The organism is Burkholderia sp. Bp9004, assembly GCF_003858025.1.
GTDB lineage: Bacteria > Pseudomonadota > Gammaproteobacteria > Burkholderiales > Burkholderiaceae > Burkholderia > Burkholderia diffusa.
Genome location: NZ_QTQD01000029.1, coordinates 57672 through 104992 on the forward strand (window position 1 = coordinate 57672; position 47321 = coordinate 104992).

The window sequence follows — 47321 nt, forward strand, 5'->3', positions numbered from 1 at the left end:
CAATGCCGTCACGGCGGCACGGGCAACCTGCCCGCGCACGCCGCGCGCACCCGCCGATCAGCCGCCGCTTGCGCCCGTTGGCGCGGATGCCGCGCCCGGCATGCTCGCCTCGCCGCCGGCCGCGCCGCTGCCCGGCATGCCCGACGGTGCGGTGGACGGCGCCGGCGCCATGCCGCCGGTGGCGCTCGTGTCCGAACTCGCGCCGGTGCCCGTGTCGCTCTTTTTCTGACAACCCGCACCCGCTGCCAGACCGGCGATCAGGATGCCGGCGAAGACGGCCCGCGATACGTGACGAATGGAATATCGCTGCATGACACCTCCGCTGATGTCGATGTGGATGGAACCCGCCGATACGCAATTCGCATGCCTCGCCGCCGATCCAGCCCCATTCATTTTTCAAATGACGCCTACCCGAATATTTAATTTCCCATCGCCGTGCCCGCCGCCCATACTCGCGAACAAATCCGAGACATAACGTCCACGGCGGCCGGGCCCGCGCTGCGTGCACACGCTGCCGGTTCGCGCCCCGCACATGGAAGGAGACACGGCGTGCAACTGGAAGCCACCCACCGCGCGGGCATCGTGCCCGGCGCGGACGACGCATTGCATCGAACCGATACGGCCACGCGCGATCTCGCGCTGAGCCCGCGACTACACAATGCCGACCTTGCGCCCACCAAGGCCGAGGGCCGCACCTGGGGCCGCTACAGCATCTTCGCGCTGTGGACCAACGACGTGCACAACATCGCGAACTACTCGTTCGCGATCGGACTGTTCGCGCTCGGCCTGTCGGGCTGGCAGATGCTCGCGTCGCTCGCGATCGGCGCCGTGCTCGTGTATTGCTTCATGAACCTCACCGGCTACATGGGCCAGAAGACCGGCGTGCCGTTCCCGGTGATCAGCCGGATGAGCTTCGGCATCTACGGCGCGCTCTTGCCCGCGATGATCCGCGCGGTGATCGCGATCGCATGGTTCGGAATCCAGACCTATCTCGCATCGGTCGTGCTGCGCGTGCTGCTCACCGCGATCTGGCCAGGCCTCGCCGCCTTCGACCAGGATGCGATCCTCGGGCTGTCCACGCTCGGCTGGATCACGTTCGTCGCGATCTGGCTGGTGCAGATCGGCATCCTCGCTTACGGGATGGAGATGGTCCGCAAGTACGAGGGGCTCGCCGGCCCGGTCATTCTCGTCACGACGCTGTCGCTCGCCGCATGGATGTTCAGCCGCACCGGCGGCCATCTTGCAATGTCGATCGGCAAGCCGATGACCGGCCTGAAGATGTGGATCGAGGTGTTCGCGGGCGGCGCGCTGTGGCTCGCGATCTACGGCACGCTGGTGCTCAACTTCTGCGATTTCGCGCGCTCGTCGCCGAGTGCGAAGACGGTGCGGGTCGGCAACTTCTGGGGCCTGCCGGTGAATATCCTGGTGTTCGCGGCGATCAGCTTCGTGCTCGCGGGCGCGCAGTTCAAGCTGAACGGCCAGATCATCCACAGCCCGACGGAAATCATCGCGACGGTGCCGAACAAGCTGTTCCTCGTGCTCGGCTGCCTCGCCTTCCTGATCGTGACGGTCGCGGTGAACATCATGGCGAACTTCGTCGCGCCGGCCTTCGTGCTGACGAGCCTCGCGCCCCACCGCCTGACGTTCCGCCGCGCAGGCCTGATCAGCGCGACGGTCGCGGTGCTGATCCTGCCGTGGAACCTGTACAACAGCCCGGTCGTGATCGTCTATTTCCTGTCCGGCCTCGGCGCGCTGCTCGGCCCGCTGTACGGCATCATCACGGTCGACTACTGGCTCGTGCGCAAGCAGCGCGTGAACGTGCCGGATCTCTATACCGAAGCGCCGACCGGCGCCTATTTCCATACGCGCGGCGTGAACCGCAAGGCGCTTGCGGCCCTCGTGCCGTCCGCGCTGATCTCGATCACGCTCGCCGTCGTGCCGGCCTTCAGCGCGATGACGCCGTTCTCCTGGCTGCTCGGCGCGGCCATCGCGGGCAGCGTGTACTGGCTGACGGCCGATCGCAAACGGCAATACGAGGAGCGCTCGGGCGAACACATCGCGGTCGCCTGCGCCCGACACTGAACGCAGCATACGGAGTGCACCGATGAGAATCCTGGTAGTCAACGTCAACACGACCGAATCGATCACCGACGCCATCGCCGCGCAGGCGCGCGCCGCCGCATCGCCCGGCACGGAGATCGTCGGGCTGACGCCGCGCTTCGGCGCGGAGTCGGTCGAGGGCAACTTCGAGAGCTACCTCGCGGCGATCGCCGTGATGGACCGCGTGTTGAGCTACGACGAGCCATACGACGCGGTGATCCAGGCCGGCTACGGCGAACACGGCCGTGAAGGGCTGCAGGAACTGCTGACGGTGCCCGTCGTCGACATCACCGAAGCGGCCGCGAGCGTCGCGATGCTGCTCGGCCACCGCTATTCGGTCGTCACGACGCTCGACCGCACGGTGCCGCTGATCGAGGATCGCCTGAAGCTCGCCGGACTCGATGCGCGTTGCGCATCGGTGCGCGCGAGCGGTCTCGCGGTGCTCGAACTCGAGGAGAACCCGGCCCGCGCGATCGAGTCGATCGTCGACCAGGCCGCGCGCGCGGTGAAGGACGATCACGCGGAAGTGATCTGCCTCGGCTGCGGCGGGATGGCCGGCCTCGACCGGCAGATCGAGGAATGCACGGGCGTGCCCGTCGTCGACGGCGTGTCGGCCGCGGTCGCCCTCGCCGAGTCGCTGGTGCGCCTGAAGCTGAAGACGTCGAAGGTGCGCACGTATGCGCCGCCGCGTCCGAAGCGGATCGTCGGCTGGCCGGGCACCTTCGCCAGATGACGGGCCGCGCAAACGCGTAGCGACATGCGGGACGCACCGGAGCCGAACGGCCCTGCCCTCGCCGGGTCCGACGCAACGGGCGCGCTCGACGTGCTGGACGCGCGGCTGATGCGCATCCTGCTCGTGCTGCTCACCGAGCGCACCGTGTCGCGCGCAGCCGTGCGGCTGAACATGTCGCAGCCGGCGACGAGCGCCGCGCTCAAGCGCCTGCGCACGCTGCTCGGCGATCCGCTGCTGGTGCGCAGCCGCTACGGGATGGTGCCGACCGAGTTCGGCGCGCGGCTGATCGAGCCGCTGCGCAACGCGCTGCGCGTGATCGACTTCATCCGCATCCAGCAGCCGACCTTCGACGCGCGCACGTCGGTGCGCACCTACCGGATCGGCTGCCCCGACTACCTGAACGTGCTGTTCGTGCCGAAGCTCGTCGCGCTGTTCCGCGAACGCGCACCGAACGCGCAGCTCGTGTTCCATCCGCTCGGCGACGGCTTCGACGACGAACGGGCACTCGCCGATGGCGAGCTCGACGTCGTGATCGACAACCGCCCCGCCCGCTCGTCGCGGTTCCGGCAGGACGACCTGTTCGACGATCGCGTCGTGTGCCTGATGCGCGCGACGCATCCGCTCGCGCGGCGCGGCGCGATGACGGCCGCCGAATTCGCGCAGGCGCCGCAGCTGTGCCCGACGCCGTCGTGGCTCGAAGCATCCGGCGCGATCGACCGGCAGCTCGAACGCGTCGGCCTGCAGCGGCGGATCGTCGTCACGCTGCCGCACTTCGAACTCGCCGCGCATGCGCTGGTGCGCTCCGACCTGATCCTGACCACCACGTACCGGCTCGCGCGCCACTACGCGAAGCTGCTGCCGCTCGGCGCGGTTGCACTGCCGGCCGAGCCGCCCGACATCGTGTACCGGATGACGTGGAACGAAGCGGGATCGTGCGTCGACGGCGTGCGCTGGCTGCGCGCACTGATCGCCGAAGCGACGCGCAGCTGGCTCGACGTGGAGGCCGCACAGCCGTCCGTTGCGGCGGTCGCCGCGAACGTGGACGCGGATGCGGACACGCGAACGAACGCGCCGATCGCCGATGCCCCGTCCGAACCGACGCGGCGCACACGCCGCCGGCAGGCGACGCATTGCGGTGCATCGCAGCAATCGCGCGTCGCGCGCGCGGCGCGCATCCATCGCCTCGCGACGAAGCCGCGCTGAATCGCACGCTCGATGGCTCGGCGCCGTCGCGTGCAACGGGGGGGCGCGTATCGCAGCATCCGTCACGCGTCGCGCATCGGTTGCGCAAGCAACTTGCATGCAATGGCAGCGGCAGCGAGCGCGAGCACGCCGCTCGCCGTCAGCGCGGCGGCGAATCCGCGCGCAAAGGCCACGGGCGCCGCATTCGCGAGCGTGCGCGCGGCCGACGGCGGCACGTGCGCAAGCGCCTGCGCGAGATCGCCGGCCAGCAGGCTCGAGATGAACGGCGCCGGGGCAGCCGCGGCCTTGGCCTCTCCCCGCCGCCATGCACCGCACTCACGCGAATAAACGAATAAGCATTTCGCGATTCGATGTTTGCCGACGCGAAACCGATTCCGTAACCTGCCCGGCAGCCGCGCGGCGTGCGCGCGGATCACCGAGGACCCGCCGTCGATGACTTCTTCCCCCGCCCCGGCCCGCCGCCGCGCCCTGCTGCGCGTGGCCGCCCTGGCCGCCGCACCGCTGCTCGGCAGCGCCGCACTGCCCGTGCGCGCGGCCGACCCCGACCTGTCGAACGTCACCCTGGTGCTCGGCGATCAGGCCGGCGGCCTGCGCGCGCTGGCCGACGCCTCACGCGTGCTCGATGGCGTGCCGTACCGGTTTCGCTGGGCGAATTTCCAGGGCGCGGCACCGTTGTTCGAAGCGCAGCGCGCGGGCGCGATCGATCTCGCGCCGGCCGGCGACCTGCCCGTCCTGACGGCCGCGCTCGGCGATCCGGCGTTGCGGATCGTCGCGACGCGCGTCGGCTCACCGGCGTCGCTCGGCATCGTCGTGCAGCCCGATTCGCCGGTGCGCACCGTCGCCGACCTGAAGGGGCGCACCGTCGTCGTGTCGTCGGCGCGCGGCAGCATCTCGCAATACCAGCTGTACGGCGCGCTGCGCGAACATGGCCTCGCACCGGGCGACGTCGACGTGCGCTTCGTGCTGCCGGTCGATGCGTTCGCCGCGTTCGAGGCAAAGCAGATCGGCATCTGGGCGACCTTCGATCCGTATTACGGGCACGTGGTGCGGCGCGGTGCGCGCATCGTGCGCGACGGCAGCGGGATCAATTCGGGGCTCGCGTTCCTCACGTCGCCGGTCGACACGCTCGACGATCGATCGAAGCGCGCGGCGCTCTCGGACGTGCTTGCGCGGCTGACGCGCGCCGGCCAGTGGGCCTTGTCGCACCCTGTCGATTACGCGGCCGTCTATGCGTCGCTCACGCGCCTGCCGCGCGATGCGGCCGCCGACATCATCCGCCGGGCGGCGCTCGCGCAGCGCGGCGTCACCGGCGCGGATATCGACGTGCTGCAGCGTGTCGCCGACCGCGCAGCCGCGGACGCGATCCTGCCAAAGCGCGTCGACGTCGCGTCGATCGCGGTACGCAACCTGTCGGCCGCATGACCGGCTTCACGCGCGCTCAACGCGGCTTCGACATGTCGAGATCCGGCACGTCGTCGCCGAACGTCGACGCGACCAGCGTGCGCATCGCGGCGACCAGCAGCGTCGGCCCCGACTGGTTGAACGTGCAGCGCTCGCCCGCCGCCGGCACGGCCCGATGCAGCACCGCGCGCCACGCGCCGTGCCCGCCGTCGCGCTCGAACGCGCCGAACGGCAAGCGCTCGACCAGCGGGCCGCCGTCCGCCCACGACGACGACGGCGCATACGGCACCGGCATGCCACCCGGTTTGTGAATGACCGTGCACCCCGCGGCGTCGACGCGCGGCGCGCCGAGGTCTTCCGCCATCGCCACCCAGAAATCGAGCGGCGCACCGGCCAGGTCCTGAACCTGCATCGCGCCCTCCAGCGGTCTCGAAAACGTCATCCTAGCGCCACCGCGCGCGATTCGCAGACAACCGCCGTCCGATGTCTTCCCCGGTGAACCAGTCCGGCGCGCAAATCAACCGATACGTGTTACGAATCGGCGATTCCTGCCTACAATGAACGCAACGCCTGTCGTCCGCTACGCAGTGGACGAGCAGGCCGGAACCGACTTCACGCCGAACCGGGCCGCGCGCGTTCGGCAAACGACAACCGGAATCATACGGTGCAGCTCCGGCCGGATCTCTCGGGGGACCGCAGCATGTCCACGCACGCCAGGAAGCCGCTGATATCGCTCGTCGTGCCGTTTCACGACGAAGAGGAAACGATCGACGCATTCTTTGCAGAAACGCTGCCCGTTCTCGAGTCGATCGCCGGGGTCCGCTTCGAGATCGTCTGCATCAACGACGGCAGCCGCGATCGCACGCTCGACCGGCTGGTCACGGTCGCCGGCCGCGACCCGCGCGTGCACGTCGTGGATCTCACGCGCCGCTTCGGCAAGGAAGCGGCGCTCACCGCGGGCCTCGACGAGGCCGCCGGCGCCGCGGTGATCCTGATCGACGCCGACCTGCAGGACCCTCCCGCGCTGATTCCCGCGATGATCGAACACTGGCGCGGCGGCGCCGAAGTCGTCGCCGCGAAACGCACCGACCGGATGTGCGATCCGTACCTGCAGCGCGCGGCGGCGACGCTCTACTATCGCGTGCACAATGCGCTGTCCGAAGTCGAAATGCCGGAAAACGTCGGCGATTTCCGCCTGATGGATCGCGAGGTCGTCGATGCGCTGCGCGCGCTGCCGGAGCGGCGGCGGTTCATGAAGGGGCTGTTCGCGTGGGTCGGCTTTCGCACCGCGATCGTCGAATACACGCGCGCGCCGCGCAGTGGCGGCCGCTCGAAGTTCTCCGGATGGCGCCGCTGGAACTTCGCGCTCGAGGGCATCACGAGCTTCAGCACCGTTCCGCTGCGCGTATGGACCTACGTCGGCCTCACGTTCGCGATGCTGTCACTCGTGTATGGCACCTTCATCGTGGTGCGAACGCTGCTGTTCGGCAATCCGGTGCATGGCTACCCGTCGCTGATTTCCGTCGTGCTGTTCGTCGGCGGCATCCAGCTGATCGGCATCGGCGTGATCGGCGAATACCTCGGCCGGATCTATCACGAGTCCAAGCAGCGCCCCGTCTATCTCGTGAGGCGGCGCTACCGTGCCGAGCGCGATGCCGCCGGGCAGCCGGCATCGAAGCTGCTGCAGTTCCCGATGAAGCGTGCGAACTCGGCACGTCGCCGGACGGCGCTGCCGGCGGCAACCGGCGCCGCCGCTCGCAAAGCGTCGTTCAAGTAGAACCGGGCGGCGGCAATTGGACATTCCCCGGCAATTATTGCGCTCGGCGGAGCGCCCGGTCGTCGCGTGGCTCACACCGCGACGCGTCGTCCTGTACAGCATGCTGATGCTGGCGTTGTCCGCGCTGTTCATCGCGATCTGGATATCCGTCGTGCGTCATGCACACGGCGGCGTCCTGTCACGCGCCGGCGCCGACTTCTCGGTGTTCTGGTCCGCGTCGTACGTCATGCTGCACGGCTCGCCCTCGCAGGCATACGATTTCTCGGTATTCTCGCGGCTGTCGGCCGAGCTGTTCCCCAACCTTCGTCGCGACGCCTTCGCCCCGTGGCTGTACCCGCCCACTTATCTGCTGCTCGTGACGCCGCTGGCGCTGCTGCGCTTCGCACTCGGTTATCCGCTGTTCGTCGCGTTCGGCGTCGCCGTGCTCGGCCTCGCCGCGTGGCGCGTATCCCGTCTCGGCATGATTCCCGGCGCATGGCGCGCCGGCATGGTTGCGCTGCCCGTCGCGCCGTGCGTGTTCGTCACCGCGGCGCTCGGGCAAAACACGTTCCTGACAGCATCGTGCGCGGCGCTGGCCGTCCACTGGGCCGAGCGGCGGCCGATGTTGGCGGGGCTTTGCATCGGACTGCTGTCCGTCAAGCCGCAGATGGCGCTGCTGTTCCCGTTCGTGCTGGTGGCGACACGCGCATGGCGCACGATCGCGTGGGCTGCGCTCGCCACCGGCACGTTCGTCGCGCTGAGCGTCCTGGTCTGCGGGATCGAGTCGTGGCGCCAGTTCGTCGCCAGCGCGGGCCTCGCACGCTCGATCGTTCTCGAACACGGCGTCGTGTTCTGGCTCGCGTCGCCGACGCCGTTCGCGGCGTTCCGGCTCTCGGGCGTGCCGCTCGGCGCCGCGTATGCGGCACATGCGTGCATCGCCGCGATTACGATCGCGGCCGCCTGCATCGCATGGACGCAGTCGCGCGACACCCGCGTGCGCGCGGCCGTGCTGACGGTCGCGACGCTCGTGGCCAACCCGTACCTGTGGCACTACGAACTCACATGGCTCGCCATCGCGATCGCCTGCATGCTGTCGATCGGCTGGCGCGACCGCTGGCTGCGCGGCGAACAGACCGCGATCGCGCTGATGTGGGCGCTGCCGATCGCCGAATACCTGAACCCGTGGCTGCAGCTGCCGCAGATCGGCCCGGCCGTGACGCTCTTCGCGCTGCTCGTGCTGCTGCGCCGCGCGCGCCACGACGCTCACAGCGCGAGCCGCGGCGGCACGTATACACCGTAGTACGGCCCGACGCCCGTCGCGACGCCGGTCATTTTCACGCCGGCGACGAAGTGCCCCTGGATGTACTTGTATGTGCCGCCGAGCGACACGTCGATGTGGAACGCCGCGAACGCGACGATCGGCACGTAGGTGCTGCTCGCCGTCTGCGTAACGACCGGCAGCACGACCGTCGTGCCGACCGGCACCGACGTGTAGAGCGTCGCCTTCACGCCGGTCGCGAGATAAATGCTGTCGCCAATATTGAGCGTCGTCGGATTGCCGGTCACCATCAGGCCGCCCATCGTCGTCGTGTCGCTCGCGGTCGACTGGAACGACGTCCACTGGCCGCCCATGCACAGCGAGCCATAAGTCTGGCCGTTCGTGATCGTAAACTCGTACGGCAGACCCGTCAGCGGATTGATCAGCGGCTGATTGGTCAGCGTGTTCCAGTACTGGTTGTACACGCACTGGTCGATCGCGACCGGAAAGAGCCCACCCGCCGCGACCCCGCCCGGCGCGGCGAGCACCGCGATCGCGGTCGCGCTGCCGGACGCGCCGGCAATGCCGAGCAGCCCGCCGAGCAGTAGCGGAATCGAGCCGCCGTTCACACCCGGCGCGCGCGATACCGTGACCTGCACCGCCGGCACGTCGTACGAGCCGGGCGTGATCGTGGTCGGCTGCATCGTTGCGGGACTGCGCGTCACGTTCCAGTACCCGGTCGTCACCGCGCCGGTCGCCAGCGGTGCGCCGGCCGCCGCGTTCTGCGCGATCACACCGTTCGCAGCCGGCGCGGCCTGCGACCAGTTCAGCGCGCCGCCGCTCGGCGACATCATCGCGTCGGCCGCCGCAAGTGCGGCCGCGTCGGCGGCGTTCTGCAGCTGGTTGCGTACCGTGGCCACCCACGCGATGTCGATCGCCAGCGCGCCGAACGAGAGCAGCGGAATCAGGAACATCAGGAAGAACAGCGCGACGGAACCGCGCTCACGCACTGCGCCGATCCCCGGCGCGTCGGCTGCGTCATTCATAGAGCATCACCGAGCTGGCCGAGATCGTCACCGGGCCGGTCAGCGCACTGAATGCCGAACCCAGCACCAGCCCCGAATATGTGTAGGTTACCGTCACCGTCAGCGCGGTGCCCGACGTCGTGCCGTTCGCCTGCGTCACGGTCACCGTCGGCGTCGTCGCAGTGCCGCCGGTGATCAAGCTGTTCTGCGTGTAGCTCGATGCGACGCTTGCGATCTGTGCCGTGGTCAGCATCGGCACGCGCAGCACGACGCCGGCACGCGCGGCTTCGCGGCTCGCGTTCGTGATGACGGCCTTGTCGCATAGCAGCAGGCTCGTGTCGATGATGCCGATCAGCACCATCAACAGGAACGGCAGCATCAGCACGAATTCGAGCGATACGACGCCGCGCGCGCGGCGCGCGCCCATCGCCCCGCGTGTCATTTTCCGGCCTCCGCGGCGTGCGGCACCGCGCGCGGCTCGAGCGCGGCGCCCGTCGACGGGCGTGCGGCGGCGGACGCAGGGCGCGACGCGAGTTGCGCGCGCACTGCCTGGTACACGCGCAGATTGTCAGCCACCGCCGACGCGGGCAGATCCGCGGACAGCAGCTTCTTCGCCGAATCGGTGTTGCCGAGCACGCCATACGCGAACGCGAGATTCTGGCGCGCCTGCCACGGCGCATCGGGCAGCCCGGCCACGTCGAGCAACACGTTCACACCCTCGCGCGGCCGGTTGCCCAGCACGAGCGAAAGCCCGAGGTCGACGCGCAGCCCCTGCGCGTCCGGATGCGCGCGCAGCGCATCCCGGTACACGGCCTGCGCGTCCTCGTGGCGGCCCTGAAGATCGAGCACCGTGCCGAGCCCTTCCGCCGCGAGCGGAAGGTTCGGCTGCGCGGCCAGCAGGTCACGGTAGCGCCGTGCGGCCTCGTCGAGCCGACGCTGCCGCAACGCGACCCGCGCAAGCCCGATCTGCGGCCCGAGTTCGGCGGGTGCCTGCTGCCGTGCCTGCTCGTAGAGAATTCGCGCGCGCTCCAGATCGCCGGCGCGGTAGTTGACGTCGCCGAGCCCCAGGCGCGCCGGGAGCGAATCGGGATGCCGGGCAAGCACCTTCTCGTACAGCGTCGACGCGAGATCGACGTTGCCGCCGGCAAGCGCGCTATCGGCAATGCGCAATTCGGCCTGCGGGTCGTCGCTCTTGTGCGACAGCGCCGGCCGCGTCTGGATGCCCGGCGCGCAGCCGCCGGCCAGCACCGGCAACACGGCTGCGAACGCGAACGCACGGATGACGGATCGTGTCATTTGAATACCTCGAGCAGGCGGATCGCCGCCGGGCCCGCCGCGATCAGGCCGACCGTCGGCAGAATGAACAGCATCATCGGCAGCGTGATCTTCGGCGCGAGCTTCGCGGCCTGTTCCTCGAGCGCGACGATCTGCTCGGTCCGCTCGCTGCGCGACAGCGTCCGCAACGCCTGCGTGATCGGCGTGCCGAATCGCTGCGACTGCGTGAGCGTCGTGGCAAGCGAGCGCGCCGACGCGAAGTCGACGCGCATCGCAAAGTGCGTGAGCGCTTCGGCTACGTTGCCGCTCAGCGTCAGCTCGTCCGCGCACACCTTCAGCTCGTCGGCGAGCGGCGGGCAAATGCGCTCGAGTTCGCGCGCGACACGTCGCACGCCCGATACGAGGCTGTTGCCGGCCATCGTGCAGATCACGAGCAGGTCGAGCGCATCCGGAAAGCACGCGGAGATGATGCGCCGGCGCCGTCGGATCATCGCGCCGAGCACGTATTCGGGCACGATCACGCCGATCACGAACGCGGCGACCATCGCCAGCGCCCGGATCACGAAGTATTCGCCGAAGCGTGGAATGTACGGGCTGAACACGATCGCGACGCCGGCGAACAGCACGCCGCAACTCAGCTTGATGCCGATCATCGACGACACCGCACGCCGCTCGCGAAAACCCGCGCGCGTCAGTTGCAGCCCGAGCTTCACGCGCTGCATCGGGTCGAGCACGGGCAGCCGCTCGCCGAGCTGCGCGAGCCGACGCGTCAGGTCCTGACGCACCTCGCCAGGCTGCAGCCGCCCCGACGCCAGCGACAGCGAACGTTGCCCGGCCGCCTGCTGCACACGCTCCGCGATCCGCCGGCGTGTGCCGCCGCCGGGCGGCACGAGCGCCGCCGCGACGCACGCGAGCAACAACAAAAGTTCAAGGCCGCGGGCGGCCAGCATCGACATCGTCATCGCGCGGTATCCAGTTTCGAGATCTTGCGAATCGTCAGCAATCCGATCGTCAGCAGCACCGCGGCGATCGTCAGCATCACGCGTCCGGCATGCGTGTCGAACAGGAGCATCACATACGCGCGATTCACGAGAAACAGCGCACCGATCATCACGAACGGCACCGCCGAAATGATCTTCGTCGTGATCCGCCCCTCGGCGGTCAACGCGCGCGTCTTCAGGCGGATGTCGCGGCGCGTACGGATGATGCTCGACAACTCGTCGAGCGTTTCGCCGAGACTGCCGCCCGTCTCGCGCTGCAGCAACAGGTAGACAGTGAAGAACGAGAAGTCCGCGATCATCAGCCGGTCCGCCGCGAGCGTCAGCACGTCCTTCAGATCCGCGCCGACGCGCAGGCTGTCGCCCATCGTGCGGAAGGTCGAGCGCACCGGCTCCGCCGCGCTGTCGCCGACCGTGCTGATCGCCTGCGTGACCGGAATGCCCGCGCGCACCGCCCGCACGATCAGATCGATCGCGTCCGGGAACGCTTCGAGAAAGCGTAGCCGGAACCGCTCGACCAGCGCGCGGTAGCTGGCGCGCATCGTCACCAGCGGCAGCCCGACGTAGATCAGCGGATGAACTACGCGCGGCAGCGCGACGAGCTCCACCACCACGATCGCGGCGATCGCTCCGGCGAGCGTGCCGGCGACGACGATCCGCATCCCGCGTTCGCCGCCGACCGCACGCACGCGCGTCACATAACGCTGCAGCCACGCGCGCGCGCGGCTTTGCCGGCGCGGCAGGTTGAACAGCGCGACGCCGGGCGCCGCGGCCGCACCGGCCTCCCGGCCGGCCAGCGATGGCGCAAGGTGCCGCATCCGCGCGCGTATGCGCTGCTCCGGCGTATGGCGCGCACGCTCCAGCAACGCGGACAGCGCGAGGCCCGCCGCGAGGATCACGACGAACGCGCCGATCGCGAACAGATCCGCGCCCCTCATTGCCGGAATACCTCGGAAAGCGCGTCCTCGACACCGTAGTACGCGGCGCGCGGCGCGAACGCCGGCCGCAGCGACGACGCTTCGAACACGCCCTTCACCACGTCCCGCGTCGTGTCGTCTCCCTGGCGGAACGCGAACAGATCCTGCGTGATCACCACCTCGCCCTCCATCCCGACGATCTCGGTGATCCGGGTCACGCGGCGCACGCCGTCGCGCATCCGCTCGACCTGCACGAACAGGTGCACGGCGCTCGCGATCTGGCGCCGGATCGACAGCAGTTGCAGGTTCGCGTTCGCCATCATGACCATGCTTTCGAGCCGGCTGATCGCGTCGCGCGGCGAGTTCGCATGGATCGTCGTCATCGAGCCGTCGTGCCCCGTATTCATCGCCTGCAGCACGTCGAACGCCTCCGCGCCGCGGATTTCGCCGAGGATGATGCGGTCGGGCCGCATCCGAAGTGCGTTGCGCACGAGGTCGCGCTGCGAGATCCCGCCGAGCCCTTCCGTATTCTCCGGCCGCGTCTCGAGACTGACGACGTGCGGCTGCAGCAGTTGCAGCTCGGCCGCGTCCTCGATCGTCACGATCCGTTCGTGCTCCTCGATATGTTGCGAAAGCGCGTTGAGCAGTGTCGTCTTGCCCGAACCAGTACCGCCCGATATCACGATGTTCAGCCGGCACGCGCACGCGACCTTCAGCACCTGCAGCATCCCGTGCGAGATATTGCCCTGGTGCGCCATGCGCGCGAGCGTGATGTCGCGCTTCGCGAACTTGCGGATCGAGATCGACGCGCCGCGCATCGCGATCGGCGGCAGGACCACGTTCACGCGGCTGCCGTCGGCGAGACGCGCGTCGACCATCGGGCTGCTTTCGTCGACGCGACGCCCGACCGCCGCCGCGATCCGCTGCGCGACACTCGTCACGTGCGCGTTGTCGCGAAACTTCAGCGGCGTGAGTTCGAGCCGGCCTGCGCGCTCGACGTACACCTGGTCGGGGCCGTTCACGAGAATGTCCGAGACGGTGTCGTCGGCGAGCAGCGGTTCGATCGGCCCGACACCGAACATGTCGTTCAGGATCGCGTCGACGATCAGCACCTGCTCGCCCGTCGTGATCTTCAGACGTTCGCGCTCGACGGTGTGCGCGGCCACCTGTTCGATGCCCGCACGCACTTCGTCGCGCGTCTTCATCAGCGCCGCCGACATGTTCATCGACGAAAACACCGCGTTGCGAATCGCATCGAACTTGCCGGAGCGAATGAGCGCCTCCTGGGTATCGGCCGCAGCGAGCGCGCGCGCGGATGCGGACGCCGGGCTCGCGGTCGGACCCGTGCCCGGGCCCGCGCTTGGGTCCGGTCCGGGCGCGCCGTCGCGCGGCGCGGCGGGCGCTCCTGCCGGCACAGGGTCCGGTGTCGACTGCTTGCGGGTACCGAACGTCACGATCCCTTTCTCCATTTGACGAAGCGCGCGTACCACGGCTCGGCGACGGCCATCGATTCGCCGGTGATGCCGTTCGCGAGCAGCCGGATCTCGTCCAGGAAGCCATGACGTTTCGCGCGCTCGATCGGTTCACCGAGGTTCTCGGCGACTGCGAGCGGCTGCGGCTCGTGCGGCAGCTCGCGCAGCCTCACGCCGCCGAATGCGTCCTCGAAGTCGGTCTGCGCGACGCGCCCCTTGACCGGTTCGAGCGGGTTGTTCAGCATCATCGACAGCAGCCGATCGCCGGGCAGCTCCTTCACGAAGCGCGCAAGCCGTGCGGCTTCATACGCGGCGTGCACCGAGCGGTCGGCGACGATATAGACGAGATCGGATACCCCCAGCGCGTCCTCGAACAGCTTGCCGGCGCGGATACCCACGTCGAACAGCACGTAGTGAAAGCGGTCCTTCAGCATGTCGACGAGCAACGCGAGCGCATCGTCGCGCAGCGGCGCGTCCTCGCCGTACGCCAGTTCGGCCGACAGCACGTGCAGGCGGTCGCCCTTCGTGACGAACATTCGGTCGAACAACGCGTCGTCGGGACGCTGCTCCATGTTCAGCAATTCGATCAGCCCGTTGTTGCTCGACAGCCCGAGCATCGAGTTCGCGCCGCCGCCATGCAGGTTGAGATCGACGTACGCGACGCGGCGGCGCTTCTCGCCCGCCAGGCAGCGCGCCAGACTCACCGCGATCGTGGTCGCGCCCACACCGCCGCGCGCGCCGACGAAGGCGACGATCTTGCCGGTGCGCGCCTGCACGACCGATTCCGTCGCGGTCAGCGCGCGCCGCATCAACTCGACGGTCAGCGGCTTCACGATGTAGTCCTGCACGCCGATGCCGAGCAGGTTGCGGAACAGCCCGACATCGTTCTGCGTGCCGATCGCGATGACCCTCACCGACGGATCGCACACGTCGGCGAGCCGCATCAGGTCCGATACCGGCAGCACGGAATCCGACACGTCGACGATCAGCTGGCGCGGTGAGCGCTCGTGCTGCTGCAACAGCCGGATCGCGTCGTCGCAGTTGCCCGGCTGCACATGGGCGCGCGTGATCGACAGATCCTGTGCGACGCGCCGGATCACGTCTTCGCTGCCGGCATCGGACACGACCGCGACGAGATCCGCCGCTCCGGCTGCGGCGGCGCGTTTGGCGTTCTGGCGGTCGAGGACGTTCATGGGCGGCATCGCGCTTCGCATCGGAAATGGGTCAATGGCCGGGCGAGCCGGTCGTCGTCAACGTCTTGTCGGGTGCGGGCTGCTTCACGCGATCCTCGACGTAGCGGCGCACGGCATCGGCCGCGACTTGCGCGTCCGCGCCGCCGTACGGCACGGGCGCGACGAGATCCTCCGGGCGCGCGAGCATCGTCGCGAGATTCGTGTAGGTCGCGCAGCCGAACGGCACGCCGGGCCGCCCGAACCCCGCATCGACGAGATGCGACGGTTGCATCAGCTTCGCGCAGTCGGGCGGCACCGCGCGCACGCCATCGAAGCCGATCGCGCGCGCATCGGGCAGGTTGATCGGCGGCGGCGCCGACAGGCAGCCCGCCAGCGCCGGCGGCAACAGGACGAAGACGATGGTTCGAATTCGCATGCGCGCTCCTCCGGTCAGTACACGAAGCCCGCAGCGCCGACGAGGCGCGGCGTGTCGCCCGACAGCAGGTCGATCCCGAGATTGCGCTGGATCGCGAACTCGAGATCGCTGCTCGGCCGCGCGACGGTGTCGAGCGCCTGCTCGAGCTGGCCGGGGCCCGTCGGCTGCACGATGTACGGCGTCACGATCACGACGACCTCGGTCTTGTTGTCCTGGAAGTTCTTCGAAGAAAACAGCCGGCCGATGATCGGCAGCCGGCCGAGCCCCGGGATCTGCGACACGGTATCCGCCGTCTGGCTCTGCAGCAGCCCGCCGATCGCGAAGCTCTGCCCGCTCGACAGCTCGACCGTCGTGTCGACGCGTCGCACGGAGAGTCCCGGCACCGTGACGCCGCCCGTCGTCACGCTGTTGCTCGTATCGATTTCGCTCACCTCCGGCCGCACCTTCAGGCTGATCCGGTTGTCGGCGAGCACGGTCGGCGTGAAATCGAGCGACACGCCGAACGGCTTGAACTCGACCGTGATCGCGCCGGTCGTGGTGCCGGCCTGCGCGACCGGAATCGGAATTTCGCCACCGGCAAGGAAGCTCGCGGTCTGCCCGGACATCGCGGTGAGATTCGGCTCCGCCAGCATCGTGATCAGCCCTTCCTGGTCGAGCGCATCGAGCACGACGTCGATCGACCAGCGCCCCGCGTGGAAACCGCCGAGTATCGAATACGCGCCGGTCGGCGACAGGTTGAACAGCTTGGTCGTCGGATCGATCAGCGTGCGCCCGTTGAACAGTCCGCCGACGAAGTTGCCGGCCGCGCCGAGCGAGCTCCAGTTGATGCCGAGCTGCTGCGTGACGTTGCGGCTCACCTCGGTCACGCGCACGCGCAGGTTCACCTGGATCGGGCGCGACAGCGTGAGCCGGTTGACGATCTTTTCCTTGTCGTTGAGATAAGGCGTGAGCGACTGCATCACGGCGTCCGCGTCGGCTGCGCTCGGCACCTTGCCCGACACCATCAGCGAGCCCGGCGCGCCGGACACCGACAGCTTCAATTGCGGAAAGCGGCTGTCGAGCACCGCCTGCAGCGACGCGGTGTCGACCTGCACGATCACCGTGCGGCGCAGGATCGGTCGATGGTTCGCGCCGAGCGCGATCAGCGTGGTGGTGCCGGCCTTCTTCCCGAACACGAACACGGTGCGCGGCGACGGCACCTGGATGTCCGCGATGCTCGGGTCCGCGACGAACATCGCGGTCGCGGGTTCGGGCAGCGACAGCATCTCGCCCTTGCCCGTCGCGATCGACAACGCCGCGCCGGCGTCCGCCGCCTGCGCGCGCTGCGCGAGCGCGACGCCCGGCGCGACGATGCAGGCCAGGCACCAGAAAGCGATCCAACGAACCATGCGCACCATGCGTCTTCCCGTCAAATGCCGGCCGCCGGGCGGCCAGCCCGAATCGTCATCCCGTCACTGCGGCACGGACGCCCGCGGCGCTTGCGACGCTTGCGCCGTTGCGTCCGCGGCGACATTGCCGCCCGCAGGCGCAGCCGGCGCAACCGGCATGCCTGGCGTGGCTGGCATGCCCGGCCAACCGGACGGCAGCGGCGGCAAGCCCGGCGTGCCGATGCCGCTGCCGCGCGACCCGTCGTCGACCGACGAGCCGCGATAGATCACGACCGTATTGCCCTGCGATGGCGGCCGCGCGCCGCCGTCCGTTCTCCCGGACGGTACCCGCGCCGCGTCGCGGGCCGCGCGCGACACGTCGCCGGCCCACACCGGCGGCGTATCGGGCTCCTGTTCGTCGCCGCCCGCCGCCTGGCGGCGATCGCTCGTCGCAAAGCTGCGCAACGCCAGCGACAGCGAGCCGAGGCGCGTCGCGACCAGCACGACCTGGGCGGTGCGCGGCGCGACCTCGAGCGTGACCGTGCGCGCGCGGACCGGCACGTCCGGCGCGCTCGCGGGCGTCTTCGCACGCTGGAATTCCGAGCCGACCGCGAGCACGCGCGCGCGCCGCACGACCGTCTCCGCTTCGAACGTGCCGGGCGTCGTCGCGGAACCGCCGATCTCCTGCGTGAGCACCACGTCGACGAAGTCGCCCGGCTGGATCAGCCCCGCATTGCCCGACACGTCGTCGACCGGCACCGAGATCGCGCGCATGCCGGGCTGCAGCGCGGCCGCGAGAAAATCCGGCGCGCCGGCCGCAATCACGTTGTCCGCGCGGATCGGCGCACCGGCGTCGACACGGTTGCGCAGCAGCGCGCCTTTCAGGTCCGCGCCCGGTTGCGACTCGACGAACGCACCGGCCGGCACCTGCGTGCGCGGCATGCGCTTCCACGCGAGATCGTTGTCGCGCAGCAGCAGCCCTTCGGGCAGGTCCGCCGCAGCGACGCGCACGCTCACCTCGGCCGCTTCGCCGGGCGCCGACGGCGTGGACGCGGCGACATACAGCTGGCGCAGGATGAACGCGCCGATCGCGGCGGCGATGATCAGCACGGCCATTCTCAGGGGTTTGGGCATGGCGGCGCGCGTCCCCCGGCCTAGGTCAACGAAACGGCGTGAGGAAACGGCACCCAGACGGCCAGCGCGCCGCCGAGCGCGAGCGCGATGCCATACGGCACGCCGCGCGGCGCGATCGCACGTGCCGGCGCGGTGTGACGCCGCCATGCGACGGCCGCGAGCGCAGCGACGCCGTACAGGGCGCCGCTCGCGGCGACGATCGTCAACACCGGGAACGCGAGCGTCGGGCCGGCCCACATGAACACCGCCGCCGCCAGCTTCACGTCGCCGCCACCGATCCAGCCCGCATGACGCAGGCCGGCGAACAGCAACAGCATCGCCGCGGCGGTCGCCACGTGACCGGCGAGTTGCGCAAGCCCGTCGCGCGCGAGTGCCGCCGCGATCAAATACAGCATCGCGAACGCCAGCACGGCGCCATTGGACAAGCGCCGCTCGCGCAGGTCCTGCGTCGCGAGCGACACCAGCACGAGCGTCGCCGCCGACTGTACGAGAAAGAGCATCGGAGAGCCGTCCGTCGGCGCGCCCCGGCTGGATACGTCGTACCGCTGCGGATCCGTGTGTCCGCCGACGGCGCGCGGGTTCAGGAGATCAGATCAACGCCGTGACCTTGTTGATCAGCGCGGTGAACACGGCCGGCAAGCCGCCGGACGTGCTGCTGAGAATCACCCCGACCGCCGCCAGTGCGACTACGACGATGCCGGCCAGAACCGCGTATTCGAGCGAGCTGACACCACGTTCATCGCGCAGCAAGGTCTTGACGTATTGCAGCATGACAACCTCCGTGTGGCGGGGTCGGTGATCGACCGTTGAATGTAATGACGCGGTGTTACACGGGGTGGTGCGCACGGCGTTCCCCCATTCGTGACTCATGCGGCGGCCCCGGCATCGGCCGTGCGCATTCCCCGCAATCCATTCGATCGCTGCACGTGCGGTGTACGGCAACGGCACTGGCCGCTACATTCGCGCGTCTGTCGCAAGGCCGCATTGACACGATGCGGATCCCGCTTATTCGTCTAGGGTATAGACAATTTTTGGGATGAATTCAAATAATTTGGCGTCGGAATGCATTTATGGGCGGAGCGCGTCAGCGATGAAATACGCGCACGTCATTTACCGCTTTTTCATCGTGGAGCGGCAGACCGGTCATGGCTCGAAGTAAGAATGTTAATGCCCGGACGCGTCATTTCTGCCGCCGTGCAATTCGATGATTTTTATTCAGTTTTTCGAAATGAAGCGTGCTCCGCATTTGCGAATTCAGAACAAACTCTCGCGTGCGTTGCCCGGCAATCCTTTCGTGCACGCCAGCACGATCAGGAAAATATTGCACACCGCGATCGCACTGAACCGACCTCCGCGCCGACAGCCGGCGCACGCGCGCCGGCTTCCCTTCCTCAATCCAGCCACACGCCGTCGAACCGGTGCCCGCCGAGCGGCGAGAACGTCACCCCGTGCACGCGCTTCGAGATCGGCAGCGACACGATCGACGTCGCGATCGGCGTGAACGGCACCTGATTCTTGAACACGACCTGGGCCTGCTCGTAAAGCGACGTGCGTTTCGCGACGTCCGCGTTCGTGCGTGCCGCACCGACGAGCCGCTCGAAATCCGCATTGCACCACTTCGCGAGGTTGCTGCCGTGCACCGCGTCGCAGCCGAGCAGCGTGCCGAGCCAGTTGTCGGGGTCGCCGTTGTCGCCCGACCAGCCGTACAGGATCGCATCGTGCTGCCCGTCGCGTTTCGCGCGGCGGTTGTACTCGCCCCACTCGTAGCTGACGATCTTCGCGCGCACGCCGATCCTCGCCCAATCCTGCTGGATCAGTTGCGCCATCAGCTGCGCGTTCGGGTTGTACGGGCGCTGCACCGGCATCGCCCACAACGTCAGGTCGAAACCGTTCGGGAATCCTGCTTGCGCAAGCAGCGCCTTCGCCGCGGCCGGATCGCGCGGCGCGTCCTTCAGGCGCGGGTTGTACGACCATTGCGCGGGCGGCATCGGGTTCGTCGCGATCGTCGCGTCGCCGTTGAATACGGTCTTGATGATCGCCGTCTTGTCGATCGCGATGTCGAGCGCACGCCGCACGTCGACACGATCGAGCGGCGGATGCTGCGTGTTGTACGCGACGAAGCCGACGTTGAAGCCCGTCCCCGAAAACAGCGTCAGCTTCGGATCACGCCGCACCGTCTCGAGATCGGCCGGCCGCGGGAACACCGACACCTGGCACTCGCCCGCCGTGAGCTTCTGCAACCGCACGGCCGGATCGGGCGTGATCGCGAACACGAGATGCGCGAGCTTCACGTCGTCCGGCTTCCAGTAGTCGGGGTTCGCGTCGTAACGGATCGTCGCGTCCTTCTGGTACGCGCGCAGCTGGAACGGCCCCGTCCCGACCGGGAACTGGTTGATGTCGGCTTCGCGATGGCGCGCCGTCAACTGCGACGCGTATTCGGCCGACAGAATCGACGCGAACGCCATCGCGAGATTGCGCACGAACACGACGTCGGGCGACTTCAGCACGAAGCGCACCGTATCGTCGTCGACTTTCTCGATGCGCTCGATGTTGCGGTCGAATCCGAGATCGCTGAAGTACGGGAAGCTGACCGGATAGGCCTTGCGGAACGGATCATCGGGGTCGAGCATGCGGCGGAACGTGAACACGACGTCGTCCGCCTGGAACGGCCGCGTCGGCTTGAACCACGCGGTCGTCTGGAACTTCACGCCGCGCCGCAGGTGAAACGTGTAGACGCGCTGGTCGGACGACACGTCCCAGCTCGTCGCGAGCGACGGCGCGAGCTCGAGCGTGCCGCGCTTGAACTGCACGAGCCCGTTGTAGACGGTGTACGTGCTCGCGTCGAAATCAGTGCTGGTCGTGTGCTGGCCGGGGTCGAAGCCGGCCGGGCTGCCTTCGCTGCAGAATACGAGCGTCTTGCCGGCCGGCGCCGCGAACGCTTGCGCGACCGCGCCGGCGAGCAGCAGCGACGCGGCCATGCCGCGCAGCGCTCCAACCGCAACGGATGCGGGCCGCGCACGATGCGCGGCGAACGAGACGAATGGAATCTTCATGGTGGCGATCAAAGGACTGTCATGCGAATGACGACCGCCGATCTTCGCGCGCCGCCCGCCGATCGCTTACCAATTAATTCCGCGTTGCTTATCGCAGCGGATGCATCCCGCTGCCGCTGCATGAAGATGTCCGCGCGAGCGTCGAGGACATGCCGGCGGAGTCCGGCTGCCATGCGCCGCCGTTGTGCGTCATGCAGCGACGCCATTCGCGCAATGCCTTCCGGCCCCCTGCAGGTTCTCCGGAATTGGCGCATCGTATCGGCTGGTCAACGCCAGCACCGGCGCGCGGGGATTCGCCCGCGTGCACGTTGCGGCACGGCGTGCCCGTCGGCGCGCCCCCCTTCCTGGAGGACCCACGATGTCGATCAGCCCCGATACGCCCTCTCGTCCGGTGAAGTCTCCGGGCCCCGATCACCCGATCACGATCGAACCGCATCCATCGCGCGTCGTGGTCAAGGTGGCCGGCAAGATCGTCGCCGATACGCGCCACGCGCTGGCGCTGCGCGAAGCCAGCTATCCGGTCGTGCTGTACGTTCCGCGCGAGGACGCCGACATGGCGCTCCTGCAACGCACCGACCATGCGACGTACTGCCCGTACAAGGGCGATTGCGCGTATTACTCGATTCCCGTCGGCGGCGAACGCGCGACCAACGCGGTGTGGACGTACGAGCATCCGAACCCGGCCGTCGAATCGATTCGCGCGCACCTCGCGTTTTACCCTGATCGCGTCGACTCGATCGAGGAAAGCCCGCTCGGCACCGATTGAGTGCGGCGACGCCCTGTCGGCTCGTCGTTCACGTATCGTCCGGCCGCTGATTTGCATATGCGGATTCATTGGTTGGCCGCCGATTCGCGCGGCCGTATCGTCGTGCATCCGGCGCGGGCCGGCCGGCCGCGCGCAGCGCACGCATCCGGCTGCGTCATGTGCCGGTCGCGCCGCAAGCGCGCTTCCGTGAACCCGTCAGCAGGACGCCTCGATGAACGACACACCGTACGCAGATCTTGAAACGACCCCGGCAAATCCGCGACGCCGCCAGTGGCTGCATGGCGCGGCCGCCGGACTGGCCGGGCTCGCGCTCGGCCCGCTCGCGGGCACGCCTGCACTGGCGCAGGGCAGCGACAAGCGGCTGCGCATCGGTTTCCAGAAATACGGCAACTTCGTCGTGCTCAAGGCGCGCGGCACGCTCGAGAAGCGGCTCGCAAGCCAGGGCGTGACGGTCCAATGGCTCGAGTTCCCGGCCGGCCCGCAGTTGCTCGAGGGGCTGAACGCCGGCGCGATCGACGTCGGCACGGTCGGCGAGACGCCGCCGATCTTCGCGCAGGCCGCGGGCGTCGACTTCGTCTATCTCGGCAACGAACCGCCCGCGCCGCACGGCGAGGCGATCGTCGTGCTGCCCGATTCGCCGATCCGAACCGTCGCGCAGCTGCGCGGCAAGAAGGTCGCGTTCAACAAGGGTTCGAACGTCCACTATCTGCTCGTGAAGGCGCTGGAGCACGCGGGCCTCACGTATGCCGACATCCAGCCGATCTATCTGACGCCCGCCGACGCACGCGCCGCGTTCGTGCAGCGCAGCGTCGACGCGTGGGTGATCTGGGATCCGTACCTGGCGGCCGCCGAACGGCAGCTCGGCGCACGCGTGGTCGCGAACGGCGACGGGCTCGTGCGCAACACACAGTACTACCTCGCCGCGCGCAAGTATGCCGTCGCGCAGCCGCAGGTGCTGCGCACGCTGCTCGACGAAGTCGACGCGGTCGATCGCTGGGGACGCGACCACGTTCAGGAAGTCGCCGCGCAACTGTCGCCGCTCGTCGGCCTCGACGCGCCGACGCTCGAAGTCGCGCTCAAGCGCACCGGCTATGGCGTGCAGCCCGTCACCGATGCGACGCTCGCGTATCAGCAGAACATCGCCGACGCGTTCAGCGCACTGAAGCTGATTCCCGGCAAGGTGACGGTTGCCAACGCACGCTGACGCTGCGCCGCGTCAGGGCGAACACGTCGCGCCGGTCCGCCGCCACTCGTCGTAATCGGTAACGAGGCCCGCATCGTCGACCGCGATATCGGCCGCATACGTGCCGCTCTCGTAGCGGTAAACGTGCTCCGCCGTGCGCGTATAGCGCTGCTCGCCGCACACGATCTCGAACGCGGGAAATCGCAGCCAGGCCGTATGGATGACGGCCGACGCGCCGACCGCCAGCCCGAGACGCCGGATCGGCAGCGTATTGGTCGACGGACTGAAGCCGAGATCGATGTCGGTCGCGCCCGCAAGGGCCGGCGCGTCGACGCCGTCGATCGTCCAGCGCCCCGCGTCGCGCTCGATTGCGAATCGCCGGGCCGGGGCTGCGCCGAGCCAGACCGTCACGTGCACCGATCGCGTCAGCCAGTCGGCGCCGCACGCGATCGTATAGTCGACGCGAAACGGCGTGCCGTCGATCGCGCCCGCCACCGCGCCCGACAGGTCGATGCCCGCGCGCGTCTCGACGAGCCGGCACCATTCCGCCGCGTGCCAGGTCTGCGTGATCTGCCACGCGACGCATCGCGTGCGCGCTGCTTCGTCCCGTTGCGTCATGTCGTCTCCCGTCGATTGCATGAACCGGATTTTCGCTCACGGTCTCGGTGATCTCATGCGCCTTTGGCGCGTGCCGCCGAACCAATACCGAGTATCGGTTCGTCGCGCATCCGCTCGGCACAGTCGACCGCGTGCTCGTGGCCGCCCCCGCCTGTCTCGTCCGCTTCGGCCCGATCGAAACGAAGGCCGATCTGGTGGAGCACCCGTTCATCCACGTCAAGGGCATCCTCGCGAACGAGCAGTTGCCGCTGCAAAGCGAAGACAACAAGCTCGAATACGCGCGGACCCAGACGGTGACGACGACGAGCCATTGGCGCCCGATGTTCGACACGATCCTGGCCTGCGGCGGCATCTGCGTCGTGCAGGCACAGGCCTGCGTCAATGCGCTCGCGCGCGGCAAGTCACGCGCGCCGCATCACCACGCCTGCCGATAGATCGCCAGCGCATCGGCTTCCGTGACTTCGCGCGGATTGTTCACGAGCAGGCGCGTCTGCAGCATCGCGTCCGACGCCATCCTCGGCAGGTCGCCCTCGCCGATGCCGACCTCGCGCAGCGTGCGCGGAATGCCCGTCGCAACGATCAGGCGATCGATCTCGTCGATCAGCGCCTGCGTCCTCGCTTCGTCGCTACCGCTCGCCGACGGCGCGACGATCGCCGCGAGCTCCGCATACAGCGGCGCGGCAGCCGGTGCGTTGAAGCGCAGCACATGCGGCAGCACGAGCGCGTTCGACAGCCCGTGCGGCACGTGGAAAATGCCGCCGACCGGATAGGCCAGCGCATGCACGGCCGCGACCGGCGCGTTCGCGAATGCCTGGCCGGCGAACATCGCGCCGACCAGCATCGCTTCGCGCGCGTGCCGATCGCGGCCGTCGTCACAGGCCTTCAGCAGGTTGCGCGACAGCAGCGTCAATCCCTGCACGGCCAGCATGTCGGACACCGGATTCTTGAGCCTCGACGACGTATAGGCCTCGATCGCATGCACCATCGCGTCGATGCCCGTCGCGGCCGTTGCCGCGCGCGGCAGCCCGAGTGTCAGCTCGGCGTCGAGGATCGCGACGTCCGCGAACAAGTGCGGCGACACGACGCCCATCTTGCGCGCCTCGCCGACCGTGACGATCGACACGGCCGTCACTTCGGAGCCGGTGCCGGCCGTCGTCGGCATCTGCACGAGCGGCAGACGCGACGTTGCAACCTTGTCGACGCCGTACATGTCGGCCAGCGCCTGCCGCCCCGGCGCGAGCACCGCGATCAGCTTCGCGACGTCCATCGACGAACCGCCCCCGAGGCCGAGCACGATTTCCGCATCGGCCGCCACCGCCCGCGCGGTCGCCTCGAGCACGACGTGCTCGGGCGGGTCGGCGATCACGTCGTCGATCACGGTCACCTGCCAGCCGTGCGCGGCGAGGCTCTCCAGCGCGGGCGCAAGCACGCCGCTGCGATGCAGGAACGCGTCTGTGACGACGCACAGCCGCGCGAGCGCCGGAAAGCGTTCGCGCAAAAGCGGGCCGAGCCGGCGCGCGGCGCCGAATTCGACGATCTGCGTCGGAACGGTACGGAATTGAAACGGATTCATCGGGCGTCTCCCGGTGGCGTCGCCGTGCCGGTGTCCGGCTGCACCATGTAGCGCGTCACGTCGCGGCGATCGAGCAGCGGAATGATCGCGCCGACACCGATCCGCTGGAAATGCGGCGTTTCCCGATGGACGTCGAGGCCGTCGGCATCGCTGTAGCGCTCGAGGATCACGATGTGGTCGGGATCGACCGGCGACCGGAAGTACGCATAGTCGAGGTTTTTCGGCTCGGTGCGCGTGGCCGGCGCGAGTTCGGCCAGCAGCTCGATCACGCGGTCGCCGTTGCCGGGTTTCGCGAAGAAATGCGCGATGACCTGCAGGTAAGGTTCGTTCATGCTGCGCTCCGTATTCGCCAGCGCCCGTCATGACGGGTCGTCATTCCACAATGCGCGGTTGCTCGTCGAAGGTGGCGGTCGGCGGCCCGACACGATGCCGACGCCCAGACGTCGCATTGTATTGAATCGGCGCCGTGCGCGCAGCGCTTCGTCACGCACGCGGCGGCAGCGCTCCGCGCGACCGGTTCGCGGCAGGTTCGTCGCATGCCGGCGCGATGCCCTGGCCGGCTGGCTTTGCCCGCGTCACGCGCGCCGCTGCTCCGGCCGCTACCACGGCACGGTGCGCCCCTGGTAATCGAGGTATTCGAGCCCCGCGCGCGGATGCTTCTCGATCAACACGTTCACGAGGCTCGGCACGCTTTCGTCGATCGTCAATCGCGCATCGGGCCCGCCGAGTTCCGTGCGGACCCAGCCCGGCGCCATCAGCACCATCGCGCGCGGCGTGCCGGCCTGGCGCGCCGCGAAACTGCGCATGAACTGGTTCAGCGCGGCCTTGCTGCCGCGGTAGACCTCGCGCATTCCGCTCACGTTGTTCGCGACACTTCCCTGCCCCGACGACATCGCGCCGATCAGGCCGTCCGCGGTCACGAGATCCTGCAGCGCCTCGATCACGCGCATCGGTGCCAGCGCATTCGTGATCATCACGCGCACGAATTCGTCGGTCGTGACTTCGCCGATCGTTTCGTTCGGATCGTTGGTCGTGCCGGCGTTCACGAACAGCATGTCGAAGCGCCGGCCCGACAAGCGCGCGCGCAGCGCGGTCAGTTGTTCCGGCTCGCAGATGTCGAGCGTCTCGACCTCGAGCCGTCCGTCGAAGCGTTCGGCGAGCGCGTGCAGCTGCGTGCGCCCCGATGCCGCGCGCACGGTTCCGGTGACGTGCCAGCCCTTGTTCAGGAACTGTTCCGCCATCGCAAGCCCGAGGCCGCGCGAGGCCGCGACGAGCAGGATCGATGGTGTCCTGGGGTTCGATAAAGTCGATTGCATGGATTTCACCTTTGCCGGCGTTCGTCATCCAGCCACTATAGGCGTGCACCTTCACATGCACCAGACGCACCGAACTCAATCAATAGTTGCATTAAACGCCCTGTCACGGCATGCGATGCCGTATGCTGTCCCGATGGAAGACATCGACCTGAACCTCGTCACCGCGCTCGACGTGCTGCTGACCGAAGGGAGCGTGACCGGTGCCGCGCGCCGGCTCGGACTGAGCACCTCCGCGATGAGCCGCACGCTCACGCGGCTGCGCACCGCCACGGGCGACCCGCTGCTCGTGCGCGCCGGACGCCGGCTCGTGCCGACGCCGCACGCATCGGCGTTGCGCGATCGCGTGCATGCCATCGCGAGCGATGCCCGTGCCGTGCTTCGTCCGGCCACGGCCGATCTCGACATGGCCACGCTATCGTCCACGTTCACCATTCGTGCGGCGGCGTCGTTCATGGACATGCTCGCCGGCCCGGTGGTCGCGGCGATCGGCGAAATCGCACCCGGTGTGCGCGTGCGTTTCGTCGCCAGGCTCGACCGCGATCCGGGGCCGCTGCGCGACGGCATGGTCGACCTGGAAATCGGCAAGCGCGGCGACGACGCGCCCGAACTGCACACGCGCGAGCTCTTTCACGACGGACACGTCGCGGTGGCACGCGCCGGGCATCCGCTGTTCGCGGCGGCCAGGATCACGCCTGCGCGCTACGCGGCCTGCCGTCACGTGATCGCATCGCAGCTCGGCGACTTCGGCGGGCCGGCGAACGGTCCGGCAGACACGCTCGCGCCCGCCCAAGTCGTTCAGGTCGTGGTGCCCGGCTATCCCGATGCGATGCGCGTCGCGGCCGGCACCGACCTGATTGCGCTCGTGCCGCGCTCGAGCCTCGGCAACGCATTCACGCCGGGGCTCGTGGACGCGCTGGGGCTGCGCACCTTCGCGATACCGGTCCGGCTGCCCGAGATCCTGATCTCCGCGCTCTGGCATCCGCGGATGCAGCGCGACCCGGTGCATCGCCGTCTGCGCGATGTCGTCATCGACGTGTGCAAACGCGCGTATCCGGCGGCCCGCGCACCGCGCGCACGGGCGCGCGGCACGCAAACGGGCGCCGCCGACTGAAGCATCACGATCCGCACGCAACGCCCGCGCCTCACACCAGCCGGCCGCCCCCGTCGATGTGCAGGATCTCGGCATTCATGAAACGGTTGCCCAGCAGGAACGCGATCGCTTCCCCGACTTCATCGGCGCGACCGACGCGGCCGCCCGGCAACGACGACGCGGCCCCGCCGAGGATCGCGTCGCGCGCTTGCGGGCCGAATGCGTCGTACGGCGGCGTGTCGACGAAACCGGGCGCGACGACGTTCACGCGAATCGGCCTGAGCTCCAGCGCAAGCGACTGTGCCAGCGCCTCGACGCCGCGCACGGCGGCCGCGATGACCGACGTGCCCTGCCCGGACGGACGGTCCGCCAGTTGCCCGCCAGCTGTCCGCCGGAGCGCCCGCCGGGCCGCACGCGCTGACAAACCGGGGCGGCGCCACGCCCTCGACGACACGGATCCGGCACCGCTTTCCCGAATCCCGACCATTGCATCGCGCCGGGGGCGCCAGCCGGCCCTTCGGCTAAAATGCCGCACTTTCCATCCTGTCCGGCCCGCTCGCCATGCAACCCGCCTCCCCCGCCCGATCTGCCTCCCACGGCACCGACGACGCCGATTCGTCGCGCGACCTCGTCTATGGCCCCAATGACCGGCCCGCGCCGATGGTCGCCTTCGTCGCCGCGCTCCAGCACCTGCTGGCGATCATCGTGCCGATCGTCACGCCCGGCCTGCTGATCTGCCAGGCGCTCGGCGTATCGAGCCGCGATACGACCCTTATCGTGTCGATGTCGCTGGTGATTTCCGGTATCGCGACCTTCGTGCAGTGCAAGCGCTTTGGTCCGCTCGGCGCCGGCCTCCTGATCGTGCAGGGCACCAGCTTCAACTTCGTCGGCCCGCTGATCGCCGGCGGCAGCGTGATGGTCAAGCAGGGCACGCCGGTCGAGACCGTGATGGCCGCGATCTTCGGCGTCGTGATCGCCGGCTCGTTCGTCGAGATGGGGGTGTCGCGCATCCTGCCGTTCGTGAAGCGCCTGATCACGCCGCTCGTCACCGGCATCGTGGTGTTGCTGATCGGCCTCACGCTGATCAAGGTCGGCCTGATCAGCATGGGCGGCGGCTACGGCGCGATGGCCAACGGCACGTTCGCGAGCGCCCAGAACCTGACGCTGTCGTGCCTCGTGCTCGGCACGATCATCCTGCTGAACCGCGTGCCGATCGTGTGGGTGCGCAGCACCGCGCTCGTGATCGCGCTCGTGATCGGCTATGCCGCGGCTGCGGTGCTGGGCCGCCTCGACTTTACCGGCGTGCATCAGGCCGCGCTGTTCCAGGTCCCGACGCCGCTGCACTTCGGCATCGGTTTCTCGTGGTCGCTGTTCGTGCCGATGCTGATCATCTACCTCGTCACGTCGCTCGAGGCGATCGGCGACGTCACCGCCACCAGCAAGATCTCGAAGGAGCCGGTCGAGGGACCGGTGTGGATGCAACGGATCAAGGGCGGCGTGCTCGTAAACGGCGCGAACTCGCTGCTGGCCGGCGTGTTCAACACGTTCCCGAGCTCCGTGTTCGCGCAGAACAACGGCGTGATCCAGATTACCGGCGTCGCGAGCCGCTACGTCGGCATCTGGATCGCGGGCATGCTCGTGGTGCTCGGCCTGTTCCCGGTCGTCGCGGGCGCGCTGCAGGCCGTGCCCGAGCCCGTGCTCGGCGGTGCGGCGATGGTGATGTTCGGCGCGGTGGCCGCATCGGGCATCAACATCCTGTCCGGCATCCATCTCGATCGCCGTGCGCTGCTGGTCATCGCGGTGTCGCTCGCGCTCGGCCTCGGCGTGTCGCAAGTGCCGGATATCCTGAACAGCCTGCCGCATGCACTGAAGAACGTGCTGGAATCGGGCGTCGCGACGGGCGGCATCTGCGCGCTCGTGATGAACTGGTTCTTGCCGGAACAGAAGTAACGCTACGGATTCCATCGCAACGCGGCCCGACCGACGGGCCGCGGCGCGCTCGGCGGCTCCCGCTTGGACGGGCGGCCGACTCTCGCTAGAATCGGATCATGCCTCAAGCTCCCGTCTCCACGAATACGCCGGAAGCCAGTGCGGTTCCCGTCAAGGAACGCGCAACCGTCGTCTGCTACCGCGAAGAACAGGTCTTGCTCGTTGCGCGCGTATCGTCGCGCTGGGCGTTGCCCGGCGGCACGATCAAGCGCAGCGAAACGCCGCTCGAGGCTGCACATCGGGAACTGCTGGAAGAAACCGGCATCGTCGGCCAGAATCTCGTCTATTCGATGCAGTTCACGGGGCTCGCGAAGGTGCACCATGTGTTCTTCGCGGAAGTCGGCCCGGAGCATACGGCCCAGGCCAGCAACGAGATCGAGACGTGCAAGTGGTTTCGTATCGACAACGTCGATGCGCTGCGCGCGAGCATCCCGACGAAGCGCATCGTCGAGCTCGTCTACCGGCACGAAATCCTCAAGTAGGTAGACACCCCATCCCCACCGGCTCGCACGAGCCGATATCATGCGCCCACGGTCCGTCGTCGCGTTCCCTTCCGAGCGAGCTGCAGATGAACAGTGCGTACACCTACCGCGGATACACCATCGATGTCCGCTGCGAATTCCGGCTAGACGAACCGCGCGACCACGCGCCGCCACCCGCCAGGCTTCGGTTCGGGTTCGTGGCGGTCGTGCAGGTTCGCGCGGCCGGCTGCGCGCCGCGCCTGCTGGCGCCGGTCCGGCTCGGCGACGATGGCGGCCGCCTGTTCGACGACACCCTCAACGCGTTGCGCGCGGGCCGGGCGGCCGGCGAAATCATCGTCGACGACCTGCTGGTCGATTCCGGCTCCACCGACGGGCGCGCGCATTCCTGAGCCGGCGGTCGGCCTGGAGCGTTCGGCGCGGAGACGGTGCCCCGACGCTCAGTTCAGGCGTTTTCGTCGTAGTTCGTGCGTGGAATAGACGACGAGGAAGATCCCCAGCATCGCGACGCCGGATGCCATGAAGTCGTTTACGGTTCCCATGCTGTTCAGCGATTTCGGGAAAATGCCGAGACTCAGTCCCGCGGCAGCCAGGATTACGCCTGCCGCCACACCCCACACCGGTCCGGTGGTCTTTTCGATTGTGTTTTTCATACAGCATCCGTCTACAGTCGTTACCTGAACGGTGGCGGCGCATGGCGCACGCGACTACCGTTCGTGCTTCGACTATAGCGGCGAAATAATCGGGGTGGATTCAGTGCTTTCACCGATCAAGTTTTCGCCGATCGCGAAACGGGCCGTGTTCCCGGACGTAATTCATTCGCCGCGAACCGCATTACCGGCCCTTGCATCGCGAATACCGATCGAGAAGCGTCAGTCCTTACGCTCCGACGCAGAATTTACGGTTCGTTTCAAAACTGTCCATACTTTGGGCACTTCCCGACGCTATGCTTCGTTGCACCCACAATAACTTCGGAGGGGGACAAAACAATGAACAAGACGTTCTGGAAGGCCGCACTATGTGCGGCAGCGGTGCCGTTGGCGCTCGCAGGATGCGGCGGCGGCGATGACGGCAGCCCGCAAACCGGCACGCTGCATGTCGCGATGACCGATGCGCCTTCATGCGGCTTCGATCATGTCTTCATAACCGTCTCGCAGGTCCGCGTCAATGCGAATGGGAATGCTTCCGACAACGACGCCGGCTGGTCGACGATCACGCTGGCGACACCACAGAAGATCGACCTGCTGTCGCTGACCAACGGCGTGCTCGCCGATATCGGTCAGACCGCGCTGCCGGCGGGCCAGTATCAACAGGTCCGCCTGGTTCTCGCGCAGAACCAGGGCAATACCCTCGCGAACTCGGTCGTTCCGACCGGCGGCACGGAACAGGCGCTCGCGACGCCGAGCGCAACGCAAAGCGGCTACAAGATCATCCAGCCTTTCACGGTTCAGCCGAACACGCTCGTCGACCTCGTGCTCGACTTCAACGCGTGCAAGTCGATCGTCCAGCGCGGCAACGGCACGTACGCACTGAAGCCGGTCGTCACCGCGATCCCGACCGTCGTGAGCGGCGCGATCTCCGGTTACGTCGCATCGGCCGAAGCAGGCGCGACAGTGTATGCGGAACAAGGCGGCAAGGTGGTCCGCGGCACGGTTGCCGACGGTACCGGGAAGTTCGTGCTGTCGCCGCTGATCCAGAGCTCGACGCAAGGCAACTACGACGTCGTGATCGTGCAGAACAACTTCGCGTCAGGCATCGTGCGCTCGGTTCCTGTCGTCGTGAACACAACCACGGCGGTGTCGGCGTCGAACGCGCCGATCACGCTGCCGGCATCGACGATGAGCACGGTCAGCGGCACGGTGACGGCAAGCGCCGACGCGTTCGTGCGTGCATTGCAGACTGTCGATGCAAACGCGTACGAGATCACGTCGATCAACGCGAACATGGATACGGGCGCCTATGCGCTCAATGTACCCACGGCCGCGCCGATCGTCGGCACTTACTCGGGCTCGCTGCCGGTCGCGCTGGCTGCGTCGCCGGGTGCCGCGGCGCAATACACGATCGAGGCGGACGCAGCGTCGGGCGCAACGCAATCGACGAACGTCAACGCAACGACCAGCCAGTCGAACGTCAATTTCAGCTTCTGACGCGTCGGCAGCATCACCGAAAGGGCCGCACGGCCCTTTCCTCAATAAAACGGGAGAACGAAGTGAAGAAAGGGGTTATCGCATTGCTTGCAGCGGCGAGCGTGGTCGGCGCGCTCAGCGGGTGCGTCGCATACGTGCCGGGCCCACCGGTGGTCATTGCGCCGCAAGGCGGCCCGGGGAACGGGTTCTGCCCGCCCGGACAGGCAAAGAAAGGCAATTGCTGATTGCACGAGGCCCGCGTATCGCGGGCCTTCTATTTTCAACGCTGCCGCAACGGGTACGCAGCGAGCCCGGTCCGCCGCACCTGCCACGATCACCATCTCGGCGGCCGTGATCAACCGGCCCCTGACGGTCGCAATCCGGGCGATGCGGAGATCCATCGCATCGATCTCGCGCCCGAGCCCGGGAAGGACCGTTCCGCCTACGGCCGGCTGCGATGAGACGATTTCCAAAGTGCTTGTCGTCTGGAGCAAGGACCATGCGCTTTGCTCGCTACGAGTCAGCGCGAATATCGACCGGATCGGCCAGACCGCCTGGACGCGCTCTTCGCCACGAACAACAACCCACCGTCGTGGCCCTTGCGTGTCGGGGAAGTCGCGCCGAATCGTCACGACAGCGCTGATGGGAGTATGGTCGCGAACGCGCGCCTGATCCTCTGGCTCAAAATCCTGGGCGTGCTCATCGTAGCGGAACTGATCCTTGCCACGACGCTGCAATGGGACAGCGCACGACGCCCTATTCTGCAGCGATTGAATAATTCGCATCGCGGTGCGAGTTGAGTCCCGCCGTTGCTTCGCGTTGCAATACTTCCTATTCTTCAGCACATAGCATCGCTCGGGAGATCAGGAATGAAGCGCCCGAACTATCGGTTACTTACTGTGCCTCTCGTCGGGCAACGAAGAAATTCCGACGGTGAGTGGCTGACGCTCGATAAGGGCGACGGCAAAGGCCCGCAACCACATGGAGACATGGCTTGCTGGTACGCAGCCGCGTGCATGGTTTCATATTACTTTCGTCCAGGGCCACGGCTTGGCTTACCGGATGTATGGCGCAAGGATCAGGGGATGGCCCAAGCGTCCATCTCGAAGCTTATCCGTGTCGAGGGCCTCATGGCCCTCGATCCCCCGAAGCCATTCAAAACAGAAGTCACAACGGAGTGGTTGGAAGACGCTCTATGGAGATACGGTCCAATCTGGGCCGGCGGCGCCTTCCACATGGGGCAGCAGCATGCCATCGTCGTGACTGGAGTCAAGGATACAGTTGTCTTTTACAACGACCCTTGGGAGCCGGCCGCAAAGACCATGGATATCAAAATGTTCCGCAGCGCACTGGGCCCCCACGACAATTGCTTATTGGTGAAGGGCTCACTCAAGACGCACTATTAAGTACTCCATTCCGCGCAGTCGGGCAACGACGACCCCGTCCACGATACCGATAAATTCAATCGGCTGTTGTCGGCTTTGGGTCGCGTGCATTGGAGCATCAACGCGCGCCTTCTATGAATAATCACCAACGCGCGATATCTCAAGACGAGTTCTGTCGAGGTACCGTCGTCGCTACCGTCAAACTCGATCCAGCGCAATCCGGGCGGAGCCAGCAAACACCGTTGACCTGAACGCCGGCTGTCTCCTCGTGCCAGTCAGCGTTCTGGGAGGAACACAGTGGCCTGCTTCACGCTACTTCCAGGGCAAATAGAAGCCGGTGCACCTCTGCCGCGCGTGGCTGCGGACAGTTCGCTCCTATACCGCTGCATCGCATCGGCCATTGTCTACCCCTGCATGAATGTCCGCATCAGCCGGAGCTGGCGTGCCGACCTGCCTGGGTGATTCACCAAGCATGGCAAGTGCCGTTTCAAAACATTGGCGGCCTCCCCGCAGACGGCAATCGCGAACGGCGCACGGGTAGTGAGTACACATGGCTTCGAAGCCCGCATTCGCCGATATGCATACCGCGTCCCTGAAGAGTCAATTCAGCGTGGACATCAACTGCGTCGGTCGATTTAGGTGGCGCCGGACTGGATACCGAGTATGCTGGAAGCTCATCAGGAGCACTTCATGACTCCCCACGATGTGATCACTGTTTTCGAACAACTGAACGCCGAAGGAAGAGCGATGATCGACATGGACCACGCCTGCGCAGGCTTTGCTGGTTGGCTGGCAGGGGCATGGAACACATTGAGCGAGGAAGACATCGCCCTGCTGACGTCTATCGGTGCGACTCTGTATCGAGAAGGGTACGCGCGGCGATACTAGGCGAGCTCAAGGGCCAGACTTGAAAGTTCGCCCGGCAAGGATAAAGGGCGTATAAGGATCATATGGCCACCCCTCCCATCAATGCCGAATCGATTCTAGCTCTGTTCCAGCTAGTTGCAGGGCATGAAGAGTGCCGAACGTCCGGCGAGCCGGGAACGATGACGGCGCTACTTGCTCTCGCCGAGCAACTGGCCACCAATCACCAGACGATGTCTGAGGCGAGTTGGGATGCGGCCGTTCGTGTCGGTGGTTTGCTGCTGCGAGCGGAGATGATGAACAACGATGCTGACATGGTAGCGCTCGAGCTTCTAAATCGACTGCGGCGCCGGAAATGAAGCGCCCGGCTTGCGGGCACTCCGTCAATCGGATGTCGCTCGCAGTCGCCTCATCATTCGGGAAGTGACCACGCGTCTTGATGATCTTGCGCAGTTGCATGATCAGACTTTCAATCGCATTCGTAACCGGCATGATATCGCCGGTGCCTCGCGTTCCCTCCGCCTTCGCGCGCTTCGATTGGATCCACCGCCTCGACGTACTCCCACCTGAACGCTGAACACCGACGCACCCGAGTCATCGACGCGTATCGTCCGCGGTCGACGCTGCGCACGCGTGGCGACCTGGATTTTCCGTCAACCGCGCAGTGAAATATCGGTGCCGTATCGAGAGCGCGCAACCTTGATGAGACATGTGCCGACACTATAATTCTTGGAAGTAGATTCGCATTCGAACGGTCATTCCGAACTCATCGAAAAAAAAGGACGCATTGCCCCCACCATCCTGTCCGGTCGTCGGATCGGTAAAGTATGATGGTTGCCCCGTCCCGCCAATTCCCGCTGCGCCCATATCGGCCGGATTCTCCATCGTCAGCCGCGCGCGAGCGCAGGAGCCACGCATGCTGGACAACCCGCCCATTACCGAAAATCACCTGCTTGCCGCGCTGCCAGAAGATGAACGAGATCACCTCGCCCCTCACCTGACCCTTGTCGACATGCCGTTGGGAAACGTGCTGTACGAGTCGGGTGGCCAGCTTCATCACGTCTATTTTCCGACCACGTCGATCGTTTCCCTGCTGTATGTGATGGAGGACGGCTCGTCCGCTGAAATCGCGATCGTCGGCCATGAGGGCATGATCGGCGTGGCGCTGTTCATGGGCGGCGAAACGACGCCGAGCCGCGCCGTGGTACAAAGCGCGGGGCAAGCCTACCGGCTCGACGCGCGCATCCTGAAAGAAGAATTCCGGCGCGGCAATTCGATGCAACGCCTGTTGTTGCGCTATACCCAGGCGCTCATCACGCAGATGGCCCAGACCGCGGTATGCAACCGGCATCACTCGATCGATCAGCAACTGTGCCGCTGGCTGCTGCTCAGCCTCGACCGCCTGCCTTCGAACGAGCTGCGCATGACGCAGGAGCTGATCGCCAACATGCTGGGCGTGCGCAGGTCGGGAGTAACGGAAGCGGCATTGAAGCTGCAAGACGCAGGCCTCATCCGCTACAACTACGGCCATATCGAAGTGCTGGACCGCCCCGGACTCGAAAAGCGCGTGTGCGAATGCTATGGGGTGGTCAAACGCGAATTCGATCGCCTGCTTCCCGATCTGAAGCGACTCTAGCCGCTATCGCACGGCAGATTTCCGTGACGCTCCCGAAGGCGCGAAACAGGAGGATCGACACCTTCGCGCTCTCGACGAAACGGATTACCTACCTTCAGGCTACCCAGTATTCCGGTCACGCAACGCGCCGATCAGCGCCGCGCAAACTGCGCTAACGGTGCTTGATGTGGTGCGACTTCCGGTGATGCTTTCGATGGGCCGGGCGGGAAATCATCCGGGTGACACCGCCGATCGATGGCGGATCACTGGCGGGGAACGTCCCCTCGACCGCCTCGTCGACATTGCGTTCGCTCTTGCCACCGTTCGTATGCTGCTCTCGATACCTGCTGCGCATATCCACCTCCGTGGAGCTGAGTGCCGGATGAGGCTGGCCCGGATTCGACGGGCTGCGTGCTGGCAACACGCCAGCGTGGAATGCCGCCGGTCACAACGCCAGCATAGGCCCGATCTGAATATTCCGCCGGGCACGCGCGTGTTTCGCCGCAACACACCGGACACCGCGGGACGAACACGCGGCTTCGCATTGCCGTCGCATCGACCGGGACCTCGACTCAACCGGACCGCGCTGACAAACACGCAGCCGGTCCGCGCACGCTCCGGAGCCGCTCCGGTTCCGCTCCTCACGCGCACCGACAAACCGTCGGCATCGGACAGACTGAGCCCGCGCGTCGCGCGTAGAGCTCTGCCACCTGACCGAATCGGTCGACGGGCGGTAGGATCTCGCGACATGCCTGGAGGAGGCCGCCCAATTGCCCCCGTTCGCACTTTGTACGGTCTCGTACCGCATCGGCCATTCGTCGCGTGTAGCGTTTCAAATATGGCGGCCATCCGAGGGGACGCGCTCGGCAAGAAACGCTCCGCATCAGCGGACGAACGGCTGGATGCCACCGCACGGCAGGCATGTCGGCCGGATCAGCAAGGCGCCGGGCATTGCTCTGGCGAGGACATCATGTTGCGAAGCATCCGAAAGCTGCACGGCGACACGGTTCGAGCGAAGGACGGCGATATCGGGCACATCCGCCAGGCCTACTTCGACGATGACAACTGGTGCATCCGTTACCTCGTCGTCGAGACGGGCGACTGGCTGCACGACAGGCAGGTGCTGATCTCGCCGTATTCCGTCACGCATGCCGAGTTCCGCACGCTATATGTCAACCTGACGCAACAGCAAGTGAGAGATAGCCCGAATCTGGACACGCACAAGCCGGTATCCCGCCAGCACGAAATCGAGATCCTGCGTTACTACAACTACCCGACTTACTGGGGCGGGCCGAACCTTTGGGGAATGGGCGCGTACCCGGCTTTCGATCCCGCGGGGCCGTCGCAGGACCCTGAAGCGGGCGATCCGCTTTTCTCGGGCACCGCGCCGTCCAGCGCACCGGCGGATACGCATTTGCATAGCACCGGCGAGGTCGACAGATATCGGCTCGAAGCCACGGACGGACATATCGGCCACGTGTCGGACTTCATTTACGACGACGAAGCGTGGGTGATCCGCTACCTGGCGATCGACACGTCGAGCTGGTGGTCGACCGGCAAGGAAGTGCTGATCGCGACCCACTGGCTCGACCACGTGGACTGGTCAACGAAAACGGTATCGACCACGCTCACGCGCGATGCAATCCGCCGGAGCCCTCTATACGACGATTCGCAGCTCGTTCATCGAAGCTACGAAATCGAGTTGCATGAGTTCTACGGCAAGCATGGTTACTGGAACGCAGACCGATAACGCAGACCCGCGCGAGGGGAAGCCAACGCAACCCGACCCCGTGCAGGATATAGCGTAACCGGACGCCAGGGAGCACCCGTATGACCTCAACCCGTTTCCCGTCAACCGAAGATTCGCTACTCGATGCGCTCTGCATGAATACGCTGCGCTTCCTGTCGATCGATACCGTGCAGAAAGCGGCGAGCGGCCATCCGGAGCGCGGCCTCACGCGCCGGTTGTCGAAAGGACGATCGGTCCACTCGCCAGCCTCGCAGTCAGCGAGGACGGCGCGACGCCGTGTTCCAGAATCGATTCCAGCGGTAATCGCTAGAAGGCCCAAGGCGAAGGCGCACCGAGCGTGACGCGCGGCGAGCGCGACGCTATCCACGCAGGACATTCAAAGTGACCGAAACGATTGGATGCCTCATCTTCGGGGCCCTGCTGATTTTCATGGGACTCATCGGATCATCGCTCAAGCGCCTGCCGCTGAGCGCGGCCATGGTGTATCTCGGGATCGGCTTTCTGATCGGACCGGCCGGCACCGGCTTCCTGTCGCTGACATTGCCGGACGACGTCACGCATTTGCGCATCGCTGCCGAAATCGGCTTGCTGATCTCGCTGTTCGCGATCGGCCTGAGGCTGCGCGTTCCGCCCGCCGATCGCCGCTGGATGCTGCCGCTGCGGCTTGGCGTCGTCGCGATGATCTTCACCGTCACGGCGATCACCGCGCTCGGCGTGCTGGCGCTGCATTTGAGTCTCGGCGTCGCGGTACTGCTGGGCGCGATGATCGCGCCGACGGATCCCGTGCTCGCTCATGACGTCGGCGTGCGCGACGCGGGTGACGTCGAACTGGTGCGTTTTTCCTTATCCGGCGAAGGCGGAATCAACGACGGCACCGCCTACCCTTGCGCGGTGATCGGCCTGCTTGTGTGCGGGTCTGGCACGATGTCGGAGCTTCACTTGAGCATGGTCGGCGGCATTGCATGGGGTGTCACCTCCGGCGTGGGCGCCGGCTGGCTGCTGGGCTTCGCCACCGCCCGGCTCGTCGCATTCCTGCGCAGCCGGCACGGCCAGGCCCTCGGCCTCGAAGGGTTCTTCGCGCTGGGCCTGATCATGCTGTCATATGGCGTGGCGCTCGCCATTCATGGCTACGGGTTCCTGGCCGTGTTCGCCGCGGGCGTCGCGATGCGGCGCGTCGAGCATCGCACGAGCGGCCGGAAGACGTCGAAAGAGACGGTCGGCGTCGTGGACAGCGAGGATGTCGAAGCCACCTCCACCGACCCCGACAAAGCTCATGCCTTCGTCGCTGAATCGGTCATGGGATTCACGATCGAGCTGGAACACATCGCCGAAGCCGTGCTGATCCTGCTGATCGGCGCGCTCGTCTCCCGCTATTGGGCCGATATGCTCACCTGGACGGGCGCGGCCGTGGTTGCGTCACTGCTGTTCGTCATCCGGCCGGCCGCCACCTGGCTTGCGCTGATCGGTTCCCGGGCGTCGCGCCACCAGCGCCGGCTGATTGGCTGGTTCGGCATCCGTGGCGTGGGTTCCCTGTATTACCTGATGCTGTCCCTCGAGCAAGGGCCGCGCGCGGAAGTGTTGCCGCTGGTTCCGCTGGTACTGGCCCTGATCGCCGTGTCGATCGTGCTGCACGGCATTTCAGCGACACCGCTCATGCGCCGCTATGCGTGAGATCCGGGCGGACGCCGTGGGGCGCTGCATGCCGGCGTCGAGCGATCCAGTCGCGATGCCCCCGGCGCCGGTTCGTCACGTGCATCGACTCTTTCGATCTCAAGGTGGACGAGCGCGAGCGTGGAGTCTGTCCGGCAAAGTACCGGGCGCACGCGGGTCACGGCGGACATCGCCGAAAAAAGCATCTGCATGAAGATTTGAAGCGACGCTAACCGCCACTGCACGCCATCGTACCGACTCCCCCCTTTTTCTCGCCCATTCTGTGTCTGCACGCATTCGCGGCAGTGGTCGATATCGATACACGGCACGCTCCAGTCAGGAGGATCTATGAAACAACATTCAGGCACACCACTTGATCAACGCGATCAGGCGACCCGGCAGAAGCAGCGGGAAGATCTCGCCCGCGCCGACATCGAGCGGTCCGAAAGGCGCGTCCGTCAGGATGCCGGCATCAATTCGAATGCGAGCAAGTGGCGCTATTTGCGCCCGGACAATCGGGCGAAATGAGCGGCACGTGCACGCGCCATGGCACGCCGGTGTCCGGTATCGCAGGTCGTGGGCGGCCCGGGATAATCACGCATACCGGCGCAGGCGCATCGAGAAATCGGCGATCGCCTTGATGCCGCTCTGCTCCGCGCAACGGCACCAATCCTGCAACTGAACCAGCAATTGCTCGTGCGACGCGTGTGACCACGTCCATAGCTCGAGCAACGCCTCGTACATATCGACGTACACGCGCATTCGCCGGTTGGCATTGGGGCTCGTCAGCGCCCGCAGATCGGGCTTGCCCCGATGGCCCCAGGCTTGGCGCAGCCAGCGTTTCATGGCGAGCGCGAACGCGCGCTTGTCGTCGCGGCTCATGTCCTTGATGCGGCGAAGCTCCCGCCGGCAGGCGGGTTCGAGCATGCGCGCATAGGCGGCCATCACCGCATGCCGGTTGCGGATGACCGCTTGCAGCGTTGCGTCGTCGACCACTGCCTTGTTCGGGAGCAGGCGCGGCTGCGTTGCGACGCGCCGAACGGTCGCCAGTCTCAACGCCGCCAGCAGGCGGATGTACAGCCAGCCGATGTCGAACTCGAACCATCGGTTCGACAGCCTGGCGGACGTCACGTATGCGTGGTGATTGTTATGCAGTTCTTCTCCGCCGATCAGGATGCCTAGCGGGAAGAGGTTGGTGCTCGCATCGGGCGTCGCAAAATTCCGGTAACCGCTGAAGTGGCCGCAACCGTTGATCACGCCGCCGGCCCAGAACGGAATCCACATCATCTGGATCGCCCATGCCGCCACGCCGGGGAGCCCGAACAGCCCGACGTCGATCACGGCGAGCAGCCCGACGCCGAGATTCGGATAGCGGGCATAGACATGGCGTTCGAGCCAGTCGTCCGGCGTGCCCGATCCATACCGGCGCAGCGTTTCCTCGTTCCGCACTTCCTCCCGGTACAGTTCCGCGCCGCGAAGCAGCACGGTCGCGAGGCCACGGGTTCGCGGGCTATGCGGATCCTCCGGGGTCTCGCTCCTCGCGTGATGCTTGCGATGCACCGCGACCCACTGCATGGTCAGCATGCCGGTCGTCAACCACAGCCAGAACCGGAAGAAGTGGCTGACGCACGGGCGCAGATCCAGCGCCCGATGCGCCTGACAGCGGTGCAGGTACACGGTCACGCTGATGATGGTGACGTGCGTGAGCGCGAACACGACCCACGCAAGCTGCCACCAGGACAGCCTCAGCCCGCCGTTCAGGAGAAATGCCGACATACCGGTCGCACTCCGGGTCACGCCCGTATCCACGCGCTTCGCCGTGACGGCGAGTGCGCGTGCCGATTCCCTACCCTTCGGCCGGCCTATTTCCCGACCTGGTTGCCGACAACGCCGCCGACGGCCGCGCCGCCCACCGTGCCCAACGCACTGCCGCCCGTCAGGACCGCGCCGGCGACGCCACCGACACCCGCCCCGATCACGGTATCCGTTCCGCGGCGAGACATACCGCCGCAACCCGCCAGCACGACAATCGTCAACGTGACTATCGCCATCTCGACTGCCACGGAATGTAGCTTTCTCATGATCATCCCCTCGGGTTGCCGCCGCGCCGTCCGATCCGGCACGACGCACGGAAGCCCATGCGCTGACATCCCGATGAAATTCGGGACGTCGGTTCATGATGGGCGGTGCATCGCGCGCAGTCCGTCCGCTAACGTACCGGCCCGGGTGCCGACCTGTCGCCTCACAGAAGCACCGCTTGCGCCGCCCCCAGCGTCGCGACCACGCGGTGGCGCCGGCCGTCGTCCACGAGTCGTACCGCCACTTCGCCGGCGGCGAGCCGCACGCCATCCGCGACGAGGCTGGACACGCCGCTGCTGACGGCGTCGGGATTCTCGACCACGACGTCGTAGTGCGCCGCCCCGTGGCGCAGCGTGGCCCTGAAGCCCGGCCAGGACCGCGGGATGCACGGTTGAATGGACAGCATGTCGCCATGCTTGCGCAGGCCGAGCAGGCCTTCGACGCCCGCGCGATACAGCCAGCCCGCCGAGCCGGTATACCAGGTCCACCCGCCCCGGCCGACATGCGGCGCGACCGAATAGACGTCGGCCGCAACCACGTATGGCTCCACCCGATAGCGATTCGCGCCGCTGCGCGTGCGACTGCGATTGATCGGATTGAGCAGTGCGAACAGATTTGCGGCACGATCGCCGTCGCCCATGTGCGCGAACGCGAGCACCGACCACGTGGCCGCATGCGTGTACTGGCCGCCGTTTTCCCGGATGCCCGGCGGATAGCCCTTGAGATAGCCGGGATCGACCGGCGAACGATCGAACGGCGGCGCGAACAGCAACGCCAGGCCATCGTCGCGGCGGATCAGTCGCGCGTCCAGCGCGCCCATCGCCTGCGCGGCGCGCGCCGGGTCCGCCGCGCCCGACAGCACGCTCCACGACTGCGCGATCGAGTCGATCGAACATTCGGCGTTGCCGGCCGAGCCGAGCGGCGTGCCGTCGTCGAAGTAGCCGCGCCGGTACCACGCGCCATCCCACCCCGCATCGGCGAGCGCGTCGCGCAACGCGTCGGCGCGCGTCAGCCAGCGCGCAGCCAGTTCGCCCGAGCCGCGCGCCGTGGCGAGCGGGGCGAACGCCGTGAGCGTCGCATGCAGGAACCACCCGAGCCAGACGCTTTCGCCCCGCCCGGCCTCGCCGACCCGATTCATGCCGTCGTTCCAGTCGCCCGTGCCGATCAGAGGCAGACCATGCTCGCCGAAATGCGCCAGACTGCACTCCAACCCGCGCGCACAATGCTCGAACAGCGACGCGCTCGTCTCCGAGATGCGCGGGATGAAGAACGCGTCCTGCTCGTCGGCGGCCAGCGGTCGTCCGTCGATGAACGGAATCGACGCATCGAGAATCGCCCGGTCGCCGGTGACGTCGATGTAGTACGCAACCGCATGGGCGAGCCAGACCCGGTCGTCGGAGATCCGCGTGCGGACGCCGCTGCCGCTTTCGGGCAGCCACCAGTGCTGCATGTCGCCCTCGGGAAACTGGCGCGCCGCCGCCCGCAGCAGATGCTCGCGCGTCAGGGCCGGGCGGGCGACCGCGAGCGCCATGCCATCCTGCAGCTGGTCGCGAAAACCGTACGCGCCGCTCGCCTGATAGAAGCCGGCACGCGCCCAGATCCGGCACGACAGCGTCTGGTACAGCAGCCAGCGATTCAGCATCAGATCCATCGCACGATCAGGCGTTTCGACCTGAACGGCGCCGAGCGTCTCGTCCCAGAACGCCGTCACGGCGGCGAATATCGCGTCGAAATTCGCCTGACGGTAATGCGCGATCAACTGACGCGCCGTTGCCGCGTCAGCGCCTTCGCCGAGCAGCAAGACGATTTCGACGCTGCCGCCGGGGTCGAGATCGACCGTGGTCTGCAACGCGGCACACGGGTCGAGCCCGGCGCCGACGCGGCCCGACAACGGCGACGCGCCGGCCCTGCCCGGAAAACCGGCGGGATCGCTCAGGACGCCATTACGGCCGATGAACTCGCGCCGGTCGGCGCTCCACGAGGTTTGCAGGCCGCATAGATCGGCGAACGCCACTCTGCCGCGATACACCTGGCTCCAGTCGTTGCGGGCAAACAGCGCGCCGGTGGGCGGATCGATCTCGCTCGCGGTGTGCGGCGCCGAGGCGCTGCGCGACGCACCCATCGCCCACTCCGCATAGATTGCGACGGACAGCCGGCGGGGCCGGTCCGACAGGTTGCGCAGGCTCAGGCGGGAAATCTTGACGGGATCGTCCAGCGGCACGAACTGCAGCAACTCGACGGCGACATCGGCGGCGGAATGCGCAAACCGGCTGTAGCCCTGGCCATGACTCGCCACGAAAGCGCTCGCGCTCGGCGCGTCGTCGCCGATGGAACCCGCCTGCGGCCCCCAGCGCACGCCCGTCTCGTCGTCGCGGATGTAGAACACTTCGCTCGGCGGATCGGTGACCGGGTCGTTCGACCACGGCGTCAGCGGATGCTCGCGGCTGTTCGTCACCCAGGTATAGCCGCCCCCCTCCGCCGATGTCAGGAAGCCGCACGATGGATTCGCGACGACGTTGACCCACGGCATCGGCGTGCATTGACCGGGCTGCAGGATCACGACGTATTCGCGGCCGCCGCGCGCGAAACCGCCGATGCCGTTGAAGTATTCCAGACCGGCGCCGGCCTGTGCGCCCTTCGGTGGGGAAATCGCGGGCGGTGACAACGGCGGGCTCGCGGCATCCGGGCGTGCGGGCAGCGGCGAAGCCGCGAGGCGCCGCAACTGGTCCACCAGCCGGCCGTTGCGCGCGGCGAGCACGGCCCGCGCAACGGCCGGAAACAGTGCGCGCGCCGCCACCGCCATCAGGTCCTCGCGCAGGACGAAAATATTGCCGCGTCCGGCTTCGCCCGGCGGCTGCCGGGGCCGCACCAGCCCTTCGAGCGCCGCCTGCAAATCCTGCACATACGACGCCGCGCGCTCGTTGATAATGACCAGATCGACCTCGAGCCGCTTCATTCGCCAGTACTCGTGCGCGCGAATCAACTGCCGCACCATGGCGATGTGCTCGATGTCGTCGATCCGGACAAGCAGTATCGGCAGATCCCCCGATACGCCATGCGTCCATAACGGCGACGCGCCCACGCCACCCGCCGCCGATATCGCCGCGGCATGGCGCAGCAGCGCGGCGGAGCCCGGCCGCATCGACGCATCGCTGTAGAGCATGTATCCGGCCAGCTGCTGGAACAACGCGGCCTCGTCGAGGCTCACCGCGCTGTGCCGCAGTTGCACCTGCGCCTGGGTCCACGCGAGCATCGCCGCACGCGCGAACGATTCACCGTCGCGATGCTTGTCGACCAGATCGAGCAACTGCGCGCGCGAATCCGCGACGATGGTCCAGTAGACGATGCTCGCCTTCGCGCCCGGCTCGATCCGCAACTGCCGCCGCAACGTGAACGCCGCGTCCAGCACCGCGCCTTCGGAAGCACTCAGCGCACGCCGTTCGGTCAGCGCAAGCGGCAAGCGAACGCTGCGTCCGCGTCCGATGACACGCAATCGATCGGTATCGAACTCTTCCGCGCCGACGGTTTCGCCGGAGGTCACCGCCAGATGAGCGGCCCACACCTCCGCCTCGTTCGGCGCGCGCTTGCGGCGCGTCGCCAGAATGGCGCCGGACGCCGGCATGTACTCGGTCTCGATGAACAGCTTCGAGAATGCGGGATGCGCGTGATCGGCGGCGGCTGGCGCGAGCACGATTTCCGCGTACGACGTGAATTCGATCACGCGCGGCCGGGTGCCCGTGTTGGCCACCGACACCCGGCGCACCTCTGCATCATCCTCGGCTGATACCACCACCTCGAGCGACGTCGTCAAGGTGCCGTCGCGACGCACGAACTCGGCGCGATCCTCGGTGAACGTCACGTCGTAGCTGTCCGGTACCACGCCAGTGGGCTGCCACGTGGCCGACCAGACGTCGCCGTTCTCGGCGTCTCGCAGATACAGATAGCTGCCCCAATCGTCGCGCGTCGCGTCCTCCCGCCAGCGCGTAACGGCCAGATCGTCGCGACGGCTGTAGCCGGACCCCGCGGCCGTGAGCATCACGGCGTAACGGCCGTTGGACAGCAGATGCGTGACGGGGGTGGGATCGTTCGCGGACAGCAGGCGCCGCGCGACGCCGGCATCGATCCCATGCATCCTGCCGGCGGGGCGCGTGTCGACCCGCGGCCTCCCTGCCGCGACCCGGCCCGGCACCCGCTCCTGCAACAGCAGCTCGGTGGCTCGAACGGCCGGTTCCGCATGGAAGAAGGTGCGAATGCGCCCGCCCAGCAACGCATTGGCGATCGACACGATCGACATGCCCTGGTGATGCGCCATGAACGCCTGCACGATGGCAACCGGCATGCCTTCCGGCACGCGCGCGGGCGTATAGTCGAGCGCTTCGTAGAAGCCGAAGCGCCCGCACGCGCCGGCCGTACGCAGCCGTTCGAAGTTGCACGCGGCGGCATGCGGCGCGACCATCGCCGCAAGCGCGGTCGCATAAGGCGCGACCACCAGATTCTGGTCGAGATCGCGCTTGAGCCCCAGCTCCGGCACGCCGAAACTCGAATACTGATAGGTCAGCTCGATGTCGCGCGTGTTGTATGCCGACTCGGACATGCCCCACGGCAGGCGCAGCCCGTCGCCATAGGCGATCTGCTGTCGCACCACCAGGTGATTGGTGCGTGCAAGCAGGCTGCTGTCCGGCGCGCGCATCACGAGCGACGGCATCAGGTATTCGAACATCGATCCCGACCATGAGATCAACGCTGCGCCGTGCCCGATCGGCGTCGCCAGGCGGCCTAGCCGGAACCAGTGGCGCGCCGGAACATCGCCCTTCGCGATCGCGACGAAACTCGCCAGGCGAGCCTCCGACGCCAGCAGATCGTAGTTGCCCGGATCGAGCCGTCCATCCGCCACCGCGTAGCCGATCGACAGCAGGTTGCGCACCGGGTCGAGCAAAAAGCCGAACTCCATTGCATAGGCCATCTGCAACGCAGTATCGGCCAGCGCCTGAAGACGCTTGTTCAGCACGTCCGCCTCGTCCGGCGTGCGCGTCACATCACGGCAATGCCCTTGCACCACGTGCTCCAGCGCCTGCGCCCAGAACAACACGTCGTCGACGTCGCCGCCTCGCACCCGGCCGATCTCGTCCATCAGCGCGCGCGCGACATCGGCGACTGTCGCAGCGAGGATCGTGATCGCGTTCCATTCCGTCGCGGCGAGCATGTCCTCCAGTTCGGTCGCGGCCCGCTCGAATTCGCCGTGCAAGGTCGTCCGGGCGTCGCCATCCCGGCACACGGCCTTGCGCAACAGCGCCAGCGTATCGCCGATCCCTTCATGCGCGGCCTGCCGTCCCACGCCAGCGGGCTGATTCGCCCACGCCCGGCAACCGTTGCCGAGCGCGATCAGGTGCCCGGCGAGATTGCCGCTGTCGACCGTCGACACATACCGCGGCTCGAGAGGCCGCAGGTCGCGCGTGTCGTACCAGTTAATGGTATGGACTGCTCCGGCAGGCGTATCGTAACTGCTGACGTTACCGTTCATAGGAGTATCGTCATGGA

Annotated in this window: 46 protein-coding genes and 2 pseudogenes; 21 read left to right on the forward strand and 27 right to left on the reverse strand. The window is 67.2% G+C overall.

Annotated features, from left to right (window positions below):
* Positions 1–57: 57 nt before the first annotated feature.
* The gene (locus tag DIE08_RS35745) at positions 58–312 is read right to left on the reverse strand and encodes a hypothetical protein (RefSeq protein WP_082728785.1); all 255 of its coding nucleotides are present in this window, start codon (positions 310–312) and stop codon (positions 58–60) included.
* A gap of 237 nt (positions 313–549) precedes the next feature.
* On the opposite strand from DIE08_RS35745, the gene DIE08_RS26760 reads away from it, so the two are divergent.
* From DIE08_RS26760 to DIE08_RS26770, 3 genes are read left to right on the forward strand one after another with little or no spacing between them, the layout of a single operon-like run.
* Entirely contained in the window at positions 550–2082 is a 1533-nt protein-coding gene (locus tag DIE08_RS26760) for an NCS1 family nucleobase:cation symporter-1 (RefSeq protein ID WP_124904514.1), read from the forward strand.
* A gap of 22 nt (positions 2083–2104) precedes the next feature.
* Positions 2105–2833, forward strand: a complete 729-nt coding sequence (locus DIE08_RS26765; protein WP_124628374.1) for an aspartate/glutamate racemase family protein — start codon at positions 2105–2107, stop codon at positions 2831–2833.
* Between the two features lie 24 nt (positions 2834–2857).
* A complete protein-coding gene (locus DIE08_RS26770) occupies positions 2858–4036 on the forward strand; it encodes a LysR family transcriptional regulator (RefSeq protein WP_124904516.1) in 1179 nt (392 codons plus the stop codon).
* A gap of 62 nt (positions 4037–4098) precedes the next feature.
* Here DIE08_RS26770 and DIE08_RS26775 read toward each other — a convergent pair.
* A pseudogene (locus tag DIE08_RS26775) lies at positions 4099–4317 on the reverse strand (MFS transporter); the annotation flags it as partial.
* A gap of 151 nt (positions 4318–4468) precedes the next feature.
* Between DIE08_RS26775 and DIE08_RS26780 the strand changes: the two are divergent.
* Positions 4469–5458 carry an ABC transporter substrate-binding protein gene (locus DIE08_RS26780; RefSeq protein WP_124904518.1) on the forward strand — a complete coding sequence of 330 codons (990 nt, stop codon included), beginning with the start codon at positions 4469–4471 and terminating at the stop codon, positions 5456–5458.
* Positions 5459–5474: 16 nt separating this feature from the next.
* Here the strand turns inward: DIE08_RS26780 and DIE08_RS26785 are convergent, their stop codons facing one another.
* Positions 5475–5849 carry a phage protein NinX family protein gene (locus DIE08_RS26785; RefSeq protein WP_124904554.1) on the reverse strand — a complete coding sequence of 125 codons (375 nt, stop codon included), beginning with the start codon at positions 5847–5849 and terminating at the stop codon, positions 5475–5477.
* 288 nt (positions 5850–6137) lie between these two features.
* Here DIE08_RS26785 and DIE08_RS26790 point away from each other — a divergent pair, with 288 nt between their 5' ends.
* Positions 6138–7214 carry a glycosyltransferase family 2 protein gene (locus tag DIE08_RS26790; protein ID WP_059598769.1) on the forward strand — a complete coding sequence of 359 codons (1077 nt, stop codon included), beginning with the start codon at positions 6138–6140 and terminating at the stop codon, positions 7212–7214.
* 16 nt (positions 7215–7230) lie between these two features.
* Positions 7231–8493, forward strand: coding sequence for a glycosyltransferase family 87 protein (locus DIE08_RS26795; protein ID WP_185715896.1), 1263 nt, complete (start codon positions 7231–7233; stop codon positions 8491–8493).
* On the opposite strand, the gene DIE08_RS26800 is transcribed toward DIE08_RS26795, so the two are convergent.
* The 13 genes from DIE08_RS26800 to DIE08_RS26860 all read right to left on the reverse strand — a co-directional run bounded on the left by DIE08_RS26800 (position 8457) and on the right by DIE08_RS26860 (position 21300).
* The gene (locus tag DIE08_RS26800) at positions 8457–9497 is read right to left on the reverse strand and encodes a TadG family pilus assembly protein (protein ID WP_124904520.1); all 1041 of its coding nucleotides are present in this window, start codon (positions 9495–9497) and stop codon (positions 8457–8459) included. The genes DIE08_RS26795 and DIE08_RS26800 overlap by 37 nt on opposite strands.
* A complete protein-coding gene (locus tag DIE08_RS26805) occupies positions 9490–9918 on the reverse strand; it encodes a TadE/TadG family type IV pilus assembly protein (protein WP_059598766.1) in 429 nt (142 codons plus the stop codon). The genes DIE08_RS26800 and DIE08_RS26805 overlap by 8 nt, the downstream gene beginning before the upstream one ends.
* Positions 9915–10772 carry a lipopolysaccharide assembly protein LapB gene (locus DIE08_RS26810; protein ID WP_124904522.1) on the reverse strand — a complete coding sequence of 286 codons (858 nt, stop codon included), beginning with the start codon at positions 10770–10772 and terminating at the stop codon, positions 9915–9917. Before DIE08_RS26810 ends, DIE08_RS26805 begins: the two co-directional genes overlap by 4 nt.
* Positions 10769–11713: a type II secretion system F family protein gene (locus DIE08_RS26815; protein ID WP_124628384.1), complete on the reverse strand. Its 945-nt coding sequence runs from the start codon at positions 11711–11713 to the stop codon at positions 10769–10771. The genes DIE08_RS26810 and DIE08_RS26815 overlap by 4 nt, the downstream gene beginning before the upstream one ends.
* Entirely contained in the window at positions 11710–12687 is a 978-nt protein-coding gene (locus DIE08_RS26820; protein ID WP_124904524.1) for a type II secretion system F family protein, read from the reverse strand. The genes DIE08_RS26815 and DIE08_RS26820 overlap by 4 nt, the downstream gene beginning before the upstream one ends.
* Entirely contained in the window at positions 12684–14120 is a 1437-nt protein-coding gene (locus DIE08_RS26825; protein ID WP_124904526.1) for a CpaF family protein, read from the reverse strand. Before DIE08_RS26825 ends, DIE08_RS26820 begins: the two co-directional genes overlap by 4 nt.
* Positions 14117–15340 carry an AAA family ATPase gene (locus DIE08_RS26830; protein ID WP_124628390.1) on the reverse strand — a complete coding sequence of 408 codons (1224 nt, stop codon included), beginning with the start codon at positions 15338–15340 and terminating at the stop codon, positions 14117–14119. The genes DIE08_RS26825 and DIE08_RS26830 overlap by 4 nt, the downstream gene beginning before the upstream one ends.
* A gap of 22 nt (positions 15341–15362) precedes the next feature.
* Entirely contained in the window at positions 15363–15746 is a 384-nt protein-coding gene (locus DIE08_RS26835) for a CpaD family pilus assembly lipoprotein (protein ID WP_124904528.1), read from the reverse strand.
* 14 nt (positions 15747–15760) lie between these two features.
* Positions 15761–17143 (reverse strand): type II and III secretion system protein family protein, encoded by a 1383-nt coding sequence (locus tag DIE08_RS26840; protein WP_124904530.1) that lies wholly within the window; start codon positions 17141–17143, stop codon positions 15761–15763.
* A 54-nt stretch (positions 17144–17197) separates the two neighbouring features.
* The gene (gene cpaB / locus DIE08_RS26845) at positions 17198–18247 is read right to left on the reverse strand and encodes a Flp pilus assembly protein CpaB (protein WP_124904532.1); all 1050 of its coding nucleotides are present in this window, start codon (positions 18245–18247) and stop codon (positions 17198–17200) included.
* A 20-nt stretch (positions 18248–18267) separates the two neighbouring features.
* Positions 18268–18747: a prepilin peptidase gene (locus DIE08_RS26850; protein WP_124904534.1), complete on the reverse strand. Its 480-nt coding sequence runs from the start codon at positions 18745–18747 to the stop codon at positions 18268–18270.
* 88 nt (positions 18748–18835) lie between these two features.
* Positions 18836–19018 carry a Flp family type IVb pilin gene (locus tag DIE08_RS26855; protein ID WP_044843866.1) on the reverse strand — a complete coding sequence of 61 codons (183 nt, stop codon included), beginning with the start codon at positions 19016–19018 and terminating at the stop codon, positions 18836–18838.
* Positions 19019–19638: 620 nt separating this feature from the next.
* Positions 19639–21300, reverse strand: a complete 1662-nt coding sequence (locus DIE08_RS26860) for an ABC transporter substrate-binding protein (protein ID WP_124904536.1) — start codon at positions 21298–21300, stop codon at positions 19639–19641.
* 358 nt (positions 21301–21658) lie between these two features.
* Here DIE08_RS26860 and DIE08_RS26865 point away from each other — a divergent pair, with 358 nt between their 5' ends.
* A complete protein-coding gene (locus DIE08_RS26865) occupies positions 21659–22066 on the forward strand; it encodes a DUF427 domain-containing protein (protein ID WP_124628402.1) in 408 nt (135 codons plus the stop codon).
* A gap of 211 nt (positions 22067–22277) precedes the next feature.
* The gene (locus tag DIE08_RS26870) at positions 22278–23270 is read left to right on the forward strand and encodes a sulfonate ABC transporter substrate-binding protein (protein ID WP_059598755.1); all 993 of its coding nucleotides are present in this window, start codon (positions 22278–22280) and stop codon (positions 23268–23270) included.
* Positions 23271–23282: 12 nt separating this feature from the next.
* On the opposite strand, the gene DIE08_RS26875 is transcribed toward DIE08_RS26870, so the two are convergent.
* Entirely contained in the window at positions 23283–23867 is a 585-nt protein-coding gene (locus DIE08_RS26875) for a putative glycolipid-binding domain-containing protein (protein WP_124904538.1), read from the reverse strand.
* A 137-nt stretch (positions 23868–24004) separates the two neighbouring features.
* On the opposite strand from DIE08_RS26875, the gene DIE08_RS26880 reads away from it, so the two are divergent.
* Positions 24005–24301 carry a hypothetical protein gene (locus tag DIE08_RS26880; RefSeq protein ID WP_409360409.1) on the forward strand — a complete coding sequence of 99 codons (297 nt, stop codon included), beginning with the start codon at positions 24005–24007 and terminating at the stop codon, positions 24299–24301.
* Here the strand turns inward: DIE08_RS26880 and DIE08_RS26885 are convergent.
* From DIE08_RS26885 to DIE08_RS26895, 3 genes are all read right to left on the reverse strand, one after another.
* A complete protein-coding gene (locus tag DIE08_RS26885) occupies positions 24283–25440 on the reverse strand; it encodes an iron-containing alcohol dehydrogenase (protein WP_059598752.1) in 1158 nt (385 codons plus the stop codon). The genes DIE08_RS26880 and DIE08_RS26885 overlap by 19 nt on opposite strands.
* Positions 25437–25772, reverse strand: coding sequence for a putative quinol monooxygenase (locus DIE08_RS26890; RefSeq protein WP_124628409.1), 336 nt, complete (start codon positions 25770–25772; stop codon positions 25437–25439). Before DIE08_RS26890 ends, DIE08_RS26885 begins: the two co-directional genes overlap by 4 nt.
* Before the next feature lie 267 nt (positions 25773–26039).
* Complete coding sequence (locus DIE08_RS26895) at positions 26040–26756, reverse strand: SDR family oxidoreductase (RefSeq protein ID WP_124904542.1); 717 nt, start codon at positions 26754–26756, stop codon at positions 26040–26042.
* A gap of 133 nt (positions 26757–26889) precedes the next feature.
* Between DIE08_RS26895 and DIE08_RS26900 the strand changes: the two genes are divergently transcribed.
* Positions 26890–27867 (forward strand): LysR family transcriptional regulator, encoded by a 978-nt coding sequence (locus DIE08_RS26900; RefSeq protein ID WP_124904558.1) that lies wholly within the window; start codon positions 26890–26892, stop codon positions 27865–27867.
* A 31-nt stretch (positions 27868–27898) separates the two neighbouring features.
* Here DIE08_RS26900 and DIE08_RS26905 read toward each other — a convergent pair whose 3' ends face one another.
* Positions 27899–28270 carry an SDR family oxidoreductase gene (locus DIE08_RS26905; protein ID WP_260436568.1) on the reverse strand — a complete coding sequence of 124 codons (372 nt, stop codon included), beginning with the start codon at positions 28268–28270 and terminating at the stop codon, positions 27899–27901.
* A gap of 137 nt (positions 28271–28407) precedes the next feature.
* On the opposite strand from DIE08_RS26905, the gene DIE08_RS26915 reads away from it, so the two are divergent.
* The 3 genes from DIE08_RS26915 to DIE08_RS26925 all read left to right on the forward strand — a co-directional run bounded on the left by DIE08_RS26915 (position 28408) and on the right by DIE08_RS26925 (position 30706).
* On the forward strand, positions 28408–29796 hold the full coding sequence (locus DIE08_RS26915) for a nucleobase:cation symporter-2 family protein (RefSeq protein WP_124628413.1): 1389 nt from the start codon (positions 28408–28410) through the stop codon (positions 29794–29796).
* Positions 29797–29894: 98 nt separating this feature from the next.
* A complete protein-coding gene (locus tag DIE08_RS26920) occupies positions 29895–30317 on the forward strand; it encodes an NUDIX hydrolase (RefSeq protein WP_059598748.1) in 423 nt (140 codons plus the stop codon).
* An 86-nt stretch (positions 30318–30403) separates the two neighbouring features.
* Complete coding sequence (locus DIE08_RS26925) at positions 30404–30706, forward strand: hydrogenase maturation factor (protein ID WP_124904544.1); 303 nt, start codon at positions 30404–30406, stop codon at positions 30704–30706.
* A 48-nt stretch (positions 30707–30754) separates the two neighbouring features.
* Here DIE08_RS26925 and DIE08_RS26930 read toward each other — a convergent pair whose 3' ends face one another.
* Complete coding sequence (locus DIE08_RS26930) at positions 30755–30967, reverse strand: hypothetical protein (protein WP_059598746.1); 213 nt, start codon at positions 30965–30967, stop codon at positions 30755–30757.
* 336 nt (positions 30968–31303) lie between these two features.
* Here DIE08_RS26930 and DIE08_RS26935 point away from each other — a divergent pair, with 336 nt between their 5' ends.
* Positions 31304–32461 carry a DUF4382 domain-containing protein gene (locus DIE08_RS26935; protein ID WP_124628419.1) on the forward strand — a complete coding sequence of 386 codons (1158 nt, stop codon included), beginning with the start codon at positions 31304–31306 and terminating at the stop codon, positions 32459–32461.
* A gap of 41 nt (positions 32462–32502) precedes the next feature.
* Here DIE08_RS26935 and DIE08_RS35750 read toward each other — a convergent pair whose 3' ends face one another.
* Complete coding sequence (locus DIE08_RS35750; protein ID WP_185715897.1) at positions 32503–33225, reverse strand: hypothetical protein; 723 nt, start codon at positions 33223–33225, stop codon at positions 32503–32505.
* Positions 33226–33309: 84 nt separating this feature from the next.
* Between DIE08_RS35750 and DIE08_RS26945 the strand changes: the two genes are divergently transcribed.
* The 4 genes from DIE08_RS26945 to DIE08_RS26960 all read left to right on the forward strand — a co-directional run bounded on the left by DIE08_RS26945 (position 33310) and on the right by DIE08_RS26960 (position 36325).
* A complete protein-coding gene (locus DIE08_RS26945) occupies positions 33310–33846 on the forward strand; it encodes a papain-like cysteine protease family protein (protein ID WP_082728784.1) in 537 nt (178 codons plus the stop codon).
* Positions 33847–34488: 642 nt separating this feature from the next.
* Positions 34489–34713: a hypothetical protein gene (locus tag DIE08_RS26950; RefSeq protein WP_409360410.1), complete on the forward strand. Its 225-nt coding sequence runs from the start codon at positions 34489–34491 to the stop codon at positions 34711–34713.
* Positions 34714–34775: 62 nt separating this feature from the next.
* Positions 34776–35048, forward strand: coding sequence for a hypothetical protein (locus tag DIE08_RS26955; RefSeq protein WP_124904546.1), 273 nt, complete (start codon positions 34776–34778; stop codon positions 35046–35048).
* Positions 35049–35605: 557 nt separating this feature from the next.
* The gene (locus tag DIE08_RS26960; protein ID WP_124628431.1) at positions 35606–36325 is read left to right on the forward strand and encodes a Crp/Fnr family transcriptional regulator; all 720 of its coding nucleotides are present in this window, start codon (positions 35606–35608) and stop codon (positions 36323–36325) included.
* Between the two features lie 151 nt (positions 36326–36476).
* Here the strand turns inward: DIE08_RS26960 and DIE08_RS36565 are convergent, their stop codons facing one another.
* Positions 36477–36659: a hypothetical protein gene (locus tag DIE08_RS36565; RefSeq protein ID WP_082728783.1), complete on the reverse strand. Its 183-nt coding sequence runs from the start codon at positions 36657–36659 to the stop codon at positions 36477–36479.
* A gap of 615 nt (positions 36660–37274) precedes the next feature.
* Between DIE08_RS36565 and DIE08_RS26970 the strand changes: the two genes are divergently transcribed.
* From DIE08_RS26970 to DIE08_RS26985, 3 genes are all read left to right on the forward strand, one after another.
* Positions 37275–38054 carry a PRC-barrel domain-containing protein gene (locus tag DIE08_RS26970; RefSeq protein ID WP_124904548.1) on the forward strand — a complete coding sequence of 260 codons (780 nt, stop codon included), beginning with the start codon at positions 37275–37277 and terminating at the stop codon, positions 38052–38054.
* Positions 38055–38435: 381 nt separating this feature from the next.
* Complete coding sequence (locus DIE08_RS26980) at positions 38436–39725, forward strand: sodium:proton antiporter (RefSeq protein WP_124904550.1); 1290 nt, start codon at positions 38436–38438, stop codon at positions 39723–39725.
* Between the two features lie 327 nt (positions 39726–40052).
* Positions 40053–40232, forward strand: coding sequence for a hypothetical protein (locus DIE08_RS26985; RefSeq protein WP_124628434.1), 180 nt, complete (start codon positions 40053–40055; stop codon positions 40230–40232).
* A 66-nt stretch (positions 40233–40298) separates the two neighbouring features.
* Here DIE08_RS26985 and DIE08_RS26990 read toward each other — a convergent pair whose 3' ends face one another.
* The 3 genes and pseudogenes from DIE08_RS26990 to DIE08_RS27000 form a co-directional block, all read right to left on the reverse strand.
* Positions 40299–41480, reverse strand: coding sequence for a fatty acid desaturase (locus DIE08_RS26990; RefSeq protein ID WP_124904552.1), 1182 nt, complete (start codon positions 41478–41480; stop codon positions 40299–40301).
* A gap of 86 nt (positions 41481–41566) precedes the next feature.
* On the reverse strand, positions 41567–41854 hold the full coding sequence (locus DIE08_RS36570) for a glycine zipper 2TM domain-containing protein (protein WP_311768951.1): 288 nt from the start codon (positions 41852–41854) through the stop codon (positions 41567–41569).
* A 92-nt stretch (positions 41855–41946) separates the two neighbouring features.
* Positions 41947–47259, reverse strand: a pseudogene (locus tag DIE08_RS27000) (GH36-type glycosyl hydrolase domain-containing protein); the annotation flags it as partial.
* Positions 47260–47321 lie beyond the last annotated feature (62 nt).

Bases quoted from the DNA above. Each gene is read 5' to 3' on its own strand.
- DIE08_RS35745 (WP_082728785.1), bottom strand. From the start codon at position 312: ATGCAGCGATATTCCATTCGTCACGTATCGCGGGCCGTCTTCGCCGGC.
- DIE08_RS26765 (WP_124628374.1), top strand. From the start codon at position 2,105: ATGAGAATCCTGGTAGTCAACGTCAACACGACCGAATCGATCACCGAC.
- DIE08_RS26770 (WP_124904516.1), top strand. From the start codon at position 2,858: ATGCGGGACGCACCGGAGCCGAACGGCCCTGCCCTCGCCGGGTCCGAC.
- DIE08_RS26780 (WP_124904518.1), top strand. From the start codon at position 4,469: ATGACTTCTTCCCCCGCCCCGGCCCGCCGCCGCGCCCTGCTGCGCGTG.
- DIE08_RS26785 (WP_124904554.1), bottom strand. From the start codon at position 5,849: ATGCAGGTTCAGGACCTGGCCGGTGCGCCGCTCGATTTCTGGGTGGCG.
- DIE08_RS26790 (WP_059598769.1), top strand. From the start codon at position 6,138: ATGTCCACGCACGCCAGGAAGCCGCTGATATCGCTCGTCGTGCCGTTT.
- DIE08_RS26800 (WP_124904520.1), bottom strand. From the start codon at position 9,497: ATGAATGACGCAGCCGACGCGCCGGGGATCGGCGCAGTGCGTGAGCGC.
- DIE08_RS26805 (WP_059598766.1), bottom strand. From the start codon at position 9,918: ATGACACGCGGGGCGATGGGCGCGCGCCGCGCGCGCGGCGTCGTATCG.
- DIE08_RS26810 (WP_124904522.1), bottom strand. From the start codon at position 10,772: ATGACACGATCCGTCATCCGTGCGTTCGCGTTCGCAGCCGTGTTGCCG.
- DIE08_RS26815 (WP_124628384.1), bottom strand. From the start codon at position 11,713: ATGACGATGTCGATGCTGGCCGCCCGCGGCCTTGAACTTTTGTTGTTG.
- DIE08_RS26820 (WP_124904524.1), bottom strand. From the start codon at position 12,687: ATGAGGGGCGCGGATCTGTTCGCGATCGGCGCGTTCGTCGTGATCCTC.
- DIE08_RS26830 (WP_124628390.1), bottom strand. From the start codon at position 15,340: ATGCCGCCCATGAACGTCCTCGACCGCCAGAACGCCAAACGCGCCGCC.
- DIE08_RS26835 (WP_124904528.1), bottom strand. From the start codon at position 15,746: ATGCGAATTCGAACCATCGTCTTCGTCCTGTTGCCGCCGGCGCTGGCG.
- DIE08_RS26840 (WP_124904530.1), bottom strand. From the start codon at position 17,143: ATGGTGCGCATGGTTCGTTGGATCGCTTTCTGGTGCCTGGCCTGCATC.
- cpaB (WP_124904532.1), bottom strand. From the start codon at position 18,247: ATGCCCAAACCCCTGAGAATGGCCGTGCTGATCATCGCCGCCGCGATC.
- DIE08_RS26850 (WP_124904534.1), bottom strand. From the start codon at position 18,747: ATGCTCTTTCTCGTACAGTCGGCGGCGACGCTCGTGCTGGTGTCGCTC.
- DIE08_RS26855 (WP_044843866.1), bottom strand. From the start codon at position 19,018: ATGCTGCAATACGTCAAGACCTTGCTGCGCGATGAACGTGGTGTCAGC.
- DIE08_RS26860 (WP_124904536.1), bottom strand. From the start codon at position 21,300: ATGAAGATTCCATTCGTCTCGTTCGCCGCGCATCGTGCGCGGCCCGCA.
- DIE08_RS26865 (WP_124628402.1), top strand. From the start codon at position 21,659: ATGTCGATCAGCCCCGATACGCCCTCTCGTCCGGTGAAGTCTCCGGGC.
- DIE08_RS26870 (WP_059598755.1), top strand. From the start codon at position 22,278: ATGAACGACACACCGTACGCAGATCTTGAAACGACCCCGGCAAATCCG.
- DIE08_RS26875 (WP_124904538.1), bottom strand. From the start codon at position 23,867: ATGACGCAACGGGACGAAGCAGCGCGCACGCGATGCGTCGCGTGGCAG.
- DIE08_RS26885 (WP_059598752.1), bottom strand. From the start codon at position 25,440: ATGAATCCGTTTCAATTCCGTACCGTTCCGACGCAGATCGTCGAATTC.
- DIE08_RS26890 (WP_124628409.1), bottom strand. From the start codon at position 25,772: ATGAACGAACCTTACCTGCAGGTCATCGCGCATTTCTTCGCGAAACCC.
- DIE08_RS26895 (WP_124904542.1), bottom strand. From the start codon at position 26,756: ATGCAATCGACTTTATCGAACCCCAGGACACCATCGATCCTGCTCGTC.
- DIE08_RS26900 (WP_124904558.1), top strand. From the start codon at position 26,890: ATGGAAGACATCGACCTGAACCTCGTCACCGCGCTCGACGTGCTGCTG.
- DIE08_RS26915 (WP_124628413.1), top strand. From the start codon at position 28,408: ATGCAACCCGCCTCCCCCGCCCGATCTGCCTCCCACGGCACCGACGAC.
- DIE08_RS26920 (WP_059598748.1), top strand. From the start codon at position 29,895: ATGCCTCAAGCTCCCGTCTCCACGAATACGCCGGAAGCCAGTGCGGTT.
- DIE08_RS26925 (WP_124904544.1), top strand. From the start codon at position 30,404: ATGAACAGTGCGTACACCTACCGCGGATACACCATCGATGTCCGCTGC.
- DIE08_RS26930 (WP_059598746.1), bottom strand. From the start codon at position 30,967: ATGAAAAACACAATCGAAAAGACCACCGGACCGGTGTGGGGTGTGGCG.
- DIE08_RS26935 (WP_124628419.1), top strand. From the start codon at position 31,304: ATGAACAAGACGTTCTGGAAGGCCGCACTATGTGCGGCAGCGGTGCCG.
- DIE08_RS35750 (WP_185715897.1), bottom strand. From the start codon at position 33,225: ATGCGAATTATTCAATCGCTGCAGAATAGGGCGTCGTGCGCTGTCCCA.
- DIE08_RS26945 (WP_082728784.1), top strand. From the start codon at position 33,310: ATGAAGCGCCCGAACTATCGGTTACTTACTGTGCCTCTCGTCGGGCAA.
- DIE08_RS26950 (WP_409360410.1), top strand. From the start codon at position 34,489: ATGCTGGAAGCTCATCAGGAGCACTTCATGACTCCCCACGATGTGATC.
- DIE08_RS26955 (WP_124904546.1), top strand. From the start codon at position 34,776: ATGGCCACCCCTCCCATCAATGCCGAATCGATTCTAGCTCTGTTCCAG.
- DIE08_RS26960 (WP_124628431.1), top strand. From the start codon at position 35,606: ATGCTGGACAACCCGCCCATTACCGAAAATCACCTGCTTGCCGCGCTG.
- DIE08_RS36565 (WP_082728783.1), bottom strand. From the start codon at position 36,659: ATGCGCAGCAGGTATCGAGAGCAGCATACGAACGGTGGCAAGAGCGAA.
- DIE08_RS26970 (WP_124904548.1), top strand. From the start codon at position 37,275: ATGTTGCGAAGCATCCGAAAGCTGCACGGCGACACGGTTCGAGCGAAG.
- DIE08_RS26985 (WP_124628434.1), top strand. From the start codon at position 40,053: ATGAAACAACATTCAGGCACACCACTTGATCAACGCGATCAGGCGACC.
- DIE08_RS26990 (WP_124904552.1), bottom strand. From the start codon at position 41,480: ATGTCGGCATTTCTCCTGAACGGCGGGCTGAGGCTGTCCTGGTGGCAG.
- DIE08_RS36570 (WP_311768951.1), bottom strand. From the start codon at position 41,854: ATGTCAGCGCATGGGCTTCCGTGCGTCGTGCCGGATCGGACGGCGCGG.